Here is a 57,435-nt window from a genome sequence, read left to right on the forward strand (position 1 = left end):
CGCCGAAGGGCACGTGATAATCGACGCCCGCCGTCGGCAGGTTGACCATCACCATGCCGGCCTCGCTGTTGCGCTTGAAATGCGTGGCGTGCTTCAGCGAGGTCGTGCAGATGCCGGAGGAGAGGCCGAACTCGGTGTCGTTGGCGAGGCTGAGCGCCTCGTCATAATCCTTGACGCGGACGATGTTGGCGACCGGGCCGAAGACCTCCTCGCGCGAGATGCGCATGGCGTTGGTGGTTTCGGTGAACAGCGCCGGCGCGAGGTAGAAGCCGGGGGTGTCGCGCTTCAGCAGCTCGCCGCCGAAGACCAGCTTGCCGCCCTCGTCCTTGGCGATCTGGATGTATTTCAGGTCCTGGTCGAGCTGGCTCTGGTCGACGACCGGGCCGATATGGGTGCCGGCCTTCAGCGCGTCGTCGACGACGACGCTCTTGAGGCGCTCGATGCAGGCCTCGACGAACCTGTCGTGGATGCCGGCCTGGACGATCAGGCGCGAGGACGCCGTGCAGCGCTGGCCGGTCGAGAAGAAGGCGCCGTTGACCGCGACCTCGACGGCAACCTTGAGGTCGGCGTCATCGAGCACGACGAGCGGGTTCTTGCCGCCCATCTCGAGCTGGACCTTCTTCATCGGGTTGGAGGCGATGCAGGCGGCCGCGACCTTGCGGCCGGTCGCGACCGAGCCGGTGAAGGAGATGGCGGTGACGTCCCTGTGCTCGAGCAGCGCCTGGCCGACGACCGAGCCGCGGCCCATGACGAGGTTGAGCGCGCCCTTGGGCAGGCCGGCGCGCTGGAGGATGTCGACCAGCGCCCAGGCCGAGCCGGGCACGAGGTCGGCCGGCTTGAGGACGACGCAGTTGCCCCAGGCGAGCGCCGGGGCGATCTTCCAGGCCGGGATCGCGATCGGGAAGTTCCAGGGCGTGATCATGCCGATGATGCCGAGCGGCTCGCGCGTCACCTCGACGCCGACGCCGGGGCGCACCGAGGGGATCATCTCGCCGCCCAGCCGCAGGCATTCGCCGGCGAAGAAGGCGAAGACCTGGCCGGCGCGGGTCGCCTCGCCGATGCCTTCCGCGAGCGTCTTGCCCTCCTCGCGCGAGAGCAGGCGGCCGAGCTCGTCCTTGCGGGCGAGGATCTCGTCCGAGGCCTTCTTCAGGATGTCGTAGCGCTCCTGCGGCGTCGTGCGGCTCCAGGCCGGGAACGCGGCCTTGGCGGCGGCCACGGCGTTGTTGAGGTCCTCGACCGTCCCTTGCGCGTACTCGCCGACCACGTCGTTGGTGTTGGAGGGGTTGATGTTGCGCGAGGCATTGGCCCCGCCGGCCCACTCGCCGGCAATGAGGTTCTTGAAGAATTCAGCCATGGTTATGTACTCGCTGGTGCCGTAGTGGAGAGACTGACGAAGTCAGCCTGCTTTCAAGATCGAGGCATGTAATGAAATCCGGCGGCACCCTGGCCGTTGGCAAATCTGCAAGCAATCGCCGATCATGCCGAAGAGGGCCTGTAGCTGATCGCGGGGCCGCCACCGAGGCCCTGCGCCGTCTTGCTGGCGCCCGCCAGTTGGGCGCATTCCTTGGCTATTCGCTTAGCGGACCGGCGGAGCGTATTGCAGGCCGCCCTTTGACCAAAGGCCGTTCTGACCGCGGACGATCTTGAGGGGGGAGCCCTGTCCGAAGTTCCGCTCGAAGGACTCTCCGTAGTTGCCGACATGCTTGACGATACGCGCAACCCAGTCAGGCGTCAGACCAATCTGCTCGCCAAACTTGCCCTCGGCCCCTAGCAAACGCTTGACCTCCGGATTGTCCGACTTGAGCTGCTGATCGACGTTTGCCTGCGTGACGCCAAGCTCTTCGGCGTTCAGCATCGCGAAGTGTGTCCACTTCACGAGATTAAACCATTGCGGATCGCTGCTGCGGACGGCCGGACCAAGCGGCTCTTTCGAGATGATCTCCGGGAGCACGAGGTGCTCATCCGGAGCAGCCAGCTTTAGACGGATGGAATAGAGACTCGACGCATCGTTCGTGATCGCGTCGCAACGACCCGCCTCGTAAGCAGTCATCGCCTCGTCCGAGCCGGCGAACGAGACGACCTCATACTTCAGATTGTTTGCCCGGAAATAGTCGGCGACGTTGAGCTCGCTTGTCGTGCCTTGCAGCGTGCAGACGGATGCGCCGGAGAGCTGGAGCGCGGAGTTCACGCCGAGCTTCTTGCGAACCATAAAGCTCTGGCCATCATAGTAGTTGACGCCGGTGAAAAGCACGCCGAGCGAAGCGTCGCGAGACATCGTCCAGGTCGTGTTGCGGATCAGCACATCGACTTCGCCCGATTGGACCACCGTGAAGCGATCCTTCGATACGAGGGGGATGTATCTGACCTTGCTCGGATCGTTGAAGATCGCCGAGGCAATGGCACGGCAATAATCGACGTCGAGCCCTGTCCAGTTTCCTTGCGCGTCCGGGACACCAAAGCCGGCAAGGCCGGTATGAACACCACAATTGAGAGCACCGCGCTGCTTGACCTGCCCCAAAATCGTCTGCGCGGAGACAGTGCTTGCAGCAGTCATGAGGCCGATAGCTGCGAGCAGAGTCGCGCCTGCGAACTTCTTCATCAATATTCCCCTGTAATATATCGATTCAGTTGCTCGGATTAATGAGCCTACCCATGCTGTCGAGCTCACACGTCCGCGCCCCTCGAGACGCAAGAGCGGGCCGCGCAGCAGCCCGCTCTGCTTCGGAATGATCGTCTGGCCTCACTCCGACTTGGCGATGAGCTCCGCCAGGATCTTTTCTTCTTCCGGCGTGAGGTCGACGAGCGGCGGCCGAACTGGACCAGCTTCAAACCCCTTCTGACGAACGCCAGCCTTGATCGCCGAGACCGCATAGCCCTTGTTGCGGCTGCGCAGCGCCATGAACGGGTAGAAGAAATCGCGCAGGATCTCCTCGCACCGCGCGCGGTTGCCGCCTCGCAGTGCCTTGTAAAATTCCACGGCCAACGCGGGGACGAAATTGAACACCGCCGACGAGTAGGTGGTAAAGCCCGCGCCCAGGTAAGCTTCGGCGAAGAGTTCCGCGGTCGGCATGCCACCGAGATAGGTCAGCCGATCCCCAAGTGTCGCAGTGATCTGGCGCACCAGGCCGATATCGCCCGACCCATCCTTGAAGCCGATCAGGTTCGGGCAGGCTTCCGCGAGCCGGGCGATCGTATCCGGGTGCAGGATCGAGTTGTCGCGATTATAGACCATCACGCCAATTCCGATGCTGTCGCAGACGGCCTTCACATGCGCGTAAAGACCGGCTTGCGGCGCATCGATCAGGTAGTGCGGCAGCAGCAGGATGCCGTCGGCGCCGGCCTTTTCCGCCGAGCGGGCGATATCCACCGCGATGCGCGTCCCATAGCCGCAACCTGCGACGATGGGGGTCTTACCCGCAGCTTCCTTCGCCGCCGATACGATCGACGGGATTTCCGAGGGAGCGAGCGAGAAGAATTCGCCCGTGCCACCGGCCGCAAACAGTGCCGCCGCCTCAAAGCCGGAGAGCCACTCGACATGGCGGCGATAGGGCTCGGCGGCGAAATCCCCCGAAGCATCGAAGGCGGTCACAGGGAAAGAAAGCAGTCCTGCGCCCAGCGCCGACTTCAATTCGATTGGATTCATATCGCAGCCCTCAGCCGATCGATGGAGTGGATCTGGCCCATCCGTACTGGGGCTGAGAGCGTCAGTCAATAACTTGTATGATAAATCTCACAACTGTCTGAGAAGTTTCCGATACCGCTGCTGACTTCCGTTGAGGTGGACCCGCATTGCCTCGCGGGCGTCCTCGACATCGCCGTTCGAAATCGCGGCCACGATTCGCCCGTGCTCCTCGACGAGGCGCTGGAGGTACTCGCTGCTGGTCCGTTCGGAGTTCGGTTCCCGCAGGGCCGAGCGCGGGATCATTCCCTCCCCCATGATCCGCAGAAATTCGACAAAGCGAGGGTTGTTGGTCGCTTCGGCAATGGCGAGATGGAGATCGAAATCCGCCTCGATTGTCGGCTGCTGGTTCTGGATGCAGGCGATGATGGCGTGATGCCGCTCAATGATCGCCTCCTCCTGCGCTGGAGAGCGTCGCTGAGCAGCGAGCGCTGCGGCCTCCATTTCGACGGGTGCGCGGAGCTCCAGCAGCTCGATGACCGAGGAAATGCGGGCATTATCGACATTCTGGAATGGCAGGACGGGCGCGGAAAGCGGCTCCAGGACGAAGACGCCGGCCCCTTGCCGGGGATCCACGAGGCCGTCCGCGCGCAACGCGGAGATCGCCTCCCGAATGACGGTGCGGCTGACATTATGCTCGACCGTCAATTTGGCTTCGCTCGGGAGTTTTTCGCCCGGCCGATACCGGCCTGATCGAATGGCCTCGCGGAGGGCTTGGCTTACCGAGGATGCAAGCGTGCTGCTCCCCCGCCTTGTATCCGCCGCCGCTTCGCGTCGCCCCGACATTTTACCCTCGAATCCTGCCAGCCAATCCTGTCGGCTCGCTGCATGATAGGCGATCAGAATGTATCTTGTCTGATGTTTATTTAGTCATTTGACAAGATCCTCAAACTTGTCATACGACATGAACGTCGCTAGCGGTGATCGGGCGACGGCTGCCGCCCGGCGGAGGCCGCCCGAGCTCAGCGATCGCGCCAAGGCATTTCAAAGGCCGGCGCAAAGAGGGAGGCGTTCAACCATGACCGACATGGCAATCGAAATGGCCGGCGTCGACAAGTGGTTCGGCAGTCATCAGGTTCTGACCCAGATCGACCTGTCGGTGGCCCGCGGCGAGCACATCGTCCTCTGCGGTCCGTCGGGTTCGGGAAAGTCGACACTGATCCGCTGCATCAACCATCTTGAAGGTACCCAGGCAGGTTCTATCCGCGTTGGCGGTATCGAGCTTGGCCGGGACGGATCCAACGTCGATCAGATTCGGCGCAATGTCGGGATGGTCTTCCAGCAGTTCAATTTGTTTCCCCATCTTACGGTTCTGGAGAATTGCACTCTGGCGCAGCGTCGCGTTCGGAAAACCAGTCCGGCCGACGCCAAGGCCCGCGCCATGCAGTATCTGGAGCGCGTCCGGATCGCCGAGCAGGCTGCCAAGTATCCCGCCCAGCTCTCCGGCGGGCAGCAGCAACGCGTTGCCATTGCGCGCGCTCTCTGCCTGGGGCCGGACATCATGCTTTTTGACGAGCCGACATCTGCCCTCGACCCGGAGATGGTCAAGGAGGTGCTCGATACGATGATCTCGCTGGCCGATGACGGGATCACCATGATCTGCGTCACGCATGAGATGGGCTTCGCCAGGGCCGTCGCTCATCGCGTCGTCTTCATGGATCAGGGGCGGATCATCGAGAGCGCTCCGCCAGGGGAATTCTTTGACTCTCCCAAGCACGAACGCACCCGCGCATTCCTCGGCCAGATCCTGAACCACTAGCGATTTCCGAACCGCACACCGCGCTGCGCGGTCCCGCTCAGTCCAAGCAGAGATATGGCTGAACCTCTCCCATGAAATATGCGATCGACTTCGGCCCCGTCCTCGCGGCCTGGCCAGAGCTCCTGAACGGCACATTCAGCACGCTGAAGATCTCGGCGATATCGATCGTGCTGGGTCTGGTCATGGGCATCGGCCTGATGCTGCTGCGCGCAGCCGACTGGGCGGCGTTGAAGGCATTCGCCCTTGGCTACATCGAGATCGTTCGAAACACCCCGTTCCTGGTCCAGGTGTTCTTCATCTTCTTCGGCCTGCCAGCGCTGGGGTATCGCCTGGGAACCGAGCAGGCCGCGATCCTGGCATTGTCGCTCAACTGTGCGGCCTACACAGCCGAGATCATCCGCGGCGGTCTCGATTCCATTCACAAAGGACAGTTCGAGGCGGGGCGCGCCCTCGGACTGAGCCGCATCGACATCTTTCGTTTCGTTATCTTTCGGCCGGCGGTTCGGGCGGTCTACCCGGCATTGTGCAGCCAGTTCATCCTGTTGATGCTCACATCGAGCATCGTGGCTTCGATCTCGGCCGAGGACCTCACCTACGCGGCTCAGACCATCGACGCTCAGACTTTCCGCTCCACGGAAGTCTATTTCGTCGTCGGCGCGATCTATCTCGCGCTCTCCCAGCTGCTGTCGCTTGTCCTGCAGGGGATCGGCCGCGTCTATTTTTCCTACCCGGTGAAGTGAGGCTCGAATGATCCGCCCGTTCGGCTTCAACGAATTCCTTTTTGTCCTCTCCCACGCGCAGTGGACCATTCTGCTGTCGCTCGTCTCTTTTGTGGTCGGAGGCATCGCAGGGCTTGGTGTGGCGCTCGCCCGGACGAGCAATTCTCCGTGGCTGAGGCGCGTAACGACCGTCTATATCCAGGTTTTCCAGGGCACGCCGCTGCTGGTGCAGCTGTTCTTCTTCTACTTCGGCCTGCAACTGGCAGGGCTTTCATTGGGCATCTGGGGCGCGCTCATCGTCGGCTTTTCGCTGCACACGAGCGCCTTCCTCGGCGAAATCTGGCGCGGCAGCATCGAGGCCGTGCCGAAGGGGCAGACCGAGGCGGCGAATGCTCTCGGTATCGGCTACGCCTCGCGAATGGTCGATATCGTGCTCCCGCAAGCGTTCCGGATCGCGATGCCGGCCACGGTGGGCTTCCTGGTCAATCTGATCAAGGGCACCGCGCTGGCGGCTCTCGTCGGCCTGACCGAGCTCACACGCTCGGGCCAACTCATGGCGAACATCACCTTTCAGCCGCTGCAAACCTACGCCGCGGTCGCGCTGATCTACTTCCTGATTTGCTTCCCGCTGACGCTCGCAAGCGCTCGGATCGAGAAGCGGCTTCACGCCGGTCGGTAACGCAAGATCCGCCGGGGTCGGCCCGGCTGAACAACGAGGGGAAAAGCGATGAAGAAGTTCGGCTTTACGCGCGCGGAAGTGCTTGCTCTGGCAGGCGGCGCAGTCGCGGCGCTGACGCTGGGAATTGCTCCCGCGAAGGCGATCACACCCGATGAGATCAAGGCCAAGGGCAAGATCGTCATCGGCGTGCAGATGGATCAGTTTCCCTGGGGCTTCATCAACGCCGCCGGCAAGAATGAAGGCTTCGACATCGAGATCTCGGAGCTCATCGCCAAGGAACTGGGCGTCAAGCCCGAGTTCGCCCGCATCACCGGCCAGAATCGCATTCCGCTGCTCACCAGCGGCACTGCTGACATCCTCGTCCCGTCGATGACGATCACCGAGGAACGCGCCAAGGTCATTCAGTTCGTGCTGCCTTATTCGGCCAACGACATCACCCTGTGGGCGAAGAAGGACGCGCCGATCAAAGGCAATGAAGACCTCGGCAAATACGTCATCGGCGTCAATCGCGGCAGCGTTTTCGATCCGATCCTCGTCAAGGCCGCTCCGGCCGGCACGCAGATCCGCCGCTTCGACGATGATGCATCGACGGTCCAGGCGCTTCTCGCCGGCCAGGTCGACGCCATTCTGGGCAGCGTGACCTACGGGCTCGTCATCAAGAGCACGGGTAACGACGGCAAGTACGAGCGGAAGTTCAAGGTCGCGGACAATTACCAGGGCATGGCGGTCCGCCAGGGCGACAAGCAGATGCTCGACTGGCTGAACGACTTCGTGAAGCGCCGGACCGCCGATGGCACGCTCGATGCGCTCTACAAGAAGTGGATCGGCGCCGATCGGCCGACGCTGCCGACCTCACTTCCCGGTGTGAACTTCACCGGTCAATAACGAGGAGCGGTTTCGCCGCGCCTTCCTCCAGATCGCTGTTTCCCGCCCGGGCCGAAATGGCCCGGGACCGGATAATTGCGCCCCGAACAAGTGTTCCAGAACGAGTGCACGGACATGACGACAGACGGCAAGCAGATCAGGGTCGGCGTCGATATCGGCGGAACCTTCACGGACGTCGCCATGGAAGTGGGCGCGGCTTTGTTTTCCACCAAGGTCCTGACCAACTACGCCTTCCCGGAGCAGGCGATCGTTGACGGCATCCGCCAGGTGGCGGAGCTGGCCAATGTCTCTTTGGATCAGGTCGATACCGTCATCCACGGCACGACCCTGGCCACCAATGCCCTGATCGAGCGGCGCGGCGCCCGCACGGCCTTCATCACGACCAAAGGCTTTCGAGACGTCATCGAGATGCGGACCGAAAGCCGGTTCGAGCAGTATGACCTCAATATCGTGCTTCCTGCCCCGCTGGTGCCACGCGATGAGCGCTTCGTTCTCGACGAACGGATTTCGGCCGAGGGCACCGTGCTGAAGGCTATCGACGACGCTGAACTCGACGCGCTCTGTGACCGCATCGCGGCCGGCGGCTTCGAAAGCGTCGCCGTCGGCTTGATCCACTCCTACATCGACGGCCGCCACGAGAGGCAAGTGCGCGACCGGCTTCTCGCTCGCCTGCCCAATGTCGCCGTCTCGATCTCCTCGGAAGTCTCGCCGCAGATGCGGGAGTTCCAGCGCTTCAATACGGTCTGCGCCAACGCCTATGTGAAGCCGCTGATGGCTTCCTATCTCAACCGGCTCGTCGGCCGCCTGCGCGACGAAGGGCTCACCTGCCCGGTCTTCATGATCCACTCGGGCGGCGGCATCATCAGCGTCGAAAGCGCGATCGAGTTTCCGGTCCGTCTGCTCGAGTCTGGCCCGGCCGGCGGCGCGATCTTTGCCGCGCACATTGCCGCGCGCTACGGCCTCGACAAGGTCCTGTCCTACGACATGGGCGGCACGACCGCGAAAATCTGCCTGATCGAGGGACAGGTTCCCAAGACCGCGAAGACCTTCGAGGTCGCCCGGACCTATCGCTTCAAGAAGGGCTCGGGCATGCCGATTTCGATCCCCGTGATCGAAATGGTCGAAATCGGAGCCGGCGGCGGCTCGATCGCAAGCGTCGACTCCATGCGGCAGATCCGGGTCGGCCCCCATAGCGCCGGTTCCGAGCCCGGGCCCGCCTGCTACGGCCGCGGCGGCGACCGGCCGACTGTCACGGATGGCGACCTCGTTCTCGGCCGCCTCGATCCGAACGAGTTTGCGGGCGGTGCCATCAAGCTCTCGACCGAGGCGTCGCAGAGCGCGCTCGATCGCGAGATTTCCGGCAAGCTGTCGATCGACACCGCGACCGCCGCTTTCGGCCTCAGCGAAGTCGTCGACGAGAACATGAGCAATGCGGCACGCATGCACGCCGTGGAGAACGGCAAGGAGCTGGCCGAGTTCACCATGATCGCCTTCGGCGGCGCGGCGCCCATCCACGCTGCACGTCTCTGCGAGAAGCTCGGCGTCGATGAACTGATCATTCCGCCCGGTGCCGGCGTCGGATCCGCTATCGGCTTCCTGCGCGCTCCCTTCGGTTTCGAGTCGGTGCGCAGCGCCTATCTCCGTCTGACACGCTTCGATGCTCAATCGGTCAACACGCTCATTCGCGAGCTTTCCGAGGAGGCGACGTCCTTCGTCCGCAGCGGTGCGCCCGATGCGGTGCCGACGCTCGAATGCACGGCTTACATGCGCTACGTCGGTCAAGGCTGGGAGGTTCCGGTCACGGTCGAGGTTCGCGACTACGCCCAGGCAGACGGAGCGCATTTCCGTGGCCTGTTCGATGAGGCGTATGAGCGCTTCTTCGGGCGCCTCATCGACGGTCTCGATGTCGAGATCGTCAGCTGGTCGCTGCGCGCCACCTCCGAGGTTCCGCCGGTGGACCACGTCGCCTGGGCCAGCGAGCCGAGGACGATCGCCGCGCCGGCCAAGCGCCCGATCTTCGACAGTCAGATCGCAGCATTCCTCGAGGCCGGCATCGTAGCGAGAGCCGACATGAAGACCGGAGATCTGGTCTCGGGTCCGGCCGTCATCACCGAGCGCGAAACCTCCACCATCGTCACAGCCAGCCGCGAGGCGATCATGCAGGCCGATGGCTGCCTGCTCCTGCGCAATAAGCGCACCGTCTGAGGGAGATCGGCATGAGCAACAACGCGCTTTCCAACGTCCACATGCAGATCATGTGGAACCGCCTGATCTCCGTCGTCGAGGAGCAGGCCGTCACCTTGATCCGCACCGCCTTCTCGACCTCGGTGCGAGAATCCGGCGACCTTTCGGCGGGTGTTTTCAACCAGGCCGGTCAGATGATCGCCCAGGCAGTGACCGGCACGCCCGGCCACGTGAATGCGATGGCCGAGGCCGTCGGACACTTCATCAACGACATCGGCCGCGAGAACATCTTCGAGGGCGACGTCTACATCACCAACGATCCGTGGAAGGGCACAGGGCACCTGCATGATTTCACGGTCGTCTCGCCCTCGTTCCGCAACGGTTCGCTGATCGGCTTCTTCGCCTGTACCGCCCATGTGGTCGATGTCGGCGGCCGTGGCTTCGGCCCCGACGCCAACGAGGTGTACGAAGAGGGCATCTTCATCCCGATCATGAAGTTCGCCGAGCGTGGCACGGTGAACAAGGATCTCGTCAACATCCTGCGCAACAACGTTCGTGAAGCGCACCAGGTCGTCGGCGACGTCTATTCGCTCGCGGCCTGCAACGAGATCGGCCACCGCCGTCTCATGGACATGATGGACGAGTTCAAGCTCATCGATCTCGAAGGGTTGAGCGAGTTCATCTTCGAACGGAGCCTGCAGGCAACCCTGGAACGCCTCGCGGCGCTCCCGCACGGCAGCTACGACAATGTCATGCGGGTCGATGGCTACGGTTCCCCCATCGATATCGCGGTCCGCATGGATGTCGCCTCCGATCACATCCTGGTGGATTTCGCCGGCACATCGGCTCCGAGCCCGCTCGGCATCAACTGCCCGGTCATCTACTCGGCCGCCTATGCCTGCTACGCCCTGAAGTGTTCGCTGGCGCCCGAGATTCCGAACAACTACGCATCGCTGCTGCCTTTCAAGGTCGCGGCTCCGGTCGACTGCATCCTCAATGCACAGCGCCCGGCTCCGGTGGCCGTTCGCCACGTCCTCGGCCATCTGGTCCCGGATGCAGTCCTGGGCGCCGTGCACAAGATGTTGCCCGGCACCGTCCCCGCCGAAGGCTCCGGCGCGCTCTGGAACCTGCATGTCAGCGTCCGTCCGCTGAAGGGCGCGAATGCCCCCGCCGACGGCGGCCAGCGTGCCGAAGTGCTGCTCTTCAACTCCGGAGGCGCGGGCGCTCGCCCGGCACTCGACGGTCTTTCTGCCACGGCTTTCCCGAGCGGCGTGCACTCCATGTCGATCGAAGCCACCGAGCATGTCGGTCCGGTCGTGTTCTGGCGCAAGGAACTGCGGGACGGCTCGGGCGGCAATGGCCGATATCGTGGTGGCCTGGGACAGGTGGTCGAGATCGCTCCCAAGCCGGGCCATGAGATTTCGTTCAATGCCATGTTCGATCGCATCGAACATCCTCCGCGCGGCCGCGAGGGGGGCGAGAACGGCGCACCGGGTTCCGTTCATCTCGACGACGGCACGGTGTTGCGAGCCAAGGGGCGCCAGCACGTGCCGGCGGGACGCCGCCTCGTGCTCGAATTGCCCGGCGGTGGCGGCTATGGCCGTCCGTCCGAGCGCGAGGCTGAGGCCAGCTCTCGCGATCGTCGCCTCGACTACGTAACCGCCTGAATGCCGCTCGCAGGACATTCGACGATGAACTACGAAAACAGCATCATTCGGCAGGTGAAGCCATCGCCCTCGATGGCGATCTCGCTCCAGGCACGAAAAATGACGGCCGAGGGGCGCCCGGTCATCGATTTGAGTCTCGGTGAGCCGGACTTCAACACGCCGGACCACATCATCGAAGCTGCCTACGCCGCGGCGCGCGCCGGGCAGACGCGATACACCGCCGCGGACGGGACGCCAGAGCTCAAGAAGGCGATTGCCGAAAAGTTCGCCCGCGAAAACGGGCTCGGCTACAAGCCAACGGAGATCTCGGTCGCGAACGGGGCCAAGCAGATCATCTTCAACGCGCTGATGGTGACGCTCGAAGAAGGCGACGAAGTCCTGGTGCCGGCTCCCTATTGGGTGTCCTACACTGACATGGTTCTGCTGATGCGCGGCGTGCCGAAGGTCGTCGCGTGCACCGCGGAGACCGGCTTCAAGATCACGCCGCAGGTTCTGCGCGCCTCGCTCACGCCGAAGACGCGCTGGCTCATCCTCAACGCCCCTTCCAACCCAAGTGGCGCAATCTACGATGAGGCGGAGCTCAAGGCGCTGGGCGGCGTGCTCGCCGATTTCCCCAATGTGTTGGTCATGTCGGACGAGATCTACGAGCACATTCTCTATGATGGGCGTCGTTTCACATCCTTCGCCAAGGCATGCCCGGAGCTTCGTGACCGCACGCTGATCGTCAATGGCGTCTCCAAGGCCTATGCGATGACAGGGTGGCGGATCGGCTATGCCGCCGGTCCTGAAGGCCTCATCAAGGCGATCGGAAAGCTGCAGTCGCAAAGTTCGAGCAACCCCTCGTCGGTCTCGCAGGCCGCAGCCCTGGCGGCTTTGACCGGCCCGCAGGATTTCGTAGGCAAGGCGGGTGCGGAATACGCAAAACGCCGCGATCTGGTCGTGGCCGCGCTGGTTGCCGTGCCCGGCCTGCGGATCGTTCGCCCCGAGGGCGCATTCTACGTCTTCGTCGACGTCTCCGGCCTGATCGGGAGGTCGACACCTCAAGGGAAGCGGATCGAAAATGACGCCGACATGTCGTCCTACCTGCTGGAGCAGGGGGAGGTGGCCAGTGTGCCGGGGAGCGCTTTCGGCCTGGACGGACACGTCCGGATTTCCTTCGCTGCTTCCGAGCAATCGCTGAAAGAAGCATGTCGGCGGATCGGAGCCGCAGTCGCCAGCCTTTGACCGGATCAAGCGCCGATGGACGCGGTCGAGCAGACGCTCGGTGTCCGGAAATTGCTTAGTGCGCTCGCGGACATCGAGCCGGCCGAGCTGCCGACCTGGGAGGCAAGCCGACAACGGCCTTCCGGCCGCAAGCGGACCTTCGGAGCGAGAAGGCGGCACGCCGGCAATCGACCTGTTCCGAAAGCTCAGCTTCTTCGGAGCATTGGAACAAGCCGCTTCGAGGCTGCGGCTCGCCGGCTCGGGCTTTGCCCGGTCTGCTCGCATGTCTTCATGCCGGGCAAGCATCCGCGAGTGACCGACGCCGTGGTAGCTGGATCGGGTCGGTCCGACGCGGATGAAAGGTTGCCAGCGCGTTTGGCGCAAAATGGCAAGACCGGGTGACCTGCCTATGCACGAAATGATCCGAGCAAAGTTCGTCCGCCAATCCTGCAGCAATCGGTTGGGCGGCGGCTTCGACTATCTGGCGGCGCCGACAGATCAAAGCCCAGAACGACGTTCGCCCGGATCTGGTTGCTGGAGGATCGATGGAGCGTGATATGGCTGAGATCGCGATCGTCGCAGTGGGAACGGTTGTCTATACACTGACTTGCTGGGTCACTCTTGCCCATTTCGGTGTTCATCGCTGAGCCTCGCCATAGGCGAGCGCCCGGTGCTTTGTGGGATGGCCCGTTATTGCCCGGACAAGGCTGCGGCCTCGGCAGCGCAGCCGGGCGTCGGGGTGACCTGCTTCGCCTTCGCAGCCTTTACTTCCGCTTTCGCGGCTTTGAGGTCGACGAGGAAAGCCGGGTCGGTTTGCAGCCGCGCAACCGTCGCCGCGCCCATGATGCGCCCCGCATCGACATCGCTCTGCCAATGGGCGTCGCAGATCACGCGGCTCTGCCCGAATTCGATGCCGCGCTTGAGCAGCGCATCCGCGCGCTCGGGATTGATCTGCGCGAAGACGAGAGCCCAGCCCCAGCCGGCGGCCGTGTGGCCGGACGGGTAGGAGCCGTCACTCCGCAGGATCGCCTCCTGATCAGCCCGGCAGGTCGCTTCGTTGTGAACCACGAAGGGGCGGGTCCGGTTGTATTTGTTCTTCACGCCATAGGTGGAGAGGCCGAAATCCGACAGCATCTTCTGCATCATCGCGTAGAGGCGCGGGGTCTGCTTGCTGTCGATCCTGACCCCCATCGCGCAGGAGAAATTGTCGGCGGCCTGCGGAAAGGCGAGATCGGCGTCGGTATAGGCGAGCTTCCAGCGCGCGGTGTTGCGCAAGGGGAGCGTCGCCTTGCGTGTTTCTTCGTCCCGGGCCAGCGCAGCCGAATTCGCCTCGGGCGGCGGGCCAAGCAGGACCAGGCTGTTCGGCAGGTCGGTGCGCTTGAGATAGCCCGGTGCGATCTTGAAATGCGGGTCGGTGACCTTCGTCTGCGCTTCGCCCGTCTGCGCGAACGCCTGTCCGCAGAACGCGAATAGCGCCAGCAGAGAAACATGGGCGGCCCTCACAGCAGTCCCGGTCATCGACATTCCCATTCCTTTCGACATGGCTGAACTCATGAACGCCCGGTCAGAACCGGTATGTTGCCGCGACCGCAGGCCCGTGCTGCATCACGTCGTAGGGATTGGGCGCCCTGTCCGCCGTGCGAGCGCCGCTCCCGCGAGTGCGATCTCCTCGCGCCGTCCGTGCCTGCGAGAGCGCTTACGGGCGCTGCAGGCACGATCGCCTCGATCGGCAGGCGAATTCCGTTGCGCGCATTTCGTGCATGGGCAGCCTGCTCGTCTTGCCATTTCGCGCCAATCGGGACCGGCTATGCTCCGTCTCCGCCGGTCGCGAATCCCCCCGACATTCGGCCCTGTGAAAAGCGTCGATCCGGTGATCGCGGCGAGGTCCGATGGCTGATATCCCTTTGACGCGCGGCCAGTTCCTGCTGCCCTTCGTCAGCATCCTCGACGATATCGGCGCTCCGACTGAGACGCTTCTGGAGAGGTCGCGGCTGCCATCGTCCCTGGCCGAAAAGAGCGATCTCTACCTGCCGCTCCTGCCGGCGCTGCGTTTCGTCGAGACGGCCCAGAGAAGCCAGGGCATCGAGGATTTCGGCTTTCTCGCGGCCCAGCTGCTGCATTTCTCCCATATGAGAGAAAGGACGCGGGTCCTGATCGCGCATTCTCCGACGCTGCTCGTCGCGCTCCGGCACGCCTGCCACGAGGCATCGCGGGAAGACACCATCCTGAGCATGTGGATCGAACATCACGCCGATCATGTCCGGGTCTGCAGCCGGCTCGCCGGACCCGGGCACCTGCATCTGAAATACGCGCAATGGATCCAGAACATCTTTCCGGTCCATATCATCAGGCAATTCGCCGGGGCCGACTGGATGCCGACGGCGATCGCTTTCGAATCGTCCTATGCGCCGAGCCCGGCGACGCGATCCTGCTGGCCGAATGTGCGGTTCCTGTCGGACCAGCGTTCCGCCTGGATCAGCCTGCCGCTCACCTTGCTCGGCCTCCCCAACCGCATGCCCGCCGCGTTTGCGCCGCCGCGCGACAACGAGGACGGCCGTTCCCCCTACGACATCGTCGAACTGCTCAAGCTGATGCTGCCGGCCTATCTCGACGAGGGAACCACTGCTCTGGCGGACGTCGCCGAAATCGCGGGCGTCAGCAGGCGGACGCTGCAACGCAAGCTCGCCCATGTCGGCCTGTCCTATTCGGACATCCTCGACACGGTCCGGTACGAGAATGCGAGCCGGCTGCTGCGCGACACCGATTGCAGGATCATCGACGTCGCCTTTTCCTCCGGCTACACCGATCCGGCGCATTTCAGCCGCGCTTTCCGCCGGATGACCGGCGTCACGCCGCGCCAGTTCCGCGAGCAGGCGCGGCTCTGCTGAAAGGCGTTTTTCCCTGGGGCGTCTTGCCGATCGGGCGATCGCCGCCGCCCTTGACGCAACGGCCGAAAGGGCAGGCGTCTCAGTATCGACAAGCGTCCGGGTTCCGCTTCCTTCAGGTGCCGGGCCCGGACATTGCGGACGTCCGGAACGGGGCAGTTTCGCGCGTTGGCTGGTGCCTGGCGTCTCGCGCCGCGACCCCCGGTTGAACCTCGCGCCCCCCGGATCGAATTCCCTGAGACAAAATCAATCCGGATGAGGCCTGAGGCGGGTGGAGGCCGGCAGGCTTGACGCTGGTCGGCTTTGCTCTCAATTTGAATTTGAATTCAGATTCAAGTTTTGAGAAAGCTCATGCCTGATATGATGCCGCGACAGCCGCGCAAGGCCGGGAAGCGGGAGGCGATCCTCGCCGCCGCGCGCGGCATTGTTTCGGAGGTTGGCTTCCACGAAACTTCGATTGCCGCAGTGGCCTCCGCCAGCGGCGTCTCCACCGGCAGCGTCTATTCCTATTTCTCGTCCAAGGCCGAGCTGATGGCCGAGATCGTCGCGGCGGTGTCCTCTCGCGAACTGTCCGTGCTGCGCGAGATCGCCGCAAGCGATGCCCCGGTCGCTGAGCGGCTGACCGCCGCGGTCGAGGCCTTCGCCCGTCGCGCCTTCGCCAATCGCCGCCTGGCATGGTCGATGATTGCGGAGCCCGCTGACCCGGCTGTCGACGCGACGCGCCTCGACTATCGCCGCGAGATCGCCGGCATCTTCCGCGCAATCGTTGTGGAAGGCGAAGGGCAGGGCGCTTTCCGTGCCGTCGATCCCGATGCCGCGGCGGCGATGATCGTCGGAGGGTTCATGGAGGCGCTGATCGGCCCGCTCTCGCCCGAACGGCCGATCACCTCGGAACGCGGCCGCGAGATTGCCGCCGCGCTTGCCGATCTCTCCCTCGCAGCGCTGATTTCCCGTGAAGGACAGTCCGCATGACCACGCTCGACGCTTACGGCTACGACACGCATGAGGTGCTGAACCAGGCTCCGGCACTGGCGGATTACGATGCCTTTGCCGCCGATCCGGCGCTCGGACGCATCCTCGACACCTTCGGCGCCGGCTGGTTCCGCGAGCAGGCGAGCGTCGTCGGGGGCCATGTCGGTTCGCAACGCGTGCAGGATCTTGCCCGGCAGGCCAATCGCAGCCTGCCGGAACTGCGCACGCATGATCGCTGGGGCCGACGCGTCGACCAGATCGAGTTCCATCCCGCTTGGCACGAGCTCATGGGGCTCGCCATGCGCGACGAGTTCCATTCGCTGTGCTGGACCAGACCGCGAGCCGGCGCGCAAGTGGCGCGTGCTGCCGTCTCCTATCTCTGGAACCAGGGCGAGAACGGCATCTGCTGCCCGCTCGGCATGACCTATTCGGCGATCCCCGTCCTGCAGCGCGATCCGGCACGCTGGGCCGGGTTCGGCAGGCTGGTCACCTCCTCCGACTACGACGGGCGTCCGCTGCCGGCCGCGCAGAAGCGCGGCGGCACGGTCGGCATGGCGATGACCGAGAAGCAGGGCGGTTCCGACCTTCGCCAGACCCAGACGGTCGCGACGCGCAATGCCGACGGCACCTATTCGCTCACCGGCCATAAATGGTTCTTCTCCGTCCCGCATTCCGACGTGTTCCTGACGTTGGCGCGGACGGAGGAGGGCGTCTCCTGCTTCGTCGTGGCGGGCTGGCTGCCCGACGGCTCGCGCAACCGGCTGCAGATCCAGCGGCTCAAGGACAAATGCGGCAACAAGTCGAACGCCTCCTCGGAAGTCGAATTCCGCGGCGTCATCGCCCATCTGATCGGCGAGCCCGGCCATGGCATCCGCGCCGGGCTGGAGATGAACCATTATACGCGGCTCGATTTCGCCGTCGGCTCGGCCGGGCTGATGCGCCATGCGGTAGCGCAGGCGGCGCACCACACCGCGCACCGCCGCGCCTTCCAGAAGGCTCTGATCGACCAGCCGATCATGGCGAATGTCATCGCCGACCTCGCTCTGGAAGCGGAGGCCTCCGCCTGGCTCGCCTTCCGCTTCGTCCATGCGCTCGACCGCGAGGGCGAGAGCGAGGCGGAGAAGCTCATCGGCCGCATCGGCGCGCCGATCGCCAAATACTGGAACTGCAAGCGCGCCACGCCGGTGGTGGTCGAGGCGCTGGAATGCCATGGCGGCAACGGCTTCATCGAGGACCATCTGATGGCGCGGCTCTATCGCGAGGCGCCGCTCAACGGCATCTGGGAGGGCGCCGGCAACGTCGTCTGCCTCGACGTTCTCCGCTCGATCCGCCGCTATCCGGATTGCGTGCCGGCGCTGCTCGACGAATTGCGCGCGGCGCGCGGCACCGACCCACGCTACGACGCGTTCCTGAACGAGCTGGAGACCGATCTCGTCGACGTTCTCCGCCACGAGCATCTGGCGCGGCGCTTCGTCGAGCGCATGGCGCTGGCGCTGTCGGCCTCGCTGCTGATCCGCCACGCGCCGCATGCGGTGTCCGATGCCTTCATCGCCTCGCGTCTGGCGGGCGGCTGGTCTGGCCATTTCGGCTCGCTGCCGCTGGGAGCCGATCTGCAGGCGATCGCGCGGCGCGCCGTGCCGGACCCGAACTGAGACTTCGACCCGAGACGCATCTTAGGCGTCATGCTCGGGCTTGACCCGAGCATCTCATGCCGAAGGAGGCTCCCGGCGCCTTCTCGTCCAGAGATTCTCGGGTCTGCGCTTCGCTCCGCCCGAGAATGACGTGCGGGCGAAGGTCAAAGCAGCGTCATAGCCGCCAGCACTGCCGCCAGTCCCCACAGCAACCCGCAGGCGCGCCGGTACAGCGCAAGCGCCCGGCGGATGTCGGCGGCGTTCGCTTCGGCGCGGCCATCGCCCATCCAGTGATCCTCGACACGGGTTTTGCCATAGATGCGTGGCCCGGCGAGGCGGAGCCCCAGCGCCCCGGCCATCGCCGCTTCGGGCCAGCCGGCATTGGGCGAGCGGTGCTTCGCTGCATCGCGCCGCAGGGCTCGCCAGGCGCCGCCTGCATCGGCCGACCGGTCGAGCACGGCCGAGGCGACCAGCAGCAGCGCCGTCAGTCGCGAAGCCGGCAGGTTGACGAGGTCGTCGAGCCGAGCCGCCGCCCAGCCGAAGGCGAGATGGCGCGGCGTGCGGTGGCCGATCATCGAATCGGCGGTGTTGATCGCCTTGTAGGCGGCGATACCAGGCAGGCCGCCCGCACCAAGCCAGAAGGCGGGCGCAACGATGCCGTCCGAGAAATTCTCGGCGAGGCTTTCGATCGCCGCGCGCGCAACCCCGGCTTCATCCAGCGTCTGCGGATTGCGCCCGACGATCATCGAGACGGCTCGGCGGCCGCCTTCCAGCCCCTCGCGTTCCAATCCTTCGGCGACGCGGGCGACATGCTCGTAGAGGCTGCGCTGTGCGATCAGAGTCGAGGCGATCAGCGCGAGCGGGATGAGGCCGAGCGGCCCGAAGAACAGGCACAGACGCTGGACCAATGCGGACAATGCGATGGTGACGGCGAGCAACAGCGCCAGCGCCAGCACGCCCATGACCTTTCGCGTGACGAAGGACGAAGCCTCGCGGTTGAGAGCCCGGTCGAGCACGCCGATCAGTTTGCCAATCCAGGTGACGGGATGGCCGATTGCGGCATAGAAGCGCGAGGGATAGCCGAAGGCCGCCTCGATCGCGAGGGCGAGCATGAGTAGCGGCAGGCTGGCGGAGAGGTTCATGCGGGGCGCGGGCGCAATCGTGGCTGAGGACAGCATCTGGCATGGCGGCGATCTCGCCACAGCCCGTGCGCTCTTTCCGGATGCGCCCGGACCCTGGATCGATCTCTCCACCGGGATCAATCCGATCCCCTATCCGCTTCCGGAGCTGCCGTTAAGCCTGTGGACGCGCCTGCCCGGCGCCGATGACGAGGCGGCGCTGATCGCCGCCGCACGCGCGGCCTACCGCGTGCCGGATCACGTCGGCATCGTCGCCGCGCCCGGCACGCAGATCCTCATCGAGCTGCTGCCGCGCCTTGCGCCGTCGGGGCCCGTCGCCATCCTCGGGCCGACCTATGCCGAGCACGGCCATGCCTGGCGCAAGGCGGGCTTCGCGGTCGCCGAGGCGGCCGCGCTGGAAGAGGCCGCGACCATCGTCGTGGTCAATCCGAACAATCCCGATGGGCGCGCGCTGTCGCGGGCAGAACTCGCGGATCTGGCGGCGCTCTGCGCCGCGCGCGGCGGTCTGCTGGTCGTCGACGAAGCCTTCGCCGATTTCACGCCCGAGACCAGCACCGTGCCGGAACTGCCGCCCGGTGCGATCGTGCTGCGCTCCTTCGGCAAGACCTATGGGCTCGCCGGCCTGCGCCTCGGCTTCGCGATCGGCGCAGCCGAACTGATGGCGCGGCTCAGGGCGGCGCTCGGCCCCTGGTCGGTCGCCGGCCCCGCCCTTCAAGTCGGTGCCCAGGCTTTGGCGGATGCCGAATGGCTGGCCAGCGCCGGCCGAGAGCGCGCACGGGATGCCGCGCGTCTCGACGCGTTGCTCGCGCCCCATGGCCGCATCCTCGGCGGCACCAGCCTGTTCCGCCTGCTCGAGACGCCCGCGGCGCCGGCGCTCTTCACGCGCCTCGGCCGCCACGGCATCTATGTCCGCCGTTTCCAGAACGCGCCGGATCGTTTGCGCTTCGGTCTGCCGGGCGACGACGCCGGCTGGTCGCGCCTGCAGACGGCGCTCACCGTCGATGCGCGGGAGGCATCGGCGTAAGCGTGAAGCTTGCATGCGGCGGATGCGGGGACAGGAGCCGGCGCGCCAGCTAACGTCCACCGAAAAGGATTCGGGGAGAGAAAACGCATGGCATTCCTGCCGCCGGAAGGTGAACTGACGATCGGCTTCGCCCACGCCGCCTACCAGCTGGGTGACGAGTTCGCGACGCGCGGACGAGCGGCAGGGAGTTTCGAGGTCCGCAATCTCGACGAATTGCGAGAGCGCGCGCCGGAGGCGGATGTGCTCGTCGTCTCCGGCCTTTGGCGTAACGACCTTCTGCCGCGCCTGCCGAAGCTGCGCTTCATCCAGTCGATCAGCGCCGGCACCGACCAGTTCGACAAGGCGGCGATTGGGGCAGCCGGCATCCGCCTCGCAAGCGCGCAGGGCAGCAATGAACGGGCGGTCGCCGAGCATGCGATGTCGCTGATCCTCGCGCTCACGCGTCAGATACATTTCGCCCGCGACAACCAGGCGAAGCAGCACTGGCGCCCGATGATCGGCGACCGTGCGCTGCGTGAGGACGAGCTTGGCGGCAAGACGCTGGTCGTCGTCGGGCTCGGCCGCATCGGGCTGCGGCTGGCGAAGCTCGCCGCCGCCTTCGACATGCGCGTCATCGGAGTCCGGCGCAGCTCCGAGCCTCAGCCTCATGTCGAGGCCGTCGTCCATCCCGACAAGCTCGCCGAGACGGTCGCGCAAGCCGATTTCGTCACGCTGACCTGCCCGCTGACGCCAGAGACCGAAGGGTTGATCGACGCCCGCATCCTCGCGGCGATGAAGCCTTCGGCCTTCCTGATCAATGTCGCGCGCGGCCGTGTCGTCGACGAGGCGGCGCTGCTCGATGCCCTCGGCAACGGCGGGATCGCGGGTGCCGGGCTCGACTGCGTCCATGAGGAGCCGCTGCCGGCCGCCTCGCCGCTCTGGCGCCTGCCGCAGGTCATCGTCACGCCGCACAGCGCCGGCGAGACCCGCGCCTATGAAGGCAATGTGGTCGATATCCTGCTCGACAATCTCGATCGCCTCGGCCGAGGCGAGACGGCGTTGCGCAACCAGGTCGTCTGACCGGAACAGGGGGCGGCCATGCCCTGGCCCAAGTTCGGACGGCCCGGCGGGCCGTCGCTCATCCTTGCGCTCGGTGTGACGCAGGTCTTCGGCTACGGCGCGCTCTACTACGCCTTCACCGTGCTGGCGCCCCGCATCACCGCGAGCTTCGGCTGGGCGCCGGAATGGACCTATGGCGGCTTCGCGGTCGGTCTCTTCCTCGGTGGCGCGGTCGCGCCCGTCACCGGCAGCCTGATCGACCGCTACGGCACGCGACTGGTGATGACCGCCGGCTCCGCGCTGGCCGGTCTCGCTTTGCTGGCGCTGGCCGAGGCGCGCGGCATGGTCGGGTACGTCCTTGCGATGGTGGCCTTGCAGGCCGTCACCACCGCCGTCTTCTACGATGCCGCCTTCGCGGCGTTGACGCAGGCACGCGGAAGCCAGGCGCGCCGCGCCATCAGCCAGCTCACCTTGATCGGTGGCTTCGCCTCGACCTTGTTCTGGCCGCTCACCAGCAGTCTGCTCGCGATCCTCGACTGGCGTGGCGTGTACCGGCTCTACGGCCTTTCGCAGATCCTCGTCTGCATGCCGCTGCACTTCGTCTTCCTGCCGGGGCGGGTGAAACGGCCGGTCGTCGCGCCGGCCGCTCATGCCGCATCGCCCGTGCCGCAGGAACCGGAAGTGACCTATCTCACGGGCTATGCCCGTCGCCGCGCCTTCCTGCTGCTGGCGCTGGCCTTTTCGCTGCAGGGTTTCGTGGTCTCGGCCATGGCCGTGCATATGCTGGCGCTGCTGGAGGGCTTCGGGCTCAGCGCCGCCGTCGCGGTCGGCCTCGGCGCGATGCTCGGGCCGTCTCAGGTCGCCGGGCGCCTCGCCGAGATGCTGTTCGGCCGCGCGGTCTCGCCGATCACCACCGCCTGGGTCTCGGCCTGGCTGATGCCGTTGGGCCTTGTGCTGCTCCTGATCGGCGGCTCGCTGCCGGTGGCCGCCGGCCTGTTCGCCATCGCCTTCGGCATCAGCATGGGGCTGAGCTCGATCGTGCGCGGCACCGTTCCGCTCCAGCTCTTCGGCCCGGTCGGCTTCGGCGCGACGATGGGCAAGCTCTCGGCGCCCGGCCTCGTCATCAAGGCGGCGGCGCCGCTCGTCTTCGCCGTTTCGCTGCAGCGCGGCGGCGTCATGGTTTCGACGCTGCTGCTGATCGCCGTATCGGCGCTCGCCGCCATCGCGCTTGTCCTGCTGGCGCGCAGCCGGCGCTAGCAGCGGTGCTTGAAAATTCTCGGCCCTCAGGATGAGGGCTCGCAAAGTTGCTTCATTATGAAGGCTCAGGCCAAAAGGCCCTGCCACCAGCGCCGGGCGGTGTCACGGGTGCGAATGGCGAAGCCATAGGCGGCCGAGGCGCGTACCCAGCCCAGCACCTGATCGCGCACGCGCACCACCTGTCCCATGATCCAGGCGAACCAGCGATAGCTCAACAGCTTCTCGCGGCCGGCATGATAGATGCGCTCAACGAAGACGAAGCTCATGAGATGCGCGAAGGCTGTCACGACGAGCCCGGCCCAGAACTGCCCGCGCGCGAACAGCAGCAGGCCGAAGAGCTTCAGCGGTTCGGCGATGGCGAACGGGATCGCCAGCGCCAGCAGGACGAGCGGGCGGGGCAGGTCAGAGACCGTTTCCTCAAGCCTGCGCATGACACGCAGGCCCGCGAGCCGGCGGATCAGCGGCCGGTAGAGCGGCCGCAGCAGCTCGTCGAGGACGATGAAGACGGTGAGGACGGCGCGCAGTGCCGCGAGCAGCCCGCGCTTCAGCGGGCCGCGCTCCGGGGCGGGCGGGGGCGGGAGGTTGTCGGACATCGCAGCCGGATTTATTGGCCCGGATTTATGGCATTTCCGTGCCGCTCGATATCCGCCATGGCGAGAAGCGATGCGACGAAGCAATCTGGCGGCGGCAGAACTCCCGGTCTCCCGGATTGCGCAGCTGCACCTGCAATGAGGTTCCGTTCCGCCCGGTCTAACGGCGCGCATCCTCTTTCAGCATGGCCACGCCCTTCTCGGCGATCATCATCGTCGGGTTGGCGGTATTGCCGGAGGTGATCGTCGGCATCACCGAGGCATCGATGACGCGCAGGCCCGAGACGCCGCGCACGCGCAGCCTTTCGTCCAGCACGGCGCCCGGATCGTCGTCGCCGCCCATCTTCGCCGTGCCGACCGGATGGAAGATCGTGGTGCCGAGCTTGGCGGCGGCTTCGAGCAGGGCTTCGTCCGACTGGGCGCCTTCGCCCGGCAGGTACTCCTCTGGCCGGAAGCGCGCCAGCGGTGCCTGCGCCACGATCCGGCGCGTCAGCTTCAGCGCGTCGATCGCGACCTGCCGGTCTTCCTCGGTATCGAGGTAGTTCGGCGAGATCGCGGGGGGGCCGAACGGATCGGCGGAGCGCAGATGGACGTTGCCGCGGCTCGTCGGCCTGAGATTGCAGACGCTGGCGGTGAAGGCGTCGAAGGGGTGCAGGCCCGAGCCCCAGCTGTCGAGCGAGAGCGGCTGGAAATGGTACTGCAGGTTTGCCGTCGCATAATGCGGCGCGGATTTGGCGAAGGCGCCGACCTGCGAGGGCGCCATCGTCAGCGGGCCGGAACGCAAAGCCGCCCATTGCAGCGCCATCAGCGGCCGGCGCCAGATCCTGGCATAGTCGCTGTTCAGCGTCTTGACGCCGTGGACCTTGTAGACCGGCCGGATCTGCAGATGGTCCTGCAGGTTCTCGCCGACGCCGGGCGCGTCGACCAGTGTTTCGATGCCGAGGCTGTGCAGCCGTGCCCCGCCGCCGATGCCGGAGCGTTCGAGCAGGAGAGGGGAGGCGACGGCGCCCGCCGACAGCACGACTTCGCCGCGGACCTCGACCCTGAGCTTCTCCTCGCTCGGAGTGCCCTGGCCATGGGTGAACTCGATCGCCTTCGCCCGGCCGTCCTCGAAGACGATGCGCTCGACATGAACGCGCGTCTCGAGCCTGAGATTGGTCCGGTCGCGCTGTTCGAGCAGCGGCTTCAGGAAGGCGCGATAGGCGCTCAGGCGTCGCCCGCGCCGCTGGTTCACCTGGAAATAGGAGGAGCCTTCGTTGTCGCCGGTATTGAAGTCCGGGATCTTGGCGATGCCGGCGGCCTCGGCCGCGTCGCGGATGGCATCGAGGATAGCCCAGCGCACACGCGGATGCTCGACGCGCCATTCTCCGCCCGCCTTGTGCATCCCGCCGGGCGGCGGCGCGATATGGTCTTCGTGCTTGAGGAAATAGGGCAGCACGTCGTCCCAGCCCCAGCCGCTGAGGCCGCGCTGGCGCCAGCCCTCATAGTCGGCCGCCTGGCCGCGCATATAGACCATGGCGTTGATCGCCGAGGAGCCGCCGACCACCTTGCCGCGCGGATAGGCCAGGGCCCGGCCGCCGAGCCCGGGCTGCGGCTCGGTCTGGAACAGCCAGTCGGCGCGGGGATTGCCGATGGCGAAGAGATAGCCCACCGGGATGTGGAGCCAGATCCAGTCGTCGTTGCCGCCGGCTTCGAGGACGAGGACCTTGGTCTCGGGATCGGCCGCCAGCCGATTGGCGACGACGCAGCCGGCCGAGCCCGCACCGATGACGACGTAGTCGAAGGTGCCGATCAGGCGGCGGTCGGTCGAAGGCGTATCTGGCATGGCGTTTCCAAGGGCTTAGCTGCGAACCCGCCTGTTCGCCGGCGGTGGAGGTGCAATCTGGCATAGGTCGGAACGCTGTGTCAGCGCGCGGATATGCACATCCGTGCTGCTTCTCTGCGGCTCATCTGGGCCTGAAAGCCGATCACGGGTCGCCGCGCTGAAAACCGGGTGAAGTTCTCGCACTGATATCGGAACGGACTGCGGCATACTTGTCATCGCCGCGAGGATGTGGCCGAAGGTGGGATTGCTAGGCGTTCGCATGCGTCCTTTTCGCAAGGAGCGGCAAGACGCGCCCGGCATCGAAGCTCCAGCTGCCGTCCGTCCGAGAATGAGCGATATGAATGAAATTCTGCCGGATGAGGCGGCGAAGAAGCTGCTGCAGCGCGTGCTGGACCGTAGCTTCCGGGTTGGGATCATCGGCCTGGGGTATGTCGGCGTCCCGCTCGCCTTGGCTGCTCTGCGTGCCGGCTTCGACGTGCTCGGTTTCGACATCAACTCTGCACGCGTGTCCGAGCTCAACGCGGGCAGAACCGGGATCAAGCATATTCAGGCCGAGGATCTCGCCGCGGCCGCGAGGGCGGGGCGCTTTCTCGCCACGGACGACTTTTCGCGGCTGGACGAGCCAGACGGCCTTATCATCTGCGTTCCGACCCCGCTCACGCGCCACCGCGAGCCGGATCTGAGCTTCGTCGTCCAGACGGCGGAAACCATCGCGGGACGTTTGCGGAAGGGGCAATTCATCGCGCTGGAATCCACCACCTACCCGGGTACGACCGAGGAAGTCCTCAAGCCGATCCTCGAACGAACCGGGTTGAAGAGCGGCACGGATTTTTACTTGGCCTTCTCGCCCGAACGCGAAGATCCGGGCAATCCGCGTTTTGGAACCGCCTCGATACCCAAGGTCGTCGGAGGCGACGGCCCCGAGGCGCTCGCGATAGCGCAGGCCCTGTATGGCGAGCTCGTCGTCCAGACCGTGCCGGTCTCGTCGACCTCCGTGGCCGAAGCCGTGAAGCTGACCGAGAACATCTTTCGCTCGGTCAATATTGCGCTCGTCAATGAGCTGAAATCGATCTACGCGGCCATGGGCATCGATATCTGGGAGGTTATCGATGCCGCCAAGACCAAACCGTTCGGCTTCATGCCGTTCTATCCCGGCCCGGGGCTGGGCGGGCACTGCATCCCGATCGATCCTTTCTATCTTTCATGGAAGGCCCGGGAATACGGGATCACGGCGCGCTTCATCGAGCTGGCAGGCGAAATCAACACGGCGATGCCGCATCTGGTTGTCGAACGACTCGCGCACGGTCTGGATCAGCATTTCGCGCGCGGACTGAACGGAGCGCGGATTCTCGTCATCGGCGCCGCCTACAAGAAGAATGTTGACGATATGCGCGAAAGCCCTTCATTGCGCCTGATCGAGCTGATCGAGCAACGCGGCGCCCAGGCATCCTATCACGACCCGCATGTTCCGATCATTCCGCAGACCAGGGAGCATGGCGGCCTTGCCGGGCGCCGATCCATTGATCTCGCTCCCGGCACGATCGGCGATTTCGATGCCGTTCTCATCGCTACCGACCACGACGCTGTCGATTACAAGAGGCTCGTCGCAGAAGCGCGGCTGGTTATAGACACGCGTAACGCTTGCGAACGGAACGGCGCCTCTGCAGCCAACGTGATCAAGGCCTGACCCGCGCTTTGAGGACGGCGGTGGTATGATAGGCAGGCAGCTGGGTTGATCTGCGTTGGCTTCTCGCCCCGACAGCCGGGCAGGGTCGCCGGAGCGAGCATTGCTCTGCGGCTATGGCCTGCGCGATAAGCGATGGCCGTGTTTTCGGCGTCCGAGCCTAACGGAGTCTCCATGACTTTCCGCAACATCCATTCGCACGGTCTCGTCCGGATCGCCTGCGCCGCGCCGCGGCTGAAGGTGGCCGATCCGGCTTTCAACGTGGCCGAGACGATTGCGATGCTGCGGCGGGCGGACGAGAGCGGGGCGTCGCTGACCCTGTTCCCGGAACTCGGCATCAGCGCCTATGCCATCGACGACCTGCTGCAGCAGAATGCGTTGCTCGATGCCGTGCGCGAGGCCTTGGGGCACCTCGTCGCGGAGAGTCGCGCGCTGCGCGGCGTCGTCGTGGTCGGCGCGCCGCTGCGGGTCGAGGGGCGGCTGTTCAACTGCGCCGTCGCGATCCATCGCGGGCGCATCCTCGCTGCCGTGCCCAAGACCTATCTGCCGAACTATCGCGAGTTCTACGAGCGCCGGCAGTTCGCCTCGGGCGAGCGGGCGGGCGCGCTCTATATCGATCTCTGCGGCCAGGAAGTGCCGTTCGGCACGGATATCCTGCTGGCCGCGGCCGATATCCCGGACTTCGTGGTGCATATGGAGATCTGCGAGGACGTCTGGACGCCGATCCCGCCATCGTCCTACGCCGCGCTCGCCGGGGCGACCGTGCTGCTCAACCTCTCGGCCTCCAACGTCACCATCGGCAAGTCGGACTGGCGCCACGCACTCTGCAAGGCCCATTCCGGCCGCTGCATCGCGGCCTATGCCTATTCCGCCGCGGGCACCGGCGAGTCGACCACCGACCTCGCCTGGGACGGGCAGGCGATGATCTACGAGAACGGCGCGCTGCTGGCCGAGGCGGAGCGCTTCGCCGCCGAGCCGCAACTCATCCTCGCCGATATCGATCTCGAACGGCTGGCGATGGACCGCATCCGCCAGAACACCTTCGGCGACAGCGCCGATGTGAACCGCGACCGGCTCGGCTTCCGTCGCATCGACTTCACGCTGGAGCCGGATCGCGACAACGATCTCGGATTGGCCCGCACCGTCGAGCGCTTCCCCTTCGTGCCGAGCGACGATGCCAGACTGAACGAGCTCTGCTTCGAGGCCTACAACATCCAGTCGCATGGGCTGCGCAAGCGGCTGGAGAGCACGCGGCTCGACAAGGTCGTGATCGGCGTCTCCGGCGGGCTCGATTCGACGCAGGCGCTGATCGTCGCCGCCCACACCTTCGACGAGCTGGGCCTGCCTCGCGAAAACATCCTCGCCTATACGCTGCCGGCCTTCGCGACGAGCAAGGACACCAAGGACAACGCCTGGCGATTGATGCGGGCGCTTGGCGTCAGTGCCGAGGAAATCGACATGACGCCGGCCTGCCGGCAGATGCTGATCGATATCGGCCATCCCTTCGCCAAGGGCGAGCCGGTCTACGATATCACCTTCGAGAACGTGCAAGCGGGCGCCCGCACCTCCGTGCTCTTCCGCCTCGCAAACCGGCACAACGCGCTGGTGATGGGCACCGGCGACCTCTCGGAGCTGGCGCTCGGCTGGTGCACCTATGGCGTCGGCGATCACATGTCGCATTACAATGTCAACGGCTCGGTGCCGAAGACGCTGATCCAGCACCTGATCCGTTGGGTCGCGCAGTCCGGCCGCTTCGGCTCCGAGGCCTCGGATGTCATGCTCGACATCCTCGCGACCGAGATCTCGCCCGAGCTGGTGCCGGGCGATGGCGACAAGCCGGCGCAGAAGACCGAGGATTTCGTCGGCCCCTATGCGCTGCAGGATTTCAACCTGTTCTACACGACGCGCTACGGCTTCCGGCCGAGCAAGATCGCCTTCCTTTCCGAGCATGCCTGGCGCGATGCCTCCGCCGGGGACTGGCCACCGAACATGGAAGCCGGCAAGCGCGTCGCCTACGATCTGCCGGTGATCAAGCGCTGGCTCGGCGTCTTCATCCGGCGCTTCTTCGAGACCAGCCAGTTCAAGCGCTCGGCCATGCCCAACGGCCCGAAGGTCTCCTCCGGCGGCTCGCTCTCGCCACGCGGCGACTGGCGCGCGCCGAGCGACGCCTCCGCCGCGCCCTGGCTGAAGGATTGGGAGCGGATTCCGGATTGAGCGAGAGGGTTTAGTTCGTCGGGCACGCTCCCAGCGCAAGCGGCGAGGTCCGTAACGTCAGATCCCGATCCAAGTGGGGCCTTAAGCATGTCCGCTTTCGGTTGTCGCCGTCGTGCCTGCTATCATGTGATAGAAACCCGGTACGACGACACGCCTTCGCAGATTGTCCCAAGGGGCAGCCTTGCAGCTTCGAGGTCGTGCGAATGGCAGGCGAAAGCGGGCTGTCCGAAGAAGAAATCTGGCTCTGGTTCCGGAATGCAACGATGGAGTTCGCCGTGCTGAAACGATGCCTCACCGTGGTGTTCATCCTTCTCGGGCCAGTCGGTTGTGTCACGCAAGATACCGTTCCCAGCAAAAGAGCGGATGGGCCAGCCTACATGCTGCCAGGCGTTGGCGCGCCCGCACGTCAGACGGACATGTTTGGGAATGCCTTTCGTTAGTTGAAGAAGGCGCCTCTCACCCGTTCGCCGGGATCGTGAATGCCTCCCACAGAGCGTTCAAGGGACCGCGCAATTATGATCAGTGAGGTGCGGCAGCCCGGCTTTCCGGGTGAGCGCGCCGCCCTTCTTGGCCGATTGACCCCGAGCGGCAGCGTCAGCTTTCGAGCAAGTCCTCTCGGCCGGCTCCCCACCCGGAGCGGCAGTTGACGAGCGAGCGCGAGCAATGCTGCAATCCGTAGCCAATCAAAACGGAGACGCCGGTGCATTCGGCCGCGCAGATTTATCAGCGACAGCAAGGTTAGACGATCCCGCTTCGTCTAACGGTAGGACGTCAGATTTTGGCTCTGAAAATTGTGGTTCGAATCCATAAGCGGGAACCACCTGGAAAAAATCGTCAGACAGCGCTCGCTGTTTCCGCTCCCCAGCCATCCTCGCCCTTCGGGCTCACGATTGAACCGCGGTCCAGCCAGCGCCAGAAGAGAACATTCAACCAATGCCGGGAGGCCGACAGTCGCGGCATCTGCAACAGCAGAAATATGATGAGGTACCGCTGCCTTCGGGGCTCATTACCGATCGAATTCGGCATTCTGAATGATCCGCATTCGCGGAAGGCCACAGCAGATCAGCAACCTCGGCGAAGCCGCAACCCGGAATATGCTGGGCGCGACGCGTGACGGTCTCGGTCGCAAACATCGTTCCCGGATGATCGGCGCGGGATCAGGCAGCCAGGCCTTTGAGTTCGCGACACCGACCTTCAAGCAAAGGGGTGTTTGCCGCTGCCAATTCCTATAAATCTATTCCAGATCTTCATAACAACGCGCGTCAAATGCATTGGCCAGCGGCGGTTCGGCCGTGCCATCCTCCGACGATACGGGGGGCGTCGCGGCGCTCCGGTGCAGCGGAGCCCGATGTGCCTGACGACGAGAGTGCTCTCTATCCAGTGGTCGAGTCTTACCGCTCGCTGCGCCTCCCCGTCGGTGACGACCATGAGCTTCAGGTCGAACTGAGCGGCAATCCCGACGGAATTCCCGTCGTCTTCCTGCATGGCGGCCCCGGCGCGGGCACCAAACCCGCCCAGCGCCGAACCTTTGATCCGGCGGCCTTCAACATCGTCACCTTCGATCAACGCGGTGCGGGCCGTTCGCGCCCTTCCGCCGCGCTCGCCGGGAATACGACCCAGGCGCTCGTTGCCGATCTCGAGCGAATCCGCAGCCACCTCGGCATCGAGCGCTGGCTCGTCACGGGCGGCTCCTGGGGTAGCTGTCTCGGCCTCGCCTATGGACAGGCCCATCCCGAGCGCTGCCTCGGCTTCCGCCTGCACGGCATCTTCATGGCCGAGCGCGCCGAGATCGACTGGTGGTTCCATGGCTCGCGCACGATCTTCCCGGACCATTGGGAGACCTTTGCCAATTTCGTGCCGGAAGCGGAGCGAGGCGACCTGCTCGGCGCCTATTACCGCCGGCTCACCGGCCCTGATCGCGAGCAGCAGATGGCGGCCGCAGTCAGCCTCAGAACCTTCTCGGGGCGGACTCAAACCTTCCTGCCCGACGCCGATCATGTCGCGGCCCTGACCGAGCCGCAGGCTGCGCTCGCGCTGGCGCGGATCTTCACGCATTACTGCGTGAACGGCGCCTTCCTCGAACCGGGCCAGCTTCTACGCGACGTCCCGCGCATCCGGCACCTGCCGGCCGAGATCGTCCAGGGCCGCTACGATATCGTGACGCCGATGTGCACGGCCTGGCGGCTCAAGACGGCCTGGCCCGAAGCCCGCTTCACCATCGTGACCGAAGCCAACCACGCGGCGACACCGAACGCGCCGGCTCTATCGCTCGCCTTGCGCGAAGCGACCGATCGCCTGCGCGACTCCATGCCGGCCAGAGCGGCCTGAAGGAACAGCCATGTACGAAGCCGCCAGCCAGATCCGCCTCGGCATCGAACCCTATCTCGAAATCCGCAGCGCCAAGAGCCCGGCCGTTGCGCCCGACGGCGAGCTCCTGGCCTATCTGAGCGACGAGAGCGGCACACATCAGATCTGGCTGAAGCCGGTCGCGGGCGGGGCGCCCTGGCGCCTGACCGACATGCCGGAGCCGGTCGGGGCGATCGCCTTCAACCCCAAGGGGCGCGACCTGCTGTTCACGATGGACTGCGGCGGCGACGAGCGGCATCAGCTCTGGCTCGTGCCGGGCGCTTCCGGCGTGCCGCAGCCGCTGACAGACGATCCGTCCGTGGTTCATGTCTGGGGCGCCTGGGCTCCCGACGGGCAGCGCATCGCCTTCGCCTCGAATGCACGCCATCCCGAGCATATGGACATCTATGTGATGGACATGGCGACGCGCGCGGCGCGGCGCGTCTACGAGGGGAACGGCTATCGTGAGGCCGTGGCCTTCTTCCCCGACGGCCGCTCGCTGCTCGTCGCCGACGCTACCCGCTCGATGAGCGATCAGGATCTTTACCGGCTCGATGTCGAGAGCGGCGCGCGCACGCCGCTGCTTCCGCACGAGGGCCGGGCCCGCTATGCCGCGAGCCGGATGAAGAAGGACGGCAGCGGCTTCTTCACGCTGACCGATCAGGGGCGCGAGCATCTCGGCATCGCCTTCTGCGCGACGGCCGATGGCGCCATGAGCTGGGTCGTTGCGCGCGACGGGCAGGATGTCGAGGCGGCCGCACTCGCGCCCGATCAGGGCCGCCTGGCCTATGTCGCGAACGACCGCGGCAGGAACCGCATCTTCGTGCGCGATCTCGCCAGCGGGACGGAGTTCGAAGCCGGCGGGCTGCCGCCCGGCACGATCGGCTCCGTCGCCTGGCTGCCCGACGGCTCCGGGCTTGTCTTCCCGCTCGACGGCTCGGCCTCGCCGCCGGATGTCTGGTGCTTCGACATCGCCACGAAACAGGCCAAGCGGCTGACGGATGCCTCCAAGGCCGGGCTCGACCCCGCCGCCTTCGTCGAGCCCACCGTGGCGAATGCGGCCAGCTTCGACGGCCTGGAGGTGCCGTTCTTCGTCTATCGTCCACGCGGCAAGGCGCCGGAGTCCGGTTACCCGGCGGTGGTCGTGGTGCATGGCGGGCCGGAAGCGCAGTGGACGCCGATCTTCCGCGCCGACCTGCAGTTCTTCCTGAGCCAGGGCATCATGGTGATCGCCCCGAACGTTCGCGGCTCGACCGGCTACGGCCGGACCTACCAGCATCTCGACGACAAGCATCTGCGCATGGACAGCGTCGCCGACCTCAAGGCGGTGCGGCTGTGGCTTCGCGAGCAGCCCGATGTCGACGACAGCCGCGTCGCCGTCTACGGCCGCTCCTATGGCGGCTTCATGGTGCTGGCGGCGCTGACCGAACAGCCCGAGCTGTGGAAGGTCGGCATCGAGTTCTACGGCATCGCCAACTTCCTGACGATGCTGGAGACGACCGGCCCGTGGCGCCGCTATCTGCGCGCTGTCGAATACGGCGATCCTGTCACGGACCGGGAAAACCTGATCCGCTTCTCGCCGATCCACAAGCTGGGCCGCATCCGGGTGCCGCTCTTCGTAGCGCAGGGGCTCGACGATCCCCGCGTGCCGCCCGGCGAGAGCGAGATGGTCTATTCCGTGCTTCGCGGCCTCGGCCGCCCGGTCGAGTATCTGCGCATCCCGCATGAGGGCCACGGCTTCGCGCGGATCGAGAACCGGCGCACCGTCTTCGGCGGCGTCGCCCGCTTCCTGCGCGAGCATCTCTGAAAGAGGACCAACCCATGCAGAATTCCGAGATCATCTGGGAGCTGGTCGATGCCAAGCGGCAGCCTTTCGAGGCGCTGAGCGATCGCGTCTGGGGCATGCCGGAGATCGCCTATACCGAGTACCGCTCGGTCGGCGAGCATGTTGCGATGCTGAAGGAACAGGGCTTCCGCATCACCGAGAACGTCGCGGGCATCCCGACCGCGGTGATGGGCGAAGCCGGTGAAGGCGGTCCGGTCATCGCCATCCTCGGAGAATACGATGCCCTGCCGGGCCTCAGCCAGGAAGCCAACATCGCCGAGCCCAGGCCCGTCGAAGCTGGTGGTCACGGCCATGGCTGCGGCCACAACATGCTGGGCTCGGCCGCTCTGCTCGCGGCGACCGCGGTGAAGGACTGGCTCGCCAGGACCGGCCGGCCGGGGCGTGTCCGCTATTTCGGCTGTCCGGCGGAGGAAGGCGGCGCGGCCAAGGCCTTCATGGTGCGCGCCGGCGCCTTCGATGACGTCGATGTCGCGATCAGCTGGCATCCGGCTTCGATGACCAAGGTCGACGACGCGCTGTCGCTCGCCAACACCCGGATGGATTTCCACTTCACCGGCCGCGCCTCGCATGCCGCTGCTGCGCCGCATCTCGGCCGTTCGGCGCTCGATGCGGTCGAGCTGATGAATGTCGGCGTCAACTACATGCGCGAGCACATGCCGTCCGACGCCCGCATCCACTACGCCATGCTCGATGCCGGCGGCATCGCGCCGAATGTGGTCCAGGCCTCGGCCAAGGTACGCTACGCCATCCGCGCCCGCGACCTCGCCGGCATGCTGGAACTCAACGAGCGCGTGAAGAAGATCGCCGAGGGCGCGGCACTGATGACCGAGACCAAGGTCTCGATCTCGATCATGAGCGCGGTCTCCAACATGCTCGGCAACACGCCGCTGGAAGACGCGATGTTTGGGAATATCGACCGGCTCGGCCCCGTGCCCTTCGATGCGGCAGACAAGGCCTATGCGGCCAAGATCCAGGCGACGCTGAGCCAGGGCGACATTCTCAACGACTACCGCCGCACCGGCATCGCGCCACGCGAGAACACGCCGCTCTGCGACTTCGTCGTGCCGCAGGGCACAAGGGGCGTGCCGATGATCGGTTCGACCGATGTCGCCGACGTCAGTTGGAAAGTGCCGACGATCCAGGCGCGGGTCGCGACCCATGCCATCGGAACGCCCGGCCATTCCTGGCAGATCACGGCGCAGGGCAAGGCCCCGGCTGCGCATAAGGGCATGGTCCATGCCGCCAAGATCATGGCGGGCACCGCGATCGACGTGATCAGCGATGAGACGCTGCTGGCCCGCGCCAAGAAGGACCATCAGGAGCGGATCAAGCGCACCCCTTACGTCTGCCCGATTCCGCCAGAGGTGAAACCGCCGATTCAGCCGCGGCCCGCGGCCGCCTGAGCCTTGCATCCCGGTACCGCCGGCGAGGCCGTGCCCGGGCGACGTTTCAACCAAACAACAAATAAAGAGCGGGATACGATCATGGCGAACCGAAACGAGAAGAGCGGAACCAAACGAGGCGCCGCCGGCCGCAGTCTCCTGTCGGCTGCGGCTGCCGGCGCCCTCTGCGCGGCGGCGGGAGCAGCTATCGCCGCCACGCCCAAAAATGCTCTGGTGATGGCCTGGAACGTCGACGCCATCAGCACCTTCGACCCCGCCCAGGTCGGCGAGGTCGTCACCAACGAGATCCTGCAGAACACCTGCGACACGCTGGTCGATTTCGACCCGGCCGACGAGCGCAAGGTCGTGCCTGGCTTCGCCGAGCGCTGGGACGTCTCGCCCGACCGCAAGGAGATCACCTTCCACCTGCGCAAGGGTGCGAAGTTCCCCTCCGGCAATCCCGTCACGGCTGAAGACGTCGCCTGGTCGCTGCACCGCGTCGTCAAGCTGAACTTCGGCAATGCGGCGACGCTGACCGAGTTCGGCTTCACCAAGGAGAACGTCGAGCAAAGCATCGCTGCGGGCCCGAACGACACGCTCGTCTTCAAGCTCGACAAGGCCTATCCGACGACGCTGGTGCTGCAGTCCATCGCCGCCAACCGGGTCTCCATGGTGATGGACAAGAAGACCCTGATGGCGAACGAGCAGGGCGGCGATCTCGGCAACAAGTACCTGACCACGCGCACCGCTTGCGTCGGCCCCTACAAGCTGACCCGCTGGAACGCCGGCGAGTCGATCGTGCTGGAGGCGAATGAGGGCTATTGGGGCACGACGCCCGGCCTGAAGCGCGTCCTGATCCGCCATGTCGCGGAACCCGGCACCCAGCGCCTGCTGCTCAGCCAGGGCGATGTCGACGTGGCGCGCGACCTGACCCCGGAGGACCTCAGGGATCTCGAAGGCTCCAAGGACGTCTCGATCGTCACGACTCTGAGGCCCCAGCTCTTCTACTGGGGCTTCAACGTCGCGGACGGCCCCTTCTCCAAGGAGAAGGTGCGCCTCGCGATGCGCTACCTGATCGACTATGACGGCCTCGGCAAGACCGTGATGACCCATCTCGGCGTGCCCCGCGCCAGCTTCGCCCAGCTCGGCGCCGTCGGTGCCCTCGATGCGAAGGAGGGGCAGCCTTTCAAGCTCGATCTCGACAAGGCCAAGCAGCTGCTGACGGAAGCCGGCTATTCCAACGGCTTCGAGGCGGCCATGATCTTCGGCACGCTGCCGCATGCGAACCCGATCGCCCAGAGCGTCCAGCAGAACGCCGCCAAGGTCGGGATCAAGCTCTCTCTCGAACGTATGGCCAATGCCCAGCTCTTCAGCAAGGTGCGCGGGCGCGAGTACCAGTCGGCAATGCTGGCCTGGCAGACCAACGTGCCGGACGCCCATGGCAACGCCTCGCGCCTCGTCTTCAACCCCGATAACAGGCTGGAAGCCAAGCAGACCCAGTATCCGAGCTGGCGCTCCGCCTTCCAGGATCTCGACCTCAACAAGAAGGTTGACGAGGCCCTGCTCGAGCCCGACCCGGCCAAGCGCGACGCCCTCTATGCCGAAATCCAGAAGGAGGTGATGGCGAAGGGGCCGATGGCCTTCATGTTCCAGATGAACAATGTCGCCGGCGTGCGCAAGGACCTGAAGTCTTGGACCTGGAACGGCTTCCGGACCTATTACGAGCGCGCGGCCAAGTAAGGCCGCCGCGATGTCCCGGACCGCCGCAGTCGCGTCCGGCTTGAGCACCGAATCCGGGCGGAACCCGTTTCCGTCCTGGCTTCGAGCGTCCAGCCGGACTCTCATATCGTTCGCCGTGACCCTGCTCGGGCTCGCGGCGCTGACCTTCTTCATCGGTCGCCTGCTGCCGCTCGATCCCGTCGTCGCCGTGCTCGGCGACAACGCGACCCAGGAAGCCTATCAGGCGATGTACAAGCAGCTCGGTCTCGACCAGCCGCTCCATGTCCAGTTCGGCCGCTATCTCTGGGGCGTCCTGCATCTCGATTTCGGCATGGCGCTGACCACCGGCAAGCCGGTGATGGCGGATATCGCCCGCGTCTTCCCGGCGACGATCGAGCTCGCCAGCGTGGCGATCGTCATCGGCACCAGCCTCGGCATTCCGCTCGGCGTGCTCTCCGCGATGTATCGAGGCTCCCTGATTGACCAGATCGTGCGGGTCGTCGGGCTGGTCGGCTATTCCGCGCCGAATTTCTGGCTCGGCCTGATGGGTCTGGTGCTGTTCTATGCGACGCTGGGCTGGGTCGGCGGCCCCGGGCGCATCGACTTCACCTATGAGTTCGATCTCGAACCCGTCACCGGCTTCCTGCTGATCGACAGCCTGCTCGCCGGCAACTGGGATATGTTCGTCAATGCCGTGTCGCACATCATCCTGCCTGCCTCGATCCTGGCCTTCAGCTCGCTCGCCTATATCAGCCGCATGACCCGCAGCTTCATGATGGAGCAGCTCGGCCAGGAATATGTGGTGACGGCGCGGGTCAAGGGGCTGTCCTGGGCGCGAACCGTGTGGGGTCACGCCTTCCGCAACATCGCCGTGCAGGTGGTGACGGTGGTCGCGCTCTCCTACGCCTTCCTGCTCGAAGGCGCGGTGCTGACCGAGACGGTCTTCGCCTGGCCAGGCTTCGGCCGCTACCTGACCAACGCGCTGCTCGCCGGAGACATGAACGCCGTCGTCGGCTGCACGCTCCTGGTCGGTGTCATCTTCGTCACGCTCAATCTGTTGTGCGACCTGCTCTACCGGGTCTTCGACCCGCGGACCCGCTGAGGCATGGCCATGGCACCACAACCCATCGACCATTCAGCCGGGCGGGGCCTCGGGGCCTGGCTCGCCGCACCCGTCCCGGCCTCGCCCTTCCAGGCGCGGATGCAGCAACTCTCGCTGAAATGGTGGCGGCTGCGGGCCAATCCCGCCGCCCTGTTCGGCCTCGCCATCATCGTGCTGATCGCGCTGGTGGCGCTGTTCGCGCCGTTGATCGCGACGCACGACATCTATGCGCAGGACCTGATGCAGCGCCTGCAACGGCCTTCCGCCGCGCACTGGTTCGGCACGGACGAACTCGGCCGCGACATCTTCAGCCGACTGGTGTTCGGAGCGCGCATCACGCTCTACATCGCCCTGCTGACGGCAGTGATCGCCGCGCCGCTCGGGCTGATCATCGGCACCACCTCCGGCTATCTCGGCGGTTGGGTCGATATCGTACTGATGCGCATCGTCGATATCTTCCTGGCTTTCCCGAGCCTGGTGTTGGCGCTCGCCTTCGTCGCTGCGCTGGGGCCCGGCATCGACCACGCGATCATCGCGATCGCCCTCGCTGCCTGGCCGCCGATCGCGCGGCTCGCCCGCGCCGAGACGCTGTCGATCCGCAAATCCGACTATATCGCGGCGGTCCGGCTGCAGGGCGCGTCGCCGCTCCGGATCATTCTCGGCCATGTCGTGCCGATGTGCATTCCCTCCGTCGTGGTGCGCATCACCCTCAACATGGCGGCGATCATCCTGACCGCCGCGGGGCTCGGCTTCCTCGGCCTCGGCGCGCAGCCGCCAAGCCCGGAATGGGGCGCGATGCTGGCGTCCGGCCGCGAGTTCATCCTGACCAATGGCTGGATCGCCGGCATCCCCGGCCTCGCCATCCTCGTCACCAGCCTGGCCTTCAACCTGTTCGGCGACGGCCTGCGTGACATCCTGGATCCCCGCCATGGATAAGCCGCTGCTCGAGGTCGAGGACCTCTTCGTCTCGTTCAAGGGCGCGCACCGCACGGTGCAGGCGGTGCGTGGCATCTCCTTCAGCGTCGGCCGCGAGAAGGTCGGCATCGTCGGCGAATCCGGCTCGGGCAAGTCGCTGACCGGACGCACGATCCTGAAGCTGACGCCGAAGGCGGCGTCGATCTCCGCCACGAAGCTGTCCTTCGACGGGATCGACCTGCTCGCCGCCAGCGAGCGGCAGATGCGCAGCATCCGCGGCAACCGCATCTCGATGATCCTGCAGGATCCCAAATTCTCGCTCAACCCGCTGATGCGCGTCGGCCAGCAGATCACCGAGGCCTATCGGTTGCACCACAAGGTCGGCGGGCGGGAGGCGGAAGCGCGGGCGCTCGCGATGCTGGAGGCCGTGAAGATCCGCGATCCCGCGCGCGTCTTCAGGCTCTTCCCGCACGAGGTCTCGGGCGGCATGGGGCAGCGCATCATGATCGCGATGATGCTGATTCCGGAGCCGGACCTGATCATCGCCGACGAGCCGACCTCGGCGCTCGACGTCACCATCCGGCGGCAGGTGCTGAGCATTCTCGACGAGCTGGTGACGCGGCGTGGCGCGGGGCTGATCTTCATCAGCCACGACCTCAACCTCGTGGCGGATTTCTGCGACCGCGTGCTGGTGATGTATGCGGGCCGGATCATGGAGGACATTCCGGCGCGCGAGCTGCGCAATGCGCGGCACCCGTATACGCGCGCGCTGCTCGACAGCCTGCCGCGCCTCGATCGGCAAGCCGACATGCTGCAGGTGCCGAGCCGCGATCCGGCCTGGTTGGACGGGCCGACGCTGCAGAGCGGGAGCCGGACATGAACGCGGCGGATCCGAGCATCGCGAACAACCGCCCGGCTGCCCTCGCCGTCAGCAATCTCTCCATCGTCTTCGGCCGGGGCGCCTCGGCGCTCACCGCGGTCGACGGTGTTTCCTTCACCTTGCGCCATGGTGAGGCCTTCGGGTTGATCGGCGAATCCGGCTGCGGCAAGTCGACGGTGCTGCGCGCACTCGCCGGGCTCAACAGCGAATATGGAGGCACGATCGCCTTCCATGACCGCGAGGTGCCGCATAAGCGCGACAAGGCTTTTTTCCGCCGCGTGCAGATGGTGTTCCAGGACCCCTATGCCTCGCTGCACCCGCGCAAGATGGTGCAGAACGTGCTGGCCGAGCCGCTGAAGATCCATGGCTTCGACCGGCCGCAGGAGCGCATCGACGAGATCCTCACCGCCGTCGGCCTCGGCCCTTCCTTCCGCTACCGCTTTCCGCACGAGCTCTCGGGTGGGCAACGCCAGCGCGTCGCGATCGCGCGTGCGCTGATCATCGAGCCCGAGCTTCTGCTGCTGGACGAGCCGACCTCGGCGCTGGACGTCTCCGTGCAGGCCGAGATCCTCAACCTGCTGAAGCAGCTCCGCCGCGACCGCGACCTGACCTATCTCATGGTGAGCCACGATCTCGCGGTGGTGACGCATCTGTGCGAGCGCGTCGCGATGATGAGCGAAGGGCGCATCCTCGAGGAAATGAGTTCGCAGGATGTCCGCGCCGGCCGCGCACGCGAGCCCTACACGCGGGAATTTCTCGACGCGAGCACAGGCTATCGCCCGGCTACGTGAGCGATGGTGGGAACGGCGGAGGACCAGCAAGTGGATAAGGCAGTCATCGCGGGCGAAAGCCCGGCGGGAGAATTCTGGCCGGTGCAGGCCTGGGAAACCACGGAGCCGGAAGCGGCGGGCTGGTCCAGCGCCGGGCTCGACCTGGCCTGGCGCTTCGCCGACACCATCGCCACGGCGACGCTGATGATCGTGCAGGGCGGGCGCGTGGTGGCGAGCCGCGGCGACCTCGCTCATCGCTACCAATGCCACTCCGTCCGCAAGAGCTTCCTCAGCGCGCTGATCGGCATCCATGAGGAAGCCGGCACGATCGATCTCTCCCGGACACTCGCCCAGCTCGGCATCGACGACAGGGAAGGCCTGAGCGAGCGCGAGAAGGCGGCGACGATCTATGATCTGCTGACGGCCCGTTCGGGCATCTTCCACCCAGCCGGCTATGAATCCCCCTGGATGAAGTCGATCAAGCCGCAGCGCCATTCGCAGCCGCCGGGCACCTTCTGGCTATACAATAACTGGGACTTCAATGCGCTCGGGACGATCTTCACTGCCCTCACCGGCGCCGGCATCCATGACGACTTCCTGACGCGGATCGCCCGCCCGCTGGGCATGGAGGATTTCCGTTTTGACGGCGAACGGCGCGACGGCTGGCTCGAACAGGACGATTGCTCGGTTCATCCCGCCTATCCGTTCCGGATGTCGACGCGGGATCTGGCACGCTTCGGCCTGATGTTCCTGCGGCAGGGGCGCTGGCAGGGCGAGCAGGTCATCCCAGCCAACTGGGTTGCGACCAGCGTCCTGCCGCTTTCCGATGCCGGGCCACGCGGCGGCTACGGTTATATGTGGTGGACCGAGCGCTCCGGTGCCGGCTTCCCCGGCGTGGTGCTGCCGGCCGGCAGCTACAGCGCGCAGGGCGTCGGCGGGCAGAACTGTCTCGTCATCCCCTCGCTCGACCTCGTGATCGTCCACCGGGTCAACACCGACATCAAGGGCACGGAGGTGAACCGCTTCGCCTTCGGCCGCCTGCTGCGCCTGATCCTCGAAGCACGCCGGCAGGATTGATCAGCCTTAGCCTCCGCCAGACCGACCGGGAGTAATCATGCCCAGCGCCATAGAACGTATTGCCGCATGGAGCCGCTCCGGGTCGGTCTTCTCGCCGCTCGCGCGGCTGAGGGCGCATCACGCCATCACCGATACGGTGGCCTGCATGCTGGCCGGTATCGGCGATCAGGCGACGCAGGCCGTGCGGCAGGCTTTCGCGTCCGGCATCGGCCCGCAGGGCGCGGCTGCGGTCGCCGGTGGTGGCCGGGCGAGCGAGGCGATCGCCGCGCTGGTCAACGGCACGGCCGCGCATGCGCTCGACTATGACGACAATTTCCGGCCGGGCATCACCCATGCCTCGGCGGTGCTGGTGCCGGCGCTGCTCGCCGTGGCGCAGGGGCGCGGGGCGGGCGGACGGGCCTTCGTCGACGCCTATCTCGTCGGGCTGGAGGCGCAGGCCGCCGTCGGGCGCGGCATCAACCCGGGACACTACACCATCGGCTGGCACGCGACCTCGACGGTCGGCGCCATCGGCACGGCGGCAGGCACGGCCTGCCTGATGGGGCTCGACGCGGCTGGCATTGCGCGGGCGATGAGCATTGCGGCGAGCATGGCGGCCGGGCCGAAGGGGCAGTTCGGCACGCCGGCCAAGCCGCTGCACGCGGGGCTCGCGGCCCGCAACGCCGTCGATGCGGCTGCGCTCGCCGCTGCGGGGATGACCGGGCGCCTCGACATCCTGGAATGTCCGATGGGCATTGCCGAACTGTTCGGCGACGACAGCGCTGCCGGCTGGGAACGCATGGCGCTGGCGTCACCCCATGTCATCGAGAGCGATGGGCTGACGCCGAAACGCCATCCCTGCTGCGGCTCGACGCATCTCGCGGTCGACGCGATCCTCGACCTCAAGGCGGAGCATGGCTTCGCTGCCGATGACGTCGCGGCGGTCGATACGCTGGTCGGCATCGCCAATGCCCGTAACCTCGCCTATCCCGACCCGCAGGACGAGATGCAGGGGCGCTTCTCGATGCATTACTGCGTGGCGCTCGCGCTGTCGCAGGACCGGCTGTCGCTCGCCGATTTCACGCCGGCTGCCGTCGGGCGTGCGGAACTCCGGCGCCTGCTGCCGCTGACGACGATGCGATCCTACGACAAGAGCGACGAGGCGGCCGGGCGCCAGCCGCATCGCGTCACCATCAGCCTCAAGGACGGGCGCGTGCTCAAGGCCGAGCGGCTGGAGGCGAAGGGCTCGATCGCGGACCCGTTCGACGATGCCGACCGGGAAGCGAAGTTCGGGGATTGCTGCGCCGACATGCAGGGCGCCGCTGCACTCTACGCCCGGCTCGCCGACATCGATGCGGCAGTAGACCTAGGTTTCCTGTTGTCGGAGTCCGTCGAGGCCGGACGCGCATAACCGCGCCGGCCGGTGACGGGGCCGGCCGGATCGTCCGGCCGCGAGGGCTGGTTGTCGTCGATGGTGGCAGCCCAGAACTGTTCGACGGAGAGCCGACCCTGCTGCCTGGCCCGGTAAAGCCGGATTTCGGCGGTGATGTACCAGGACGGGTCGGCGGCCGGCACGAGCTGGCCGTTGCGCAACTCGTCGACGACCAGGCTCTCGGGCACCCAGGCAACGCCGCGCCCGGCCATGACCATGGCCTTGAGGCCGACCGACATCGGGTTCTCGTAGACTGTGACCAGCGGCGTCGGCCGCTCCGCGAAGAGCAGGGCCAGCCGTCGCGCGAAGAAGGAGCAGGTGCCGTAGCTCAGCAGGCGGACGGGAGCATCGCCACAGCGGAAGGCGTGCAGCGGCTCGCCGCGTTCGTCGGGGATCGAGACCGGGATCGCCCGCTCGGTGCCGAGGCGGCGATAGACGAAGCGCTTGGCGTCCAATTCGGGCGGTACCGCCGGATGGGCATAGGTCAGCAGGAAATCGCATTCGCCATGGTTGAGGAGCGCGACATTGCCGTCGAAGGAAGAGCGCTGATCACAGAACCGCGTTTTCACCGGCCCGAGCTTTTCCTCGATGCGGCGGACGAGGCCAGGAAAATAGGTCAAGGACAGGGTGTTCAGCGTGGCGAAGACCAGGGTCTCCGATGCGTCCTCATGGAGCTGGCGCACCTCCTGTCGCGCGCCCTGCACCTGCTTCAGGATTTCCTGGGCACGCGGAAGAAAGGTCCGGCCGGCTTCGGTGAGACGGATCGGATAGCTGCTGCGGTCGAACAGCGGCAGGCTGAGCCATCCCTCGAGCTGTTTGACGCGGCGGCTCAGGGCCGATTGCGTGACGTTTCGTTCACGGGCGGAGCGCGAGAAGCTGAGCGTCGTGGACAGGCTCAGGAAGTCTTCCAGCAGCTTCAACTCCATCGCCATTTCCTCCGCCGGCGCGGGCAGGATGGCATGGCTGCTTCGGCCACGCCAGAAGCCGACCGGGCGAAGGGAATCGAAGCATTGGCGCGGGCCCGCCTCGCCGTCGGGCGTTGAGCCGTCTGCTCGCGCTCAAGCTCCTCTAAGGGCGGGGGAGCCAATTGGCGGCACCGTCAAACCCGGCTCTGGGATCCCGATCGTGGCCGCGCCTGTTAAACGGCCACCCTCGCTCGCGACGATCCGCTCACAAGGTCACCCAAGGCGCAGTGCCAAGTAGCACAAGCGGGATGGCCACCACGGCGAGCACCGTCTGTGTCGCCGTGATGCCAGCCATCAGCGGAGCATCGCCGCCCAGCTGACGGGCCATGATGTAGGCCGACGATGCCGTAGGCAGGGCCTGGAACAGCAGGGCTGTCGTCAGTGCCGGACCCGTAAGGCCGGTCAGCATCGCGAACAGGATGGTCGCAACCGGCATCGCCAGGAATTTCATCGCCGACGACGACGCGACCGGGCCGACCCACTTGCGAGCTGTCGTGAAGTCCAACGCGGCGCCGACGCAGAGAAGGCCTAGCGGCAGAGAAGCGGCACCCAGGGAGCGCATCGCCGGCTCTATACCGGGCGGAATGCCCAGGCCGGCGAGCTGAAATACGATGCCGGCCAGAGAGGCGATCACCAGCGGGTTCGTCACCAGCTGCTTGAGGATGCCCCGGCCGCTCAGCTTGGCCGAGCCGTGCCGGGCAAAAACCAGCACGCACAGAACGTTGACCGTCGGCACGATCGCGGCATTGCAGATTGCCGCCATGGCGATGCCCTTGGCGCCGAACAGTCCGGATGCCAGGGTGACGCCGACATAGTTGTTGAAGCGAACGCTTCCCTGAAACACTGAGGTGAACGCTGGGCCATCCAGACGCAGCAGAGGCCGCACCGCCACAACCAGAGCCGACACGACGATCGTGGCCAGGATGAGCGTCAGGGCCAGCTTGTGAACCGGCAGCGCTTCGAGATGCGCCGTGGCGAGCCCGTGGAAGAACAGGCACGGCAGCAGGATGTAATAGCCGAGCCGTTCTGCCAGAGGCCAGAAGCCGTCATCCAGGAAACGCCGCAGGCGCAGCCCCATGCCCAGCCCGATCAGCACGATGACGGGCAGCAGCGCCAACAGGACATCGCGCGTCATGCCCCGGCTCCTGACACCGCGGCGATGCGATGGCCGCCCTCGACCAGCGTTGCGGAGAACCGCACCATGTCGGGATAGCCGGCCCAATACGGCGCGGGGATAATCACCTCGTCCCCTTCGAGGGTCGCCAGAAACGCGTTGAAAATGACCTGCTTGGCGCCGCAGCCGACAGCGATCTCGGTGTCCTCGTACTCAAGGCCTCGGTCCCGTGCGACGGCATTGCGAGCGGCCATGCGGAGTTCCGGCATTTCATTGGACGGCGTATAGCCAAGCGGCCGGCGAGCCGCGTCTATCGCGGCGTCTGCGACGTGAGACGGGGGCGCGAAGTCCGGCTCCGCGAGGGTTAGATCCACGATATCGCGACCGGCCGCGCGAAGCGCGGCTGCCCGACGCGCCATTGCGAGGATGGGTGAGCCTTCGACGGCGTCCTGGCTGGGAGCAGCGGCGGTCATGTCGGCCTCGTCGGTCGGTCTTTGCCGAAGCAACTACCCCTTTTGAGGGGCGAGAAAAAATGCTTAATTCTTGCCGGATCGTTGAGAATAACTTTTGGGTCGGGTGTCTGTGTCGCTGCGCGCTCTTCGCACCTTGCAGGCCATTTCCAGGCTTGGGTCTTTTGCCCGCGCCGGGGAAGCGGTTGGCCTGACGTCGTCTGCCGTGAGCTTGCAGGTGAAGTCGCTGGAGGAGGAGTTCGGCGCCCAGTTGTTTGACCGCTCGCGCCGACTGCCCGTACTGACGGAGGCCGGCAGGATCGTGCTCGCAAAGTCCGAAGAGGTGCTCGCGCTCTACGACCAGATCGCGGAGGCTCTGAGTGTCGAGCACTCGCTTGCCGGGCGACTGAAGCTTGGGGCCATCCAGACGGCGCTGTCGGGCGTTCTCCCGCAGGCGCTCATGGCACTGAAACGGTCCCATCCACGCGTCCGGGTCCATGTCGAGGCGGGAATGTCGGCGGAACTTGCGGTGAAGGTCTCGGCCGGCGAGCTGGACGCCGCCATCACGACCGAGCCGGTGAAGCCTCATCCGGCGGATCTGAACTGGACGCCGCTCTATGAGGATCGGTTCTGGCTTGTCGCCCCGGCGGGGTCGGAAGGTCAAAGCCAGCGGGAATTGCTATCCAACCTGCCTTTCATTCGCTTCGACAGCCGGGCGTGGGCCGGCCGCGTGATAGAGCGAGAGCTGAGGCGGCAGCGGATCAATGTTCGCGAGGAGATGGTCCTCGACAGTCAGGAGGTGATCCTGAGAATGGTCCAGAGCGGGCTCGGAGTCGCCATCATTCCCCTTTCAAACGAAGTGCGGAACGGCTTGCCCATGTTCTGCCTGCCATTCGGCGAGCCGCAACTCAAACGGCAGATCGTGCTGTTGGAGCGGCAGGGCCAAAAGGGCGGCAGGTTGGCGGCAGCGCTCGCCTGTACGGTGACGGAAATGGCTGATACGGCGCAAAGGCTGTGAGGCCAATGCCCGCTGCCACGGGTGAGATATCTCCCGAGAGCAGCCCCCTTGAATGACCCGCCCATGCCGAGAAGCACCTCTCGGCCTGTCAGCCCGGAACCTCCGTCTTCGGGCGAGGCGCCAAATTCCGTTATTGGCGCGATCGGGCCGCGCGTAGCTCACGTGGCGGACTTCCACTTTCCACCCGAACAGGACATTCCGCGGCCCAACAAAAAGCCCGCGGCTCGCGCCGCGGGCTGATTATTTTCGAGATGCGAAGGCCTCAGGCCGCGACGGCGGCCGGCTCCTTCTTTTCCCATTCCTCGCCCCAGATCATCACGGCATGGCCGGGCGAGACCTCGCGGTACTGGCGCACCGGCACGATATAGTCGGGCGCCCGCACCGGGCTCTTGATCTCGTCGTTCGAGACCGGGCGCTTCTGCAGGCGCCGGGCCGGATCGGCGATCGGCACCGCCGCCAGCAGCCGCTTGGTGTAGGGATGCTGCGGGTTCTGGAAGATCGCCTCGCGCGGGCCGATCTCGACGATCTCGCCGAGATACATCACCGCGACGCGATGGCTGACGCGCTCCACCACCGCCATGTCGTGCGAGATGAAGAGATAGCCCAGCCCCATGCGGGCCTGCAGGTCGAGCATCAGGTTCACCACCTGCGCCTTCACCGAGACGTCGAGCGCCGAGACCGCCTCGTCCGCCACGATCAGCCGCGGCTCGACCGCCAGAGCGCGGGCGATGCAGATGCGCTGGCGCTGGCCGCCCGAGAACTCGTGCGGGAAGCGGTTGGCCATCTCCGGCAGCAGGCCGACGCGCTTGAGCAGGTCGGCGACCTTGTCGCGCGCCTCCGAGCGGGTGGCGAGGTTGTTGATCAGAAGCGGCTCGGCGACGGCCGTGCCGACGTTCATGCGCGGGTTCAGCGAGGCGAACGGGTCCTGGAAGATCATCTGCATGCGCTTGCGCTGTTCGCGCAGGTCATGCTGGTTGAGCTTGAGGACGTCGACGCCGTCGAGCAGCACCGAGCCGGCGAGCGGCTCGATCAGGCGCATCACCGAGCGGCCGGTGGTCGACTTGCCGCAGCCGGATTCGCCGACCAGCGCCAGAGTCTCGCCGGCCTTCAGGCTGAAGGAGACGTTCTCGACCGCGTGCACGCGCCCCTTCACCGAGGAGAGCAGGCCGCCGCGGATTTCGAAGCGGGTGGTGAGACCGGCAACCTCCAGCACGGGGCGCTCGGCCGCCTGGACGGTATCGGGCACCTCGGTCGGCACGTCGGAGAGGCCGGTCGCGCGGTCGACGACCGGGAAGCGCATCGGCCGCCGGCGGCCTTCCATCGAGCCCAGCTTCGGCACGGCCGAGAGCAGCGCCTTGGTGTAGGGCTTCTGCGGATTGCGGAAGATGTCGTCGGTGTTGCCGGTCTCGATCTCGTCGCCGTTGTACATGACGACGGTGCGGTCGGCGATCTCGGCCACCACGCCCATGTCGTGGGTGATGAAGAGGACGGACATGCCCTCTTCGTCCTGCAACTGCTTGATGAGCTCCAGGATCTGCGCCTGGATGGTGACGTCGAGCGCCGTGGTCGGCTCGTCGGCGATCAGGAGCTTGGGCTTGCAGGCCAGCGCCATCGCGATCATCACGCGCTGGCGCATGCCGCCCGAGAAGCGGTGCGGATATTCGTGGAAGCGCGACTTCGCGGCGGGGATGCGGACCTTCTCGAGCAGGCGGACCGTCTCGGCCTCGGCTTCCGAGCGCGACAGGCCGCGATGCAGGATCAGCGCCTCGGCGATCTGGAAGCCGATGGTCAGCACCGGGTTCAGCGAGGTCATCGGCTCCTGGAAGATCATGGCGATCTCGTTGCCGCGGATGTGGCGCATGTCGGAATCCGGCAGCGTCAGCAGCTCCTTGCCGTTGAGCTTGATCGAACCTTCGATCTTGCTCGATTGCGGCGGGGTGAGGCGCATGATCGAGAGCGCGGTCACGCTCTTGCCGGAGCCGGATTCACCGACGACCGCCAGCGTCTCCTTCGGCTTGATGTCGAAGGAGATGTTGCGGACGACCGATTTCCACTGGCCTTCCACGCGGAAGGAGGTCGAGAGGTTCGAAACGGACAGGATCGGGGAGGTCATTTCGGGTCCTTCTCTGGATCAGATCACACGACGCGGGTCGAGCGCATCGCGCAGACCGTCGCCGATGAAGTTGATCGACAACACGGTCAGGAAGATCGCGGCGCCGGGGAACAGCGCCCAGTGCGGCGCCGAGTCGAGGTGGTCCTTGGCGTCGAACAGCAGGCGCCCCCAGGTCGGGATGTCCGGCGGGAAGCCGAGGCCAAGGAAGGAGAGCGTCGATTCCGCGATGATCGCGGAAGAGACCTCGATCGTCGAGGCGACGATGACCGGACCGAGTGCGTTGGGCAGGATGTGCCGCGTCATCTGGCGGAGCTTGGTCGCGCCCTGGGCGCGGGCCGCCTCGACGAACTCCTTCTCGCGCAGCGAGAGGAACTGCGCGCGCACCAGGCGCGCCACCGGCATCCAGCGCAGCCCGCCGATGACGACGACGATCAGCACGAAGACGCCGCCCTCGACGCCGAACACCGCCTTCAACTGCTCGCGGAACAGATAGATGATCAGCAGCAGCAGCGGCAGCTGCGGCAGCGACAGGAACAGGTCGGTCACCCACATCAGGACGGGGTCGGCCACCTTGCGGGACATGCCGGCGAACGCACCGATGACGACGCCGACGATGGTTGCCACGATCATCGCGGCGAGGCCGACGGCGAGCGAGATGCGCCCGCCATACATCATCCGCGCCAGGATATCCTGGCCGAGGTCGTCAGTGCCGAGCGGGTGCGCCCAGGACGGACCCTGGAGCTGCGCCGAGAAATCGATGTCGTTGATCGGGATGGGCCAGAACCAGGGGCCGACGACGACGCCGAGGATCAGGAAGGCGAGCACGAAGGTGCTGGCCATGGCGAGCTTGTGCCGCCGGAACCGGCGCCACGTCTCGCGCCCCGGCGAGACCACGGCGGTGGCGGCGGCTGCCGTCACCGTCGGATCAGCTGAAGGAGATGCGAGGGTCGAGCCAGCCATAAAGGACATCCGCGATGAGATTGAACAGGACCACCAGGCAGGCGAAGACGAACGTCACGGCCATGATCACAGGTGTGTCGTTGGCGAGGATCGCGTCGATCAGAAGCGAACCGATGCCGGGGATTCGGAAGATCTGCTCGGTCACGATCGCACCGCCGAAGACGGCGGGCATCTGCAGCGCGACCAAGGTCACGACCGGTATCAGCGCGTTGCGCGTGATGTGCCGCAGCGTGACCGTGCGCTCGCTGAGGCCCTTGGCGCGCGCGGTGGTGACGTAGTCGAGCCGAATGACGTCGAGCACGGCCGAGCGGACATAGCGCGTATAGGAGGCTGCCTGGAACAGGCCGAGCACCATGATCGGCATGATCGCCTGGCGGAACATCTCCCAGTACCAGCGCCAGCCTGTCGCAGCGACGTCGGAGCGGTAGACGAAGGGGAACCAGTCCAGCGTCACCGAGAAGAGCAGGATGAAGAGCAGGCCGGTGAAGAAGGTCGGCAGCGAGAAGCCGACGAAGGCGAGCGTGTTGGCGATCTGATCGAAGATCGAATAGGGCCGCGTCGCCGCGAAGATGCCGACCGGCAGGGCGATGCACAGCGCCAGGATCTGCGAGGAGCCGACCACGAACAGCGTCGTCGGCACGCGCTGCAGGATGAGCTGGTCGACATTGATGCGGCTGGCGAAGGAAAAGCCCCAGTCGCCCTGCACCATGGCCCCGAGCCAGCGCAGATACCGCACCATGATCGGGTCGTTCAGGCCGAAGCTGGCGCGGATGGCCTCGCGCACCTCGGGCGGCACGTTGGGATTCGTCGCCATTTCGGAGAACGGATCGCCCGGCGCCAATGCGAGCACCGTGAACAGGATCAGGCTGATTCCGAGTAGACTTGGAATGGCGATCAGAAGCCGCCGTATCAGATATGTCGCCATCTAGTGTTTTTCTCTTTGCGTGCGCGGCGCCGCCGCGGACTGAACGCCGACTGCAACCAAATCATCCCTGCAGCTGCCGAAGGCCGAGCGATGAGCCGGTGCAAAAGCGCCTCTCGCGGAGATCGTCTCTCCGCGAGAGGCTGTTCGGCACTTAGCTGCGATACCAGGCCGCGAGGTTCCAGGTATCGACGTCCCAACCGGAATGGTCGTGGGAGATGTTGTTCAGGGCCGCCGCCACGCGGGTGCGCGAGAGCAGCGGCAGGATGATGTTGGCCTCGCAGAAGATCTCGTTGACCTTGATCAGCAGCGCGGCGCGCTTGGCCGGGTCGAGTTCCTTCTGGGCGGCCTTGTAGGCCTTGTCAGCCTCGGGGTCCGAGTAGCGCGAGACGTTGCGGCCCAGCCACTTGTTCTCCTTGGTCGCGATCTCCCAGGAGGTGAACTGGTTGAGGAAGCGCTCCGGATCGGGCTGCGGCTGCGTCGTGGTGTACATCTCCATGTCGACATAGAGCTTGGTGTAGGTGTCGGGATTGGCGACGTCCGACGAGAAGAACACCGAAGCCGTGACCGACTTGAGCTCGAGGTCGATGCCGGCGCGCTGGCAGGCCTGCTTGATGATGGCCTGGGTCTTCTGGCGCGGGGCGTTGATCGAGGTCTGGAAGACGTATTTGAGCTTCTTGCCGTCCTTCTCGCGGATGCCGTCGGCACCCTTCTTCCAGCCGGCGTCGTCGAGGATCTTGTTGGCCTTGTCGATGTTGAACTCGTATTTGAGCTTGGTCGACTTGAACTGCTTGGGCTCGTTGACGAAGCTCGCCGTCGCGGTGCCGCCGCGGCCATAGATGAACTTCTGGACGGAGTCGCGGTCGATCAGCAGGTTGATCGCCTGGCGCACGGCCGGGTCCGACAGCGTCGGGTGCTTGGTCTTGATGCTCGAGCGTTCGCCGTCGACCTCGGTCCACGGATCGGTTGGGTTCAGGATGATGAACTCGATGTCGCCCGAAGGCACGGCGCTGACCTTGCCGCGACCGCCGGTCTCCATGCGCTTGAGGACCTCGTCCTCGACCTGCAGGTTCCAGGCGTAGTCGTATTCGCCGGTCTGGAGCACAGCGCGCGCCGCCGAGACCGCGTCACCGCCGCCCTTGACCTCGAGCGTGTCGAAATGCGGCTGGTTCTTGACGTGGTAGTCGGGATTGCGCTCGGCGGTGATGATGTCGCCCGGCTTGAACTCGACGAACTTGTAGGGGCCGGTGCCGATGGGCTTCAGGTTGCCCGGAGCCTCGCGCGACTTGGCGCCGATGTAATCGCCGAACTGATGCTTCGGCAGGATCTGGCCGGTCACGCCGACGAAAGCGTCGGCCCAGAACGGCGTGGCCTCGGGGAAGATCACCTTGACGGTGAGGTCGTCGACCTTCTCGACCTTGATGTCCTTGTAGGCACCGGTGGTGTAGGCGGCGGTCGCCGGATCCCTGGCATATTCCCAGGTGAAGACGACGTCGTCGGCGGTGAGCGGCTTGCCGTCATGCCACTTCACGCCCGGCTTCAGCTTCCAGGTGACGGCCTTGCCGTCCTCCGAGAGGCCGCCATTGGCGCGGGACGGCACTTCGGCCGCGAGCTGCGGAATGAGGTTGCCTTCCTTGTCCCAGCCGGCGAGCGGCTCGAAGAAGATGCGCGAGGCGATCTGATCCTTGGTGCCGGAGGCGAAATGCGGGTTGAGCAGGGTCGGGGCCTGCCAGAGCAGGATCTTGAGCGGACCGCCGCCGCCGGCCTTCGTCGGTTTGTAGGGCAGCGTGGCATCGGCCATCGCCACACCGTTCCAGACCAGAATCTGGCTCGCGATCGGGGCGGCGATACCGACTGCCGCCATCTTCCGGATGAAGGATCGTCGCGACATCGCGCCACCCTTCACATCCGCGACGAGACCGCGGATTTCCTGCTCATTCATCGGATTGCCTCCACCTAAAAAACAAAAAGTCATCCCCAGCGCTTTCGCGCCGTTTTCTCGTTGATGGGCTCAGCAAGGCATGTGCCAACGAAAGCGTCAACTGTGCAGCGCGGGACGGCCATGTCCCCGTGGCGACCCCGAACGGCCGGAAACGGGCGCCTTTGCATGAATGTGCCTTCCGCTTGCGGGAGGGTCGCAATTTTATGCGGGTCATCCGGTGAAGACGACAGTTTTCTTTCCGTTGAGAATGATGCGGTCCTCCAGATGGTGGAGGACGGCGCCCGCCAGGACGCGCCGTTCGATATCGCGCCCCTTGCGGACGAGGTCGTCGGGCGTGTCCCGGTGCGAGATCCGCTCGACGTCCTGCTCAATGATCGGGCCCTCGTCGAGATCGGGGGTCACATAGTGCGCGGTGGCGCCGATCAGCTTCACCCCGCGCTCATGCGCCTGATGATAGGGCTTGGCGCCTTTGAAGCCGGGCAGGAAGGAGTGATGAATATTGATGCAGCGCCCGGCGAGCTTGGCCGACAGCCCGTCCGACAGCACCTGCATGTAACGCGCCAGGACGACGAGGTCGGTCCGGGTTTCCTGGATCAGCCGCCAGATCTCCGCTTCCTGCTCCATCTTGGTCTGGCGGGTGACCGGCAGGTGATGGAAGGGCAGGTCGCCGAGGTCGGTCGAGGCAATATGCTCGCGCGCGTGATTTGAAACGACGCCGGTGATGTCCATCGGCAATTCGCCGATCCGCCAGCGGTAGATCAGGTCCGCCAGGCAATGATCGAACTTCGAGACCAGCAGCATGACGCGCTTCCTGCGGCTGGCTTCGTGCAGGCTGAGTTCCATCCCAAAGCGCTGGCCGAGCGCGGCGAGCGCTTCGGCGATGGCCTCGTGCGGCTGGCTGCCGTCGAGGCGGTTGAACACGACGCGCATGAAGAACCGGTCGGATTCGGTATCGTCGAACTGCTGGGCGTCGAGGATGTTGCAGCCGGCTTCGAACAGCAGGGTCGAGACGGCGGCAACGATGCCCGGGCGGTTGGGGCAGGAGAGGGTGAGGGTCGAGCTGAGATCGAGCATGGCTGACGCCGCCGGGCTGGCGGCCCTTTCAGGGAAACGATGAAGACAGGGAGAGAGGACGGCTGCGCGCGGCGCGCTGCCGTCAACCTCGGCCGGTCGCGCGCCCGAAGGCGGCCGGTTCCGAACGACGCTGTGGCCGGGAAAGGGCCTGGGGTCTCGCGGTCGTCATGATCGTATGGGCTACATGGGCTCGCTGGTCGGGGACCATGCGGGATGAAACACCGCCTTCGGCGCTTTTTGTCAACGCACGCTTCCGGATCGCCTTGACTCGCTCATGTCGAAAATGGAATGTTTATTCCATCGAGCGGGAGGCCTAAAAAATTCCTGCCGTTTTCCGGGAGCCAGCCAACTTGCCGCAAACCAGTTCGTTCAGCCGTGACCTTCACGGCAAGGCGGCCATTATCACCGGTGCCAGCCAGGGCCTCGGCGAGGCGATCGCGCGCGAATTCGTCGGCCGCGGCCTCAAGGCGGTGCTGCTGACCGGGCGCAATGCCGCGCGCGGCGAGGCCGTGGCGGAAAGCCTGCGCGCCGAAGGCTGCGATGCCCGCTTCCATCAGGTCGATCTCGCCGATCTCGACGCCGTCAGGCGGATCGTCCCGGCCGCCGAGAAAGCCTTCGGCAGGCTCGATATCCTCGTCAACGCGGCCGGCGACACCGATCGCGGCACGATCTTCGACACCTCGCCCGCGCTTTACGAGCGCATCATGGCGGTGAATCTGCGCGCGCCCTTCTTCCTGATCCAGGACGCGGCGGAGCTGATGCGCCGGCACGGCATCGAGGGGGCGATCGTCAACATCCAGTCGATGTCGGCCCATGGCGGCCAGCCCTTCCTCTCCGCCTACAGCGTCTCGAAGGGCGCGCTCGCGGTGCTGACGAAGAACGTCGCCTATGGCCTGATCAAGGACCGCATCCGCGTCAACGGCCTCAATATCGGCTGGATGGCGACGCCGGGCGAGGATGCGATCATGAAGCTGCGCCACGACGCCAAGGACGGCTGGCTCGACGAGGCCGCCGCCGGCCAGCCCTTCGGCCGGCTGATCGATCCGCGCGAGGTCGCCAAGGCCGTGGCCTATCTCGCCTCGGCCGAGTCGGGGCTGCTGACCGGCGCCAACATCGATTTCGACCAGAACATTCTCGGCGCGCACGACTAGCGCTCGGGGCCCATTCGCGGCAGGACGACTGCCGGACGAGACCACAGGACTGAAGACGACCATGAAGATCGGATTGCTGGGCGCCGGCCGCATCGGGCGCATCCATGGGCTGAACGTCGCCGCGCGTGGCGATGCAGAGCTGGTCGCCGTCACCGACGCGATGCCGGAGGCAGCCGCTTCGCTCGCTGCCGCCGCCGGCGCGAAGGCGACGAGCACCGAGGCGATCCTCGCCGACGCTGCCATCGACGCCGTGCTGATCTGCACCCCGACCGACACCCATGCCGATCTGATCGAGCAGGCGGTCTCCGCCGGCAAGGCGGTGTTCTGCGAGAAGCCGGTCGATCTCGACGCTGCCCGGATCCGCCGCTGCCTTGCGACGGTCGAAAAATCAGGCAAGCCGCTGATGATCGGCTTCAACCGCCGCTTCGATCCGAATTTCTCGGCGCTGGAGAAGCGTCTGCGCGCGGGCGAGGCCGGCGCGATCGAGATCGTCACGGTGATCTCGCGCGATCCCTCTCCGCCGCCGGTCGATTACGTCAAGCGCTCGGGCGGGCTCTTCCGCGACATGATGATCCATGATTTCGACATGGCCCGCTTCCTCCTGGCCGAAGAGCCGGTCGAGGTCTTCGCGCTGGGCTCTGCCCTGGTCGACAAGGCGATCGGCGAGGCCGGCGACGTCGACACCGCAGCTGTCGTCATGAAGACGGCCTCGGGCCGCATCGCCCAGATCTCGAACTCCCGCCGCGCGACTTATGGCTACGACCAGCGCATCGAGGTCCACGGCTCGAAGGGCATGCTGCGCGCCGGCAATATCCACGAGACCACGGTCGAGATCGCGACGGGGCAGGGCTTCCGCGCCGACCCGGTGCAGAACTTCTTCCTGGAACGCTATGCCGCTGCCTACCGCGCCGAGCTCGACGCCTTCATCGCCGCCTGCAACGGCAAGGCCGTGGCCTCGCCGACCAGCCTCGACGGGCTGAAGGCCCAGATCCTCGCCGACGCAGCGACCGAATCCGCGCAGACCGGCAAGCCCGTCCGCGTCGATCTGGAGTCCAAGTGATGGCTGGTGGTTCGATGACCCCGGCGGAACGCGACCTGCGCTATTACGCGGCGCTCGGCCTCGCGGCCGAGGCCAGCCATCTGGCCCTGGGCTATTTCAACAAGCGCGAATCCCTCGGCGTCACCATGAAGGGCGCGCAGGACTGGCTGACCGTCGCCGACGGCAAGGTCGAGGAATTCCTGCGCCAGCGCCTCTCCGTGCTGTTCCCGAACGATTCCGTCATCGGCGAGGAGGGCGGGGGCCAGGCGTCCGACGCGGTCTGGATTCTCGATCCGATCGACGGCACGGCGAACTTCGCCCATGGCGACCGCAACTGGTGCATCTCGATCGGCTTTCTCGCGAACCGGGTGCCCGAGATCGGCGTCGTCGCGGCGCCGGCGCTCGGCGAGGTCTACGCTGCCCGTCGCGGCGCCGGCGCGACCCTGAACGGCGATCCGATCAAGGTTTCCGCCGCTACAGACATCGCCCGCGCCTCGGTCGAGCTGGGATGGTCGACCCGCATGCCCGCGGCGAGCTATCTCAAGGTGATCGAGCGTGGCTATGCCGCGGGGGCCGCGATGAAGCGCGGCGGCTCCGGCACCCTCGGCCTCTGCCATGTCGCCGACGGCAGCAGCGATGCCTATGCCGAGCTGCACATCAACGCCTGGGACGTAGCCGCCGGMATCGTCATCGCCAGCGAGGCGGGCGCCTCCATCAACGATTTCTTCGCCGGTGAGGGGATTGCAAAGGGCAATCCCATCCTGTGCTGCACGCCGGAACTGGCTCCGGTGCTCAGGGAGATCACAGGAATCGCTTAGCCGGCGCTGTATTTCATTGATCTTTCGCGGCCATTCGTCTCAGTTTCACGGCAGTCACAAGAACCGGACAGAGAAGCCGGGTTCTTCGATCAGGGAGGTTACCATGTCATCGAAATCCTGGCTCAGGGCCGGTCTCTTCGCCGCCCTCGCCACCGCGGCCTTCGCCGCGACCCCGGCCCGCGCCCAAGGCTCGCTCGTCATGTATTGCGGCGTGCAGGAGGAATGGTGCCGTGCCATGTCGACGGCATTCGAGAAGGACACCGGCATCAAGGTCGCCATGACCCGCAAATCGGCGGGCGAGATCTATGCCCAGCTCAAGGCCGAGTCCTCCAACCCGCGTGGCGACATCTGGTGGGGCGGCACCGGCGATCCGCATCTCCAGGCGGCGGAGGAGGGGCTGACCCTCGAATACGAGTCGCCGAAGAACGCCGAGCTGCATAGCTGGGCGCTCGATCAGTGGAAGGCCGCCAAGCAGCGCTCGGTCGGCATCTACGCTGGCGCGCTCGGCTTTGGCTACAACACCGAGCAGATCAAGGCGAAGGGAATCCCTGAGCCGAAATGCTGGGCCGACCTGCTCAATCCCAAGCTCAAGGACGACGTCCAGGTCGCCGATCCCAACTCGTCGGGCACTGCCTACAACCTGCTCGCCACCGTCGTGCAGCTGATGGGCGAGGAGAAGGGCTTCGATTATCTGAAGCAGCTCCACAAGAACGTCAGCCAGTACACCAAGTCGGGCGCGGCGCCGGCCAAGGCTGCGAGCCTCGGCGAGACCGCCGTCGGCATCGTCTTCATCCATGACGCGGTGGTCTTCGCCGTGCAGGGCGACCCGATCAAGCCGGTCGCACCCTGCGAGGGCACGGGCTACGAGATCGGCTCGATGTCGATCGTCAAGGGCGCGCGCAATCTCGAGAACGCCAAGAAGTTCTACGACTGGGCCCTGACCCCGGCGGCCCAGGCGCTGGCCGCCCCGGCGAAGTCCTATCAGGTTCCGTCGAACAAGGCCTCGCCGGTGCCGGCGCAGTCGCCGAAGATGGATCAGATGAAGCTGATCAACTACGACTTCGTGAAATACGGCTCCTCGGCCGAGCGCAACCGCCTGCTCGCCAAGTGGGACAAGGAAGTCAAGGCGCTCCCGAAGTAAGGCGCGTCTCTCCGGCGTGTTTCCGGATGATCTCGGAAACACGCCGTCATCCCGGGCTTGACCCGGGATCCATGCCTGAACCTCCGCCGGATGCGCTCCGGCATGGATCCCGGATCTCCGCTTCGCTGCGTCCGGGATGACGCTGGAGGTTCGGGCGCAGGACAAGGGCTGGGCTCTGAAAGCCGGGGCAACCGGTTCGGGCCAACGGAAACTGTGAGGGCAGGGCAAGCATGGCACCGGCGACGCG

At 65.8% G+C, this 57,435-nt stretch carries 48 protein-coding genes, 1 tRNA gene and 1 pseudogene (2 of these 50 running past the window's edge); 34 read left to right on the forward strand and 16 right to left on the reverse strand.

Features of this window, described 5'->3' with window-relative positions; translation table 11 throughout:
- The 4 genes from AC1DIN_RS17770 to AC1DIN_RS17785 form a co-directional block, all read right to left on the reverse strand.
- Positions 1-1,354: the 5' portion of an aldehyde dehydrogenase family protein gene (locus tag AC1DIN_RS17770; protein ID WP_476810750.1), read on the reverse strand. The gene continues 95 nt to the left of window position 1, outside the view; only the first 1,354 of its 1,449 coding nucleotides appear in the window; it begins with the start codon at positions 1,352-1,354; its stop codon lies beyond the left edge, outside the window.
- Positions 1,355-1,576: 222 nt separating this feature from the next.
- A complete protein-coding gene (locus AC1DIN_RS17775) occupies positions 1,577-2,599 on the reverse strand; it encodes an amino acid ABC transporter substrate-binding protein (RefSeq protein WP_441473450.1) in 1,023 nt (340 codons plus the stop codon).
- Positions 2,600-2,740: 141 nt separating this feature from the next.
- On the reverse strand, positions 2,741-3,643 hold the full coding sequence (gene kdgD, locus AC1DIN_RS17780) for a 5-dehydro-4-deoxyglucarate dehydratase (RefSeq protein WP_441473449.1): 903 nt from the start codon (positions 3,641-3,643) through the stop codon (positions 2,741-2,743).
- A gap of 87 nt (positions 3,644-3,730) precedes the next feature.
- The gene (locus AC1DIN_RS17785) at positions 3,731-4,465 is read right to left on the reverse strand and encodes a FadR/GntR family transcriptional regulator (protein ID WP_441473448.1); all 735 of its coding nucleotides are present in this window, start codon (positions 4,463-4,465) and stop codon (positions 3,731-3,733) included.
- Between the two features lie 232 nt (positions 4,466-4,697).
- Between AC1DIN_RS17785 and AC1DIN_RS17790 the strand changes: the two genes are divergently transcribed.
- From AC1DIN_RS17790 to AC1DIN_RS17825, 8 genes are all read left to right on the forward strand, one after another.
- The gene (locus AC1DIN_RS17790) at positions 4,698-5,438 is read left to right on the forward strand and encodes an amino acid ABC transporter ATP-binding protein (RefSeq protein ID WP_441473447.1); all 741 of its coding nucleotides are present in this window, start codon (positions 4,698-4,700) and stop codon (positions 5,436-5,438) included.
- A gap of 71 nt (positions 5,439-5,509) precedes the next feature.
- Complete coding sequence (locus AC1DIN_RS17795) at positions 5,510-6,178, forward strand: amino acid ABC transporter permease (RefSeq protein WP_441473446.1); 669 nt, start codon at positions 5,510-5,512, stop codon at positions 6,176-6,178.
- A 7-nt stretch (positions 6,179-6,185) separates the two neighbouring features.
- A complete protein-coding gene (locus tag AC1DIN_RS17800) occupies positions 6,186-6,836 on the forward strand; it encodes an amino acid ABC transporter permease (protein ID WP_476767089.1) in 651 nt (216 codons plus the stop codon).
- Between the two features lie 48 nt (positions 6,837-6,884).
- Positions 6,885-7,721 (forward strand): transporter substrate-binding domain-containing protein, encoded by an 837-nt coding sequence (locus tag AC1DIN_RS17805; protein WP_441473444.1) that lies wholly within the window; start codon positions 6,885-6,887, stop codon positions 7,719-7,721.
- A gap of 114 nt (positions 7,722-7,835) precedes the next feature.
- Positions 7,836-9,926, forward strand: a complete 2,091-nt coding sequence (locus AC1DIN_RS17810; RefSeq protein ID WP_476810751.1) for a hydantoinase/oxoprolinase family protein — start codon at positions 7,836-7,838, stop codon at positions 9,924-9,926.
- Between the two features lie 11 nt (positions 9,927-9,937).
- Positions 9,938-11,572, forward strand: coding sequence for a hydantoinase B/oxoprolinase family protein (locus AC1DIN_RS17815; protein WP_441473442.1), 1,635 nt, complete (start codon positions 9,938-9,940; stop codon positions 11,570-11,572).
- A 24-nt stretch (positions 11,573-11,596) separates the two neighbouring features.
- Entirely contained in the window at positions 11,597-12,796 is a 1,200-nt protein-coding gene (locus AC1DIN_RS17820; protein WP_476810752.1) for a pyridoxal phosphate-dependent aminotransferase, read from the forward strand.
- Between the two features lie 15 nt (positions 12,797-12,811).
- Positions 12,812-13,177: a hypothetical protein gene (locus AC1DIN_RS17825; protein ID WP_476810753.1), complete on the forward strand. Its 366-nt coding sequence runs from the start codon at positions 12,812-12,814 to the stop codon at positions 13,175-13,177.
- Positions 13,178-13,465: 288 nt separating this feature from the next.
- On the opposite strand, the gene AC1DIN_RS17830 is transcribed toward AC1DIN_RS17825, so the two are convergent.
- The gene (locus AC1DIN_RS17830; RefSeq protein WP_476810754.1) at positions 13,466-14,293 is read right to left on the reverse strand and encodes an acid phosphatase; all 828 of its coding nucleotides are present in this window, start codon (positions 14,291-14,293) and stop codon (positions 13,466-13,468) included.
- 371 nt (positions 14,294-14,664) lie between these two features.
- Between AC1DIN_RS17830 and AC1DIN_RS17835 the strand changes: the two genes are divergently transcribed.
- The 3 genes from AC1DIN_RS17835 (at position 14,665) to AC1DIN_RS17845 (ending at position 18,284) form a co-directional block, all read left to right on the forward strand.
- Positions 14,665-15,663 (forward strand): helix-turn-helix transcriptional regulator, encoded by a 999-nt coding sequence (locus AC1DIN_RS17835; protein ID WP_476810755.1) that lies wholly within the window; start codon positions 14,665-14,667, stop codon positions 15,661-15,663.
- A 348-nt stretch (positions 15,664-16,011) separates the two neighbouring features.
- Positions 16,012-16,632, forward strand: a complete 621-nt coding sequence (locus AC1DIN_RS17840) for a TetR/AcrR family transcriptional regulator (protein WP_476810756.1) — start codon at positions 16,012-16,014, stop codon at positions 16,630-16,632.
- Positions 16,629-18,284 (forward strand): acyl-CoA dehydrogenase family protein, encoded by a 1,656-nt coding sequence (locus tag AC1DIN_RS17845; protein WP_476810757.1) that lies wholly within the window; start codon positions 16,629-16,631, stop codon positions 18,282-18,284. The genes AC1DIN_RS17840 and AC1DIN_RS17845 overlap by 4 nt, the downstream gene beginning before the upstream one ends.
- Positions 18,285-18,427: 143 nt before the next feature.
- Here AC1DIN_RS17845 and cbiB read toward each other — a convergent pair whose 3' ends face one another.
- Entirely contained in the window at positions 18,428-19,405 is a 978-nt protein-coding gene (gene cbiB, locus AC1DIN_RS17850) for an adenosylcobinamide-phosphate synthase CbiB (protein ID WP_476810758.1), read from the reverse strand.
- Between cbiB and cobD the strand changes: the two genes are divergently transcribed.
- The 3 genes from cobD to AC1DIN_RS17865 all read left to right on the forward strand — a co-directional run bounded on the left by cobD (position 19,404) and on the right by AC1DIN_RS17865 (position 22,721).
- The gene (gene cobD / locus AC1DIN_RS17855) at positions 19,404-20,426 is read left to right on the forward strand and encodes a threonine-phosphate decarboxylase CobD (RefSeq protein ID WP_476810759.1); all 1,023 of its coding nucleotides are present in this window, start codon (positions 19,404-19,406) and stop codon (positions 20,424-20,426) included. The genes cbiB and cobD overlap by 2 nt on opposite strands.
- An 87-nt stretch (positions 20,427-20,513) precedes the next feature.
- Positions 20,514-21,485, forward strand: a complete 972-nt coding sequence (locus AC1DIN_RS17860) for a D-2-hydroxyacid dehydrogenase (RefSeq protein WP_441473434.1) — start codon at positions 20,514-20,516, stop codon at positions 21,483-21,485.
- Between the two features lie 18 nt (positions 21,486-21,503).
- Positions 21,504-22,721 carry an MFS transporter gene (locus tag AC1DIN_RS17865; protein ID WP_476810760.1) on the forward strand — a complete coding sequence of 406 codons (1,218 nt, stop codon included), beginning with the start codon at positions 21,504-21,506 and terminating at the stop codon, positions 22,719-22,721.
- A gap of 65 nt (positions 22,722-22,786) precedes the next feature.
- On the opposite strand, the gene AC1DIN_RS17870 is transcribed toward AC1DIN_RS17865, so the two are convergent.
- Together AC1DIN_RS17870 and AC1DIN_RS17875 are read right to left on the reverse strand one after the other, a co-directional pair.
- The gene (locus tag AC1DIN_RS17870; protein WP_476810761.1) at positions 22,787-23,314 is read right to left on the reverse strand and encodes a hypothetical protein; all 528 of its coding nucleotides are present in this window, start codon (positions 23,312-23,314) and stop codon (positions 22,787-22,789) included.
- 157 nt (positions 23,315-23,471) lie between these two features.
- Complete coding sequence (locus tag AC1DIN_RS17875; RefSeq protein ID WP_476810762.1) at positions 23,472-25,136, reverse strand: GMC family oxidoreductase; 1,665 nt, start codon at positions 25,134-25,136, stop codon at positions 23,472-23,474.
- Positions 25,137-25,473: 337 nt separating this feature from the next.
- Between AC1DIN_RS17875 and AC1DIN_RS17880 the strand changes: the two genes are divergently transcribed.
- From AC1DIN_RS17880 to AC1DIN_RS17945, 14 genes and pseudogenes are all read left to right on the forward strand, one after another.
- Positions 25,474-26,823: a nucleotide sugar dehydrogenase gene (locus AC1DIN_RS17880; RefSeq protein ID WP_441473430.1), complete on the forward strand. Its 1,350-nt coding sequence runs from the start codon at positions 25,474-25,476 to the stop codon at positions 26,821-26,823.
- 171 nt (positions 26,824-26,994) lie between these two features.
- On the forward strand, positions 26,995-29,034 hold the full coding sequence (locus AC1DIN_RS17885; RefSeq protein WP_476767084.1) for an NAD(+) synthase: 2,040 nt from the start codon (positions 26,995-26,997) through the stop codon (positions 29,032-29,034).
- A 746-nt stretch (positions 29,035-29,780) separates the two neighbouring features.
- Positions 29,781-29,854: transfer RNA gene (locus AC1DIN_RS17890), tRNA-Gln, on the forward strand.
- Between the two features lie 530 nt (positions 29,855-30,384).
- Positions 30,385-31,362, forward strand: coding sequence for a prolyl aminopeptidase (gene pip / locus AC1DIN_RS17895; protein WP_476767083.1), 978 nt, complete (start codon positions 30,385-30,387; stop codon positions 31,360-31,362).
- Between the two features lie 10 nt (positions 31,363-31,372).
- Entirely contained in the window at positions 31,373-33,187 is a 1,815-nt protein-coding gene (locus AC1DIN_RS17900) for a S9 family peptidase (RefSeq protein ID WP_476767082.1), read from the forward strand.
- Between the two features lie 14 nt (positions 33,188-33,201).
- Positions 33,202-34,629 (forward strand): M20 family metallopeptidase, encoded by a 1,428-nt coding sequence (locus tag AC1DIN_RS17905; RefSeq protein ID WP_476810763.1) that lies wholly within the window; start codon positions 33,202-33,204, stop codon positions 34,627-34,629.
- 81 nt (positions 34,630-34,710) lie between these two features.
- Positions 34,711-36,348, forward strand: coding sequence for an ABC transporter substrate-binding protein (locus AC1DIN_RS17910; RefSeq protein WP_476810764.1), 1,638 nt, complete (start codon positions 34,711-34,713; stop codon positions 36,346-36,348).
- 10 nt (positions 36,349-36,358) lie between these two features.
- Complete coding sequence (locus tag AC1DIN_RS17915; RefSeq protein WP_476810765.1) at positions 36,359-37,429, forward strand: ABC transporter permease; 1,071 nt, start codon at positions 36,359-36,361, stop codon at positions 37,427-37,429.
- Between the two features lie 9 nt (positions 37,430-37,438).
- Positions 37,439-38,365 carry an ABC transporter permease gene (locus tag AC1DIN_RS17920; protein ID WP_476810766.1) on the forward strand — a complete coding sequence of 309 codons (927 nt, stop codon included), beginning with the start codon at positions 37,439-37,441 and terminating at the stop codon, positions 38,363-38,365.
- Between the two features lie 70 nt (positions 38,366-38,435).
- Positions 38,436-38,894, forward strand: a pseudogene (locus tag AC1DIN_RS17925) (ATP-binding cassette domain-containing protein); the annotation flags it as partial.
- 162 nt (positions 38,895-39,056) lie between these two features.
- A complete protein-coding gene (locus AC1DIN_RS17930; protein WP_454658943.1) occupies positions 39,057-39,224 on the forward strand; it encodes an ABC transporter ATP-binding protein in 168 nt (55 codons plus the stop codon).
- Entirely contained in the window at positions 39,221-40,015 is a 795-nt protein-coding gene (locus tag AC1DIN_RS17935) for an ABC transporter ATP-binding protein (RefSeq protein ID WP_441473422.1), read from the forward strand. Before AC1DIN_RS17930 ends, AC1DIN_RS17935 begins: the two co-directional genes overlap by 4 nt.
- 30 nt (positions 40,016-40,045) lie before the next feature.
- Complete coding sequence (locus tag AC1DIN_RS17940; protein ID WP_476810767.1) at positions 40,046-41,071, forward strand: serine hydrolase domain-containing protein; 1,026 nt, start codon at positions 40,046-40,048, stop codon at positions 41,069-41,071.
- Positions 41,072-41,108: 37 nt separating this feature from the next.
- Complete coding sequence (locus AC1DIN_RS17945; protein WP_476810768.1) at positions 41,109-42,461, forward strand: MmgE/PrpD family protein; 1,353 nt, start codon at positions 41,109-41,111, stop codon at positions 42,459-42,461.
- Here AC1DIN_RS17945 and AC1DIN_RS17950 read toward each other — a convergent pair.
- The 3 genes from AC1DIN_RS17950 to AC1DIN_RS17960 form a co-directional block, all read right to left on the reverse strand.
- A complete protein-coding gene (locus AC1DIN_RS17950) occupies positions 42,380-43,408 on the reverse strand; it encodes a LysR family transcriptional regulator (protein WP_476810769.1) in 1,029 nt (342 codons plus the stop codon). The two genes, AC1DIN_RS17945 and AC1DIN_RS17950, sit on opposite strands and share 82 nt — an antisense overlap.
- A gap of 244 nt (positions 43,409-43,652) precedes the next feature.
- Complete coding sequence (locus tag AC1DIN_RS17955) at positions 43,653-44,582, reverse strand: AEC family transporter (protein ID WP_476810770.1); 930 nt, start codon at positions 44,580-44,582, stop codon at positions 43,653-43,655.
- Positions 44,579-45,034, reverse strand: coding sequence for an aminotransferase class I/II-fold pyridoxal phosphate-dependent enzyme (locus tag AC1DIN_RS17960; RefSeq protein ID WP_476810771.1), 456 nt, complete (start codon positions 45,032-45,034; stop codon positions 44,579-44,581). The genes AC1DIN_RS17955 and AC1DIN_RS17960 overlap by 4 nt, the downstream gene beginning before the upstream one ends.
- A gap of 109 nt (positions 45,035-45,143) precedes the next feature.
- Between AC1DIN_RS17960 and AC1DIN_RS17965 the strand changes: the two genes are divergently transcribed.
- Positions 45,144-46,028, forward strand: a complete 885-nt coding sequence (locus tag AC1DIN_RS17965; RefSeq protein ID WP_476810772.1) for a LysR family transcriptional regulator — start codon at positions 45,144-45,146, stop codon at positions 46,026-46,028.
- 262 nt (positions 46,029-46,290) lie between these two features.
- Here AC1DIN_RS17965 and AC1DIN_RS17970 read toward each other — a convergent pair whose 3' ends face one another.
- The 5 genes from AC1DIN_RS17970 to purU all read right to left on the reverse strand — a co-directional run bounded on the left by AC1DIN_RS17970 (position 46,291) and on the right by purU (position 53,039).
- The gene (locus tag AC1DIN_RS17970) at positions 46,291-48,141 is read right to left on the reverse strand and encodes an ABC transporter ATP-binding protein (protein ID WP_441473415.1); all 1,851 of its coding nucleotides are present in this window, start codon (positions 48,139-48,141) and stop codon (positions 46,291-46,293) included.
- Between the two features lie 18 nt (positions 48,142-48,159).
- Positions 48,160-49,101, reverse strand: coding sequence for an ABC transporter permease (locus AC1DIN_RS17975; RefSeq protein WP_441473414.1), 942 nt, complete (start codon positions 49,099-49,101; stop codon positions 48,160-48,162).
- Positions 49,067-50,026 (reverse strand): ABC transporter permease, encoded by a 960-nt coding sequence (locus AC1DIN_RS17980; protein ID WP_441473413.1) that lies wholly within the window; start codon positions 50,024-50,026, stop codon positions 49,067-49,069. The genes AC1DIN_RS17975 and AC1DIN_RS17980 overlap by 35 nt, the downstream gene beginning before the upstream one ends.
- Positions 50,027-50,177: 151 nt before the next feature.
- Positions 50,178-51,965 carry a peptide ABC transporter substrate-binding protein gene (locus tag AC1DIN_RS17985; protein WP_441473412.1) on the reverse strand — a complete coding sequence of 596 codons (1,788 nt, stop codon included), beginning with the start codon at positions 51,963-51,965 and terminating at the stop codon, positions 50,178-50,180.
- A 210-nt stretch (positions 51,966-52,175) separates the two neighbouring features.
- A complete protein-coding gene (gene purU, locus AC1DIN_RS17990; protein WP_476767311.1) occupies positions 52,176-53,039 on the reverse strand; it encodes a formyltetrahydrofolate deformylase in 864 nt (287 codons plus the stop codon).
- A gap of 350 nt (positions 53,040-53,389) precedes the next feature.
- Between purU and AC1DIN_RS17995 the strand changes: the two genes are divergently transcribed.
- The 5 genes from AC1DIN_RS17995 to AC1DIN_RS18015 all read left to right on the forward strand — a co-directional run.
- Positions 53,390-54,190 (forward strand): SDR family oxidoreductase, encoded by an 801-nt coding sequence (locus AC1DIN_RS17995; RefSeq protein WP_476810773.1) that lies wholly within the window; start codon positions 53,390-53,392, stop codon positions 54,188-54,190.
- Positions 54,191-54,251: 61 nt separating this feature from the next.
- Positions 54,252-55,250: an inositol 2-dehydrogenase gene (iolG, locus tag AC1DIN_RS18000; RefSeq protein WP_476810774.1), complete on the forward strand. Its 999-nt coding sequence runs from the start codon at positions 54,252-54,254 to the stop codon at positions 55,248-55,250.
- Positions 55,250-56,047: an inositol monophosphatase family protein gene (locus AC1DIN_RS18005; protein ID WP_476810775.1), complete on the forward strand. Its 798-nt coding sequence runs from the start codon at positions 55,250-55,252 to the stop codon at positions 56,045-56,047. The genes iolG and AC1DIN_RS18005 overlap by 1 nt, the downstream gene beginning before the upstream one ends.
- A gap of 103 nt (positions 56,048-56,150) precedes the next feature.
- A complete protein-coding gene (locus AC1DIN_RS18010; RefSeq protein ID WP_441473407.1) occupies positions 56,151-57,188 on the forward strand; it encodes an ABC transporter substrate-binding protein in 1,038 nt (345 codons plus the stop codon).
- A 230-nt stretch (positions 57,189-57,418) separates the two neighbouring features.
- Positions 57,419-57,435, forward strand: the beginning of a protein-coding gene (locus AC1DIN_RS18015) for an ABC transporter permease (protein ID WP_476810776.1). The gene runs 2,203 nt beyond the window's last position; 17 of the gene's 2,220 nt are visible here — the first part of the coding sequence; it begins with the start codon at positions 57,419-57,421; its stop codon lies off the right edge, out of view.

It is taken from the genome of Allobosea sp. 05T438, assembly GCF_056396025.1.

What these genes read in the sequence shown, in the direction of transcription:
- AC1DIN_RS17810 (WP_476810751.1), top strand. Translation starts at nt 7,836, where the DNA reads ATGACGACAGACGGCAAGCAGATCAGGGTCGGCGTCGATATCGGCGGA.
- AC1DIN_RS17860 (WP_441473434.1), top strand. Translation starts at nt 20,514, where the DNA reads ATGGCATTCCTGCCGCCGGAAGGTGAACTGACGATCGGCTTCGCCCAC.
- AC1DIN_RS17980 (WP_441473413.1), bottom strand. Translation starts at nt 50,026, where the DNA reads ATGGCGACATATCTGATACGGCGGCTTCTGATCGCCATTCCAAGTCTA.
- AC1DIN_RS17985 (WP_441473412.1), bottom strand. Translation starts at nt 51,965, where the DNA reads ATGAATGAGCAGGAAATCCGCGGTCTCGTCGCGGATGTGAAGGGTGGC.
- AC1DIN_RS17800 (WP_476767089.1), top strand. Translation starts at nt 6,186, where the DNA reads ATGATCCGCCCGTTCGGCTTCAACGAATTCCTTTTTGTCCTCTCCCAC.
- AC1DIN_RS17955 (WP_476810770.1), bottom strand. Translation starts at nt 44,582, where the DNA reads ATGACGCGCGATGTCCTGTTGGCGCTGCTGCCCGTCATCGTGCTGATC.
- AC1DIN_RS17815 (WP_441473442.1), top strand. Translation starts at nt 9,938, where the DNA reads ATGAGCAACAACGCGCTTTCCAACGTCCACATGCAGATCATGTGGAAC.
- AC1DIN_RS17820 (WP_476810752.1), top strand. Translation starts at nt 11,597, where the DNA reads ATGAACTACGAAAACAGCATCATTCGGCAGGTGAAGCCATCGCCCTCG.
- AC1DIN_RS17870 (WP_476810761.1), bottom strand. Translation starts at nt 23,314, where the DNA reads ATGTCCGACAACCTCCCGCCCCCGCCCGCCCCGGAGCGCGGCCCGCTG.
- AC1DIN_RS17900 (WP_476767082.1), top strand. Translation starts at nt 31,373, where the DNA reads ATGTACGAAGCCGCCAGCCAGATCCGCCTCGGCATCGAACCCTATCTC.
- AC1DIN_RS17845 (WP_476810757.1), top strand. Translation starts at nt 16,629, where the DNA reads ATGACCACGCTCGACGCTTACGGCTACGACACGCATGAGGTGCTGAAC.
- iolG (WP_476810774.1), top strand. Translation starts at nt 54,252, where the DNA reads ATGAAGATCGGATTGCTGGGCGCCGGCCGCATCGGGCGCATCCATGGG.
- AC1DIN_RS17830 (WP_476810754.1), bottom strand. Translation starts at nt 14,293, where the DNA reads ATGACCGGGACTGCTGTGAGGGCCGCCCATGTTTCTCTGCTGGCGCTA.
- AC1DIN_RS17885 (WP_476767084.1), top strand. Translation starts at nt 26,995, where the DNA reads ATGACTTTCCGCAACATCCATTCGCACGGTCTCGTCCGGATCGCCTGC.
- cobD (WP_476810759.1), top strand. Translation starts at nt 19,404, where the DNA reads ATGCGGGGCGCGGGCGCAATCGTGGCTGAGGACAGCATCTGGCATGGC.
- AC1DIN_RS17785 (WP_441473448.1), bottom strand. Translation starts at nt 4,465, where the DNA reads ATGTCGGGGCGACGCGAAGCGGCGGCGGATACAAGGCGGGGGAGCAGC.
- AC1DIN_RS17950 (WP_476810769.1), bottom strand. Translation starts at nt 43,408, where the DNA reads ATGGAGTTGAAGCTGCTGGAAGACTTCCTGAGCCTGTCCACGACGCTC.
- AC1DIN_RS17975 (WP_441473414.1), bottom strand. Translation starts at nt 49,101, where the DNA reads ATGGCTGGCTCGACCCTCGCATCTCCTTCAGCTGATCCGACGGTGACG.
- AC1DIN_RS17865 (WP_476810760.1), top strand. Translation starts at nt 21,504, where the DNA reads ATGCCCTGGCCCAAGTTCGGACGGCCCGGCGGGCCGTCGCTCATCCTT.
- AC1DIN_RS17935 (WP_441473422.1), top strand. Translation starts at nt 39,221, where the DNA reads ATGAACGCGGCGGATCCGAGCATCGCGAACAACCGCCCGGCTGCCCTC.
- AC1DIN_RS17920 (WP_476810766.1), top strand. Translation starts at nt 37,439, where the DNA reads ATGGCACCACAACCCATCGACCATTCAGCCGGGCGGGGCCTCGGGGCC.
- AC1DIN_RS17795 (WP_441473446.1), top strand. Translation starts at nt 5,510, where the DNA reads ATGAAATATGCGATCGACTTCGGCCCCGTCCTCGCGGCCTGGCCAGAG.
- AC1DIN_RS17825 (WP_476810753.1), top strand. Translation starts at nt 12,812, where the DNA reads ATGGACGCGGTCGAGCAGACGCTCGGTGTCCGGAAATTGCTTAGTGCG.
- AC1DIN_RS17790 (WP_441473447.1), top strand. Translation starts at nt 4,698, where the DNA reads ATGACCGACATGGCAATCGAAATGGCCGGCGTCGACAAGTGGTTCGGC.
- AC1DIN_RS17945 (WP_476810768.1), top strand. Translation starts at nt 41,109, where the DNA reads ATGCCCAGCGCCATAGAACGTATTGCCGCATGGAGCCGCTCCGGGTCG.
- AC1DIN_RS17905 (WP_476810763.1), top strand. Translation starts at nt 33,202, where the DNA reads ATGCAGAATTCCGAGATCATCTGGGAGCTGGTCGATGCCAAGCGGCAG.
- AC1DIN_RS17775 (WP_441473450.1), bottom strand. Translation starts at nt 2,599, where the DNA reads ATGAAGAAGTTCGCAGGCGCGACTCTGCTCGCAGCTATCGGCCTCATG.
- AC1DIN_RS17960 (WP_476810771.1), bottom strand. Translation starts at nt 45,034, where the DNA reads ATGACCGCCGCTGCTCCCAGCCAGGACGCCGTCGAAGGCTCACCCATC.
- AC1DIN_RS17915 (WP_476810765.1), top strand. Translation starts at nt 36,359, where the DNA reads ATGTCCCGGACCGCCGCAGTCGCGTCCGGCTTGAGCACCGAATCCGGG.
- AC1DIN_RS17930 (WP_454658943.1), top strand. Translation starts at nt 39,057, where the DNA reads ATGGAGGACATTCCGGCGCGCGAGCTGCGCAATGCGCGGCACCCGTAT.
- AC1DIN_RS17970 (WP_441473415.1), bottom strand. Translation starts at nt 48,141, where the DNA reads ATGACCTCCCCGATCCTGTCCGTTTCGAACCTCTCGACCTCCTTCCGC.
- AC1DIN_RS18010 (WP_441473407.1), top strand. Translation starts at nt 56,151, where the DNA reads ATGTCATCGAAATCCTGGCTCAGGGCCGGTCTCTTCGCCGCCCTCGCC.
- purU (WP_476767311.1), bottom strand. Translation starts at nt 53,039, where the DNA reads ATGCTCGATCTCAGCTCGACCCTCACCCTCTCCTGCCCCAACCGCCCG.
- AC1DIN_RS17880 (WP_441473430.1), top strand. Translation starts at nt 25,474, where the DNA reads ATGAATGAAATTCTGCCGGATGAGGCGGCGAAGAAGCTGCTGCAGCGC.
- AC1DIN_RS17910 (WP_476810764.1), top strand. Translation starts at nt 34,711, where the DNA reads ATGGCGAACCGAAACGAGAAGAGCGGAACCAAACGAGGCGCCGCCGGC.
- cbiB (WP_476810758.1), bottom strand. Translation starts at nt 19,405, where the DNA reads ATGAACCTCTCCGCCAGCCTGCCGCTACTCATGCTCGCCCTCGCGATC.
- kdgD (WP_441473449.1), bottom strand. Translation starts at nt 3,643, where the DNA reads ATGAATCCAATCGAATTGAAGTCGGCGCTGGGCGCAGGACTGCTTTCT.
- AC1DIN_RS17835 (WP_476810755.1), top strand. Translation starts at nt 14,665, where the DNA reads ATGGCTGATATCCCTTTGACGCGCGGCCAGTTCCTGCTGCCCTTCGTC.
- AC1DIN_RS17805 (WP_441473444.1), top strand. Translation starts at nt 6,885, where the DNA reads ATGAAGAAGTTCGGCTTTACGCGCGCGGAAGTGCTTGCTCTGGCAGGC.
- AC1DIN_RS17875 (WP_476810762.1), bottom strand. Translation starts at nt 25,136, where the DNA reads ATGCCAGATACGCCTTCGACCGACCGCCGCCTGATCGGCACCTTCGAC.
- AC1DIN_RS17840 (WP_476810756.1), top strand. Translation starts at nt 16,012, where the DNA reads ATGCCTGATATGATGCCGCGACAGCCGCGCAAGGCCGGGAAGCGGGAG.